Annotated in this window: 55 protein-coding genes (2 of these 55 only partly in view); 22 read left to right on the top strand and 33 right to left on the bottom strand. The window is 74.3% G+C overall.

The window, feature by feature from the left end; translation table 11 throughout:
- On the top strand, positions 1-267 hold the 3' portion of the coding sequence (locus IEY96_RS26690; protein ID WP_189197555.1) for a hypothetical protein. The gene continues 168 nt to the left of window position 1, outside the view; only the last 267 of its 435 coding nucleotides appear in the window; its start codon lies beyond the left edge, outside the window; its stop codon occupies positions 265-267.
- A gap of 28 nt (positions 268-295) precedes the next feature.
- Here the strand turns inward: IEY96_RS26690 and IEY96_RS26685 are convergent, their stop codons facing one another.
- Together IEY96_RS26685 and IEY96_RS33230 are read right to left on the bottom strand one after the other, a co-directional pair.
- Positions 296-1,228, bottom strand: a complete 933-nt coding sequence (locus tag IEY96_RS26685) for a PASTA domain-containing protein (protein WP_189197554.1) — start codon at positions 1,226-1,228, stop codon at positions 296-298.
- Positions 1,229-1,329: 101 nt separating this feature from the next.
- Positions 1,330-2,019, bottom strand: coding sequence for a PASTA domain-containing protein (locus IEY96_RS33230; protein WP_189197553.1), 690 nt, complete (start codon positions 2,017-2,019; stop codon positions 1,330-1,332).
- 115 nt (positions 2,020-2,134) lie between these two features.
- Here IEY96_RS33230 and IEY96_RS33430 point away from each other — a divergent pair, with 115 nt between their 5' ends.
- On the top strand, positions 2,135-3,622 hold the full coding sequence (locus IEY96_RS33430; RefSeq protein WP_373293650.1) for a hypothetical protein: 1,488 nt from the start codon (positions 2,135-2,137) through the stop codon (positions 3,620-3,622).
- 107 nt (positions 3,623-3,729) lie between these two features.
- Here the strand turns inward: IEY96_RS33430 and IEY96_RS26670 are convergent, their stop codons facing one another.
- Positions 3,730-5,208 (bottom strand): glutamate-cysteine ligase family protein, encoded by a 1,479-nt coding sequence (locus IEY96_RS26670; RefSeq protein WP_189197552.1) that lies wholly within the window; start codon positions 5,206-5,208, stop codon positions 3,730-3,732.
- Positions 5,209-5,462: 254 nt separating this feature from the next.
- A complete protein-coding gene (locus IEY96_RS26665; RefSeq protein WP_189197551.1) occupies positions 5,463-6,044 on the bottom strand; it encodes a YceI family protein in 582 nt (193 codons plus the stop codon).
- Positions 6,045-6,144: 100 nt separating this feature from the next.
- Between IEY96_RS26665 and IEY96_RS26660 the strand changes: the two genes are divergently transcribed.
- The gene (locus tag IEY96_RS26660) at positions 6,145-6,648 is read left to right on the top strand and encodes a MarR family winged helix-turn-helix transcriptional regulator (RefSeq protein ID WP_189197550.1); all 504 of its coding nucleotides are present in this window, start codon (positions 6,145-6,147) and stop codon (positions 6,646-6,648) included.
- Positions 6,649-6,910: 262 nt separating this feature from the next.
- Here IEY96_RS26660 and IEY96_RS26655 read toward each other — a convergent pair whose 3' ends face one another.
- The 4 genes from IEY96_RS26655 to IEY96_RS26640 form a co-directional block, all read right to left on the bottom strand.
- Positions 6,911-9,595 carry an ATP-binding protein gene (locus tag IEY96_RS26655; protein ID WP_189197549.1) on the bottom strand — a complete coding sequence of 895 codons (2,685 nt, stop codon included), beginning with the start codon at positions 9,593-9,595 and terminating at the stop codon, positions 6,911-6,913.
- A gap of 124 nt (positions 9,596-9,719) precedes the next feature.
- Positions 9,720-10,874, bottom strand: a complete 1,155-nt coding sequence (locus IEY96_RS26650; protein WP_189197548.1) for an acyl-CoA dehydrogenase family protein — start codon at positions 10,872-10,874, stop codon at positions 9,720-9,722.
- Positions 10,875-10,954: 80 nt separating this feature from the next.
- Positions 10,955-12,487, bottom strand: a complete 1,533-nt coding sequence (locus IEY96_RS26645; protein ID WP_189197547.1) for an acyl-CoA carboxylase subunit beta — start codon at positions 12,485-12,487, stop codon at positions 10,955-10,957.
- Between the two features lie 100 nt (positions 12,488-12,587).
- The gene (locus IEY96_RS26640; RefSeq protein WP_189197546.1) at positions 12,588-13,229 is read right to left on the bottom strand and encodes a TetR/AcrR family transcriptional regulator; all 642 of its coding nucleotides are present in this window, start codon (positions 13,227-13,229) and stop codon (positions 12,588-12,590) included.
- 35 nt (positions 13,230-13,264) lie between these two features.
- On the opposite strand from IEY96_RS26640, the gene IEY96_RS26635 reads away from it, so the two are divergent.
- Positions 13,265-13,603, top strand: a complete 339-nt coding sequence (locus IEY96_RS26635; RefSeq protein WP_189197545.1) for a rhodanese-like domain-containing protein — start codon at positions 13,265-13,267, stop codon at positions 13,601-13,603.
- A gap of 93 nt (positions 13,604-13,696) precedes the next feature.
- Here IEY96_RS26635 and IEY96_RS26630 read toward each other — a convergent pair whose 3' ends face one another.
- From IEY96_RS26630 to IEY96_RS26620, 3 genes are all read right to left on the bottom strand, one after another.
- On the bottom strand, positions 13,697-14,617 hold the full coding sequence (locus tag IEY96_RS26630; RefSeq protein ID WP_189197544.1) for a hydroxymethylglutaryl-CoA lyase: 921 nt from the start codon (positions 14,615-14,617) through the stop codon (positions 13,697-13,699).
- A 160-nt stretch (positions 14,618-14,777) separates the two neighbouring features.
- Complete coding sequence (locus IEY96_RS26625; RefSeq protein WP_189197543.1) at positions 14,778-16,115, bottom strand: acetyl-CoA carboxylase biotin carboxylase subunit; 1,338 nt, start codon at positions 16,113-16,115, stop codon at positions 14,778-14,780.
- Positions 16,116-16,211: 96 nt separating this feature from the next.
- On the bottom strand, positions 16,212-16,838 hold the full coding sequence (locus IEY96_RS26620; protein ID WP_189197542.1) for a TetR/AcrR family transcriptional regulator: 627 nt from the start codon (positions 16,836-16,838) through the stop codon (positions 16,212-16,214).
- 113 nt (positions 16,839-16,951) lie between these two features.
- Between IEY96_RS26620 and IEY96_RS26615 the strand changes: the two genes are divergently transcribed.
- Positions 16,952-18,145, top strand: coding sequence for an MFS transporter (locus IEY96_RS26615; protein WP_189197541.1), 1,194 nt, complete (start codon positions 16,952-16,954; stop codon positions 18,143-18,145).
- Positions 18,146-18,148: 3 nt separating this feature from the next.
- Here the strand turns inward: IEY96_RS26615 and IEY96_RS26610 are convergent, their stop codons facing one another.
- Positions 18,149-19,303, bottom strand: coding sequence for an FAD-dependent monooxygenase (locus tag IEY96_RS26610; protein WP_189197540.1), 1,155 nt, complete (start codon positions 19,301-19,303; stop codon positions 18,149-18,151).
- Between the two features lie 103 nt (positions 19,304-19,406).
- Between IEY96_RS26610 and IEY96_RS26605 the strand changes: the two genes are divergently transcribed.
- Entirely contained in the window at positions 19,407-19,982 is a 576-nt protein-coding gene (locus tag IEY96_RS26605; protein ID WP_189197539.1) for a TetR/AcrR family transcriptional regulator, read from the top strand.
- A gap of 76 nt (positions 19,983-20,058) precedes the next feature.
- Here the strand turns inward: IEY96_RS26605 and IEY96_RS26600 are convergent, their stop codons facing one another.
- The 4 genes from IEY96_RS26600 to IEY96_RS26585 form a co-directional block, all read right to left on the bottom strand.
- The gene (locus tag IEY96_RS26600; protein ID WP_189197538.1) at positions 20,059-20,961 is read right to left on the bottom strand and encodes a sulfurtransferase; all 903 of its coding nucleotides are present in this window, start codon (positions 20,959-20,961) and stop codon (positions 20,059-20,061) included.
- Between the two features lie 134 nt (positions 20,962-21,095).
- Positions 21,096-24,035 carry an RHS repeat domain-containing protein gene (locus tag IEY96_RS26595; protein ID WP_189197537.1) on the bottom strand — a complete coding sequence of 980 codons (2,940 nt, stop codon included), beginning with the start codon at positions 24,033-24,035 and terminating at the stop codon, positions 21,096-21,098.
- Positions 24,036-24,216: 181 nt separating this feature from the next.
- Positions 24,217-24,663, bottom strand: a complete 447-nt coding sequence (locus tag IEY96_RS26590; protein WP_189197536.1) for an imidazolonepropionase-like domain-containing protein — start codon at positions 24,661-24,663, stop codon at positions 24,217-24,219.
- A gap of 2 nt (positions 24,664-24,665) precedes the next feature.
- Positions 24,666-25,436, bottom strand: coding sequence for an SGNH/GDSL hydrolase family protein (locus IEY96_RS26585; protein ID WP_189197535.1), 771 nt, complete (start codon positions 25,434-25,436; stop codon positions 24,666-24,668).
- Positions 25,437-25,697: 261 nt separating this feature from the next.
- Between IEY96_RS26585 and IEY96_RS26580 the strand changes: the two genes are divergently transcribed.
- Complete coding sequence (locus IEY96_RS26580; RefSeq protein WP_189197534.1) at positions 25,698-27,239, top strand: hypothetical protein; 1,542 nt, start codon at positions 25,698-25,700, stop codon at positions 27,237-27,239.
- A 22-nt stretch (positions 27,240-27,261) separates the two neighbouring features.
- Entirely contained in the window at positions 27,262-28,920 is a 1,659-nt protein-coding gene (locus IEY96_RS26575; RefSeq protein ID WP_189197533.1) for an outer membrane protein assembly factor BamB family protein, read from the top strand.
- Positions 28,921-29,004: 84 nt separating this feature from the next.
- Here the strand turns inward: IEY96_RS26575 and IEY96_RS26570 are convergent, their stop codons facing one another.
- The 3 genes from IEY96_RS26570 to IEY96_RS26560 all read right to left on the bottom strand — a co-directional run bounded on the left by IEY96_RS26570 (position 29,005) and on the right by IEY96_RS26560 (position 31,073).
- Complete coding sequence (locus IEY96_RS26570; protein WP_189197532.1) at positions 29,005-30,135, bottom strand: TolB-like translocation protein; 1,131 nt, start codon at positions 30,133-30,135, stop codon at positions 29,005-29,007.
- Positions 30,132-30,662: a SigE family RNA polymerase sigma factor gene (locus IEY96_RS26565; protein ID WP_189197531.1), complete on the bottom strand. Its 531-nt coding sequence runs from the start codon at positions 30,660-30,662 to the stop codon at positions 30,132-30,134. The genes IEY96_RS26570 and IEY96_RS26565 overlap by 4 nt, the downstream gene beginning before the upstream one ends.
- An 84-nt stretch (positions 30,663-30,746) precedes the next feature.
- Positions 30,747-31,073 (bottom strand): hypothetical protein, encoded by a 327-nt coding sequence (locus tag IEY96_RS26560; protein WP_189197530.1) that lies wholly within the window; start codon positions 31,071-31,073, stop codon positions 30,747-30,749.
- A gap of 224 nt (positions 31,074-31,297) precedes the next feature.
- Between IEY96_RS26560 and IEY96_RS26555 the strand changes: the two genes are divergently transcribed.
- Both IEY96_RS26555 and IEY96_RS26550 read left to right on the top strand, forming a co-directional pair.
- Positions 31,298-32,101 carry a helix-turn-helix domain-containing protein gene (locus IEY96_RS26555; protein ID WP_189197529.1) on the top strand — a complete coding sequence of 268 codons (804 nt, stop codon included), beginning with the start codon at positions 31,298-31,300 and terminating at the stop codon, positions 32,099-32,101.
- Positions 32,092-32,277, top strand: a complete 186-nt coding sequence (locus IEY96_RS26550) for a DUF397 domain-containing protein (RefSeq protein ID WP_189197528.1) — start codon at positions 32,092-32,094, stop codon at positions 32,275-32,277. Before IEY96_RS26555 ends, IEY96_RS26550 begins: the two co-directional genes overlap by 10 nt.
- A gap of 267 nt (positions 32,278-32,544) precedes the next feature.
- On the opposite strand, the gene IEY96_RS26545 is transcribed toward IEY96_RS26550, so the two are convergent.
- Positions 32,545-32,919: a VOC family protein gene (locus tag IEY96_RS26545; RefSeq protein WP_189197527.1), complete on the bottom strand. Its 375-nt coding sequence runs from the start codon at positions 32,917-32,919 to the stop codon at positions 32,545-32,547.
- A gap of 102 nt (positions 32,920-33,021) precedes the next feature.
- On the opposite strand from IEY96_RS26545, the gene IEY96_RS26540 reads away from it, so the two are divergent.
- The 4 genes from IEY96_RS26540 (at position 33,022) to IEY96_RS26525 (ending at position 36,414) form a co-directional block, all read left to right on the top strand.
- Positions 33,022-34,791 carry a proline--tRNA ligase gene (locus IEY96_RS26540; RefSeq protein WP_189197526.1) on the top strand — a complete coding sequence of 590 codons (1,770 nt, stop codon included), beginning with the start codon at positions 33,022-33,024 and terminating at the stop codon, positions 34,789-34,791.
- Positions 34,792-34,846: 55 nt separating this feature from the next.
- The gene (locus IEY96_RS26535; RefSeq protein WP_189197525.1) at positions 34,847-35,266 is read left to right on the top strand and encodes a CBS domain-containing protein; all 420 of its coding nucleotides are present in this window, start codon (positions 34,847-34,849) and stop codon (positions 35,264-35,266) included.
- Between the two features lie 69 nt (positions 35,267-35,335).
- Complete coding sequence (locus tag IEY96_RS26530) at positions 35,336-35,761, top strand: SufE family protein (protein ID WP_189197524.1); 426 nt, start codon at positions 35,336-35,338, stop codon at positions 35,759-35,761.
- Positions 35,762-35,781: 20 nt separating this feature from the next.
- Entirely contained in the window at positions 35,782-36,414 is a 633-nt protein-coding gene (locus IEY96_RS26525; protein ID WP_189197523.1) for a DsbA family oxidoreductase, read from the top strand.
- A 36-nt stretch (positions 36,415-36,450) separates the two neighbouring features.
- Here IEY96_RS26525 and IEY96_RS26520 read toward each other — a convergent pair whose 3' ends face one another.
- From IEY96_RS26520 to IEY96_RS26500, 5 genes are all read right to left on the bottom strand, one after another.
- On the bottom strand, positions 36,451-36,999 hold the full coding sequence (locus IEY96_RS26520; RefSeq protein WP_189197580.1) for a YbaK/EbsC family protein: 549 nt from the start codon (positions 36,997-36,999) through the stop codon (positions 36,451-36,453).
- 83 nt (positions 37,000-37,082) lie between these two features.
- The gene (locus IEY96_RS26515) at positions 37,083-37,277 is read right to left on the bottom strand and encodes a hypothetical protein (RefSeq protein WP_189197522.1); all 195 of its coding nucleotides are present in this window, start codon (positions 37,275-37,277) and stop codon (positions 37,083-37,085) included.
- 37 nt (positions 37,278-37,314) lie between these two features.
- Positions 37,315-38,094, bottom strand: coding sequence for an SDR family oxidoreductase (locus IEY96_RS26510; RefSeq protein WP_189197521.1), 780 nt, complete (start codon positions 38,092-38,094; stop codon positions 37,315-37,317).
- A 118-nt stretch (positions 38,095-38,212) separates the two neighbouring features.
- On the bottom strand, positions 38,213-39,595 hold the full coding sequence (locus tag IEY96_RS26505) for an MFS transporter (protein WP_189197520.1): 1,383 nt from the start codon (positions 39,593-39,595) through the stop codon (positions 38,213-38,215).
- Positions 39,596-39,650: 55 nt separating this feature from the next.
- Positions 39,651-39,872 (bottom strand): hypothetical protein, encoded by a 222-nt coding sequence (locus IEY96_RS26500; protein WP_308429952.1) that lies wholly within the window; start codon positions 39,870-39,872, stop codon positions 39,651-39,653.
- Positions 39,873-40,179: 307 nt separating this feature from the next.
- Here IEY96_RS26500 and IEY96_RS26495 point away from each other — a divergent pair, with 307 nt between their 5' ends.
- Positions 40,180-44,742, top strand: coding sequence for a cation-translocating P-type ATPase (locus tag IEY96_RS26495; protein WP_189197518.1), 4,563 nt, complete (start codon positions 40,180-40,182; stop codon positions 44,740-44,742).
- Between the two features lie 84 nt (positions 44,743-44,826).
- Here IEY96_RS26495 and IEY96_RS26490 read toward each other — a convergent pair whose 3' ends face one another.
- The gene (locus IEY96_RS26490) at positions 44,827-45,246 is read right to left on the bottom strand and encodes a CBS domain-containing protein (RefSeq protein WP_189197517.1); all 420 of its coding nucleotides are present in this window, start codon (positions 45,244-45,246) and stop codon (positions 44,827-44,829) included.
- 119 nt (positions 45,247-45,365) lie between these two features.
- Here IEY96_RS26490 and IEY96_RS26485 point away from each other — a divergent pair, with 119 nt between their 5' ends.
- The 3 genes from IEY96_RS26485 (at position 45,366) to IEY96_RS26475 (ending at position 47,807) form a co-directional block, all read left to right on the top strand.
- Positions 45,366-45,656 carry an NIPSNAP family protein gene (locus IEY96_RS26485; RefSeq protein ID WP_139131901.1) on the top strand — a complete coding sequence of 97 codons (291 nt, stop codon included), beginning with the start codon at positions 45,366-45,368 and terminating at the stop codon, positions 45,654-45,656.
- Between the two features lie 153 nt (positions 45,657-45,809).
- Entirely contained in the window at positions 45,810-47,306 is a 1,497-nt protein-coding gene (locus IEY96_RS33225; protein WP_189197516.1) for a serine/threonine-protein kinase, read from the top strand.
- Between the two features lie 42 nt (positions 47,307-47,348).
- On the top strand, positions 47,349-47,807 hold the full coding sequence (locus IEY96_RS26475; protein ID WP_189197515.1) for a GNAT family N-acetyltransferase: 459 nt from the start codon (positions 47,349-47,351) through the stop codon (positions 47,805-47,807).
- 4 nt (positions 47,808-47,811) lie between these two features.
- Here IEY96_RS26475 and IEY96_RS26470 read toward each other — a convergent pair whose 3' ends face one another.
- Positions 47,812-48,759: an L-threonylcarbamoyladenylate synthase gene (locus tag IEY96_RS26470; protein WP_189197579.1), complete on the bottom strand. Its 948-nt coding sequence runs from the start codon at positions 48,757-48,759 to the stop codon at positions 47,812-47,814.
- Positions 48,760-48,834: 75 nt separating this feature from the next.
- Here IEY96_RS26470 and IEY96_RS26465 point away from each other — a divergent pair, with 75 nt between their 5' ends.
- Positions 48,835-49,386 carry a hypothetical protein gene (locus tag IEY96_RS26465; RefSeq protein ID WP_189197514.1) on the top strand — a complete coding sequence of 184 codons (552 nt, stop codon included), beginning with the start codon at positions 48,835-48,837 and terminating at the stop codon, positions 49,384-49,386.
- A 51-nt stretch (positions 49,387-49,437) separates the two neighbouring features.
- The gene (locus IEY96_RS26460; protein WP_229791927.1) at positions 49,438-50,334 is read left to right on the top strand and encodes an aminoglycoside phosphotransferase family protein; all 897 of its coding nucleotides are present in this window, start codon (positions 49,438-49,440) and stop codon (positions 50,332-50,334) included.
- On the opposite strand, the gene IEY96_RS26455 is transcribed toward IEY96_RS26460, so the two are convergent.
- Positions 50,328-50,936: a winged helix-turn-helix domain-containing protein gene (locus IEY96_RS26455; RefSeq protein ID WP_189197512.1), complete on the bottom strand. Its 609-nt coding sequence runs from the start codon at positions 50,934-50,936 to the stop codon at positions 50,328-50,330. The genes IEY96_RS26460 and IEY96_RS26455 overlap by 7 nt on opposite strands.
- Before the next feature lie 64 nt (positions 50,937-51,000).
- On the opposite strand from IEY96_RS26455, the gene IEY96_RS26450 reads away from it, so the two are divergent.
- Positions 51,001-51,591, top strand: coding sequence for a dienelactone hydrolase family protein (locus IEY96_RS26450; RefSeq protein ID WP_189197511.1), 591 nt, complete (start codon positions 51,001-51,003; stop codon positions 51,589-51,591).
- A gap of 4 nt (positions 51,592-51,595) precedes the next feature.
- Here IEY96_RS26450 and IEY96_RS26445 read toward each other — a convergent pair whose 3' ends face one another.
- The 5 genes from IEY96_RS26445 to IEY96_RS26425 all read right to left on the bottom strand — a co-directional run bounded on the left by IEY96_RS26445 (position 51,596) and on the right by IEY96_RS26425 (position 53,938).
- On the bottom strand, positions 51,596-51,997 hold the full coding sequence (locus IEY96_RS26445) for a hypothetical protein (protein WP_229791921.1): 402 nt from the start codon (positions 51,995-51,997) through the stop codon (positions 51,596-51,598).
- On the bottom strand, positions 51,997-52,338 hold the full coding sequence (locus tag IEY96_RS26440; RefSeq protein ID WP_189197510.1) for a hypothetical protein: 342 nt from the start codon (positions 52,336-52,338) through the stop codon (positions 51,997-51,999). Before IEY96_RS26440 ends, IEY96_RS26445 begins: the two co-directional genes overlap by 1 nt.
- A 160-nt stretch (positions 52,339-52,498) precedes the next feature.
- Positions 52,499-52,954: a pyridoxamine 5'-phosphate oxidase family protein gene (locus tag IEY96_RS26435; RefSeq protein WP_189197509.1), complete on the bottom strand. Its 456-nt coding sequence runs from the start codon at positions 52,952-52,954 to the stop codon at positions 52,499-52,501.
- Between the two features lie 64 nt (positions 52,955-53,018).
- Entirely contained in the window at positions 53,019-53,462 is a 444-nt protein-coding gene (locus tag IEY96_RS26430; RefSeq protein ID WP_189197508.1) for a helix-turn-helix transcriptional regulator, read from the bottom strand.
- Positions 53,463-53,527: 65 nt separating this feature from the next.
- Positions 53,528-53,938 carry a VOC family protein gene (locus IEY96_RS26425; RefSeq protein ID WP_189197507.1) on the bottom strand — a complete coding sequence of 137 codons (411 nt, stop codon included), beginning with the start codon at positions 53,936-53,938 and terminating at the stop codon, positions 53,528-53,530.
- Between the two features lie 135 nt (positions 53,939-54,073).
- Here IEY96_RS26425 and IEY96_RS26420 point away from each other — a divergent pair, with 135 nt between their 5' ends.
- Positions 54,074-54,277, top strand: partial view of a phosphotransferase enzyme family protein gene (locus tag IEY96_RS26420; protein WP_189197506.1) — the 5' end (the start) only. It continues 762 nt past the right edge of the window; the window shows 204 of its 966 coding nt (coding positions 1-204); the start codon lies at positions 54,074-54,076; its stop codon lies beyond the right edge, outside the window.

Below are 54,277 nucleotides of genomic sequence, written 5' to 3'. Positions count from 1 at the left end.
ATCACCGTGGTCGGGGAGGGCAACCGGCCGGCCACCGAAGCGGACGAGGACGAGCCCGACGGGGTCGACCCGCCGGTGGCCGGCGCGCCGGGCGGCGACGTCGGCCCCTCGGCGGAGGCCGGTGCCGGGGCCGGGGAGGGCGCGCTGGCCGAACGCCCCTCCGCCACCACCGACCTCAGCCGGTCGCTGTTCTACTCGGGCCTGCTCGGCCTCGCCATCTCGCTGGCCGGCCTGGGCCTGGTCGGCACCCGGCGCCGTCAGTGGTGAACGCCCAGGCGCCGCCGGCGGTGAGCGCTCAGGGCGTGCCGGTGACCGTCGGCGATGGCGTCGAGGTGGCGGCGTCCGTGGTCGGGGCCGCAGCCCGGGCCACCACGATGGCGACCCGGTCCCCCTCGGCGACCGGCTCGCCGGCCTCCGGGTTGGTCTCGATCACCGTCCCGGCGGGCCGGTCCGACGTCCGGTACCGCACCCGATAGTCCACGCCCAGCCGGTCGAGGGCCGCCCGGGCGGCGGACTCCGGCAGCCCCACCAGCGGCGGCATCGGCACCTCGGCGGCCGCCGTGGTGGTCGGCGGGCTGCTCGGCGGCGAACTGCTCGGGGCGGCCGTGCTCGGCGTGGCGCTGGTCTGCGGGGCGGTGCTCGGGACGGCCGATGGCGACAGGCCCGGCTCGGCGTCGCGATCCGCCGCGCGGAGAGCCAGCCAGACACCCAGGCCGATCAGGGCGATCAGCAGCAACGCGAGGACGCCCAGAAAAATCGGCATCCACCAGCGTCGACCCGCCTGCTCCTCGGTGTACCACTCGGTGCCGGGCTCGGGGTACCCGGCCGGGCGCGGCGGCGGAACGCCGGCGCGCCCCGACCAGGCGGGGCTGACCGGCTCCTGCCGGGTGGCGTCAATCGGCCGGCGCGCTCCGGCGCCGCCGTCCCCGCGGGGCATCGGGCGGGTCGCGTCGCCGGCCGCCGGCATGGCCCGCGTCGCCTCCGCGTCCTCCGCCCCCGTCCCGCCGGCACCGGTACGCCCGGCCGGCATCGCCCGGATCGCGTCGGCGTCCGCACCGCCGGCCGGGCCGTGCGGCATCGCCCGGGTGGCGTCGGCGTCCTCGGGCTCTCCGGGGCGGTCGGGTGGAACGGCACGGGTGGCGTCGGGGTCGGCGCCGCTCCGGTCGGGGGGCAGCGCCCTGGTCGCGTCCGGGTCCCCGGCGGGTGGCTCCTGGCGGTCGTCGCTCATCGCACGTCCTTTCCCCACCGGGACAGGGCGGCCTGGCCCTCGATCGTCCACGGTAACGGTCCGCCCGGCCATCGGCAGGCATCAGCGCGCCGGGCGGCCGGTCACGGGGAGGGCAGCGGGCTGGCGGTCGGCGTGGTCGCGGGCTCGTCGCCACAGGTGAGGGTGACCGGGTCGTTCCACCGGGCCGAACTGCCGCCGACCGGGTCCTGCGCGGTGACCGGACCCGTGCGGCCAATGCGGTAGCGGGGATAGAGGCCCGCCGCCACCAGATCGTCCGCCGCGTCGGCGCAGCTCTGGGCGACCAGGTCGGGCACCGGTACGGCGGGCGCCGGGCCGGCGACCCAGAGGGTGACCGTGACGCCGCGCTTCACGGGCGTCCCGGGCTCGGGCGAGGTGCGCTCGACGGCACGGCCGGAGCCGCTGCCGAACACCAGCCGCCAGCCGAGCTTGCGGTCCCGCAGCTCGCGTCGGGCCTGCTCGAAGTCGGTGCCCACCACCTGCGGCACGGTCAGGCCGGCGGGGGTGGTGGTACGCGTACCGGTGGGCCGGTCGTCGGCGGTGCTCGGCGGGGCGGCCGTGGGCGTGCTGGCGTCGACGGAGGGCGTGGCGGGAGCCGCGGCGGGCGGGGCGGCGGGGCGGTCCGGCTCCCCGGCCAGGACCCAGCCGCCGCTCGCGCCGATCACCGCGAGCAGGACCACCGCCAGGCCGCCACCGAGGAGCAGCCTGGTCCGGTCCGGCCCCGGTTCGTCGCGTGTCCCGGGCTGCCGGTCCGGGTACCCCTCGTCCGTCATCACATCCCCCGCCTCAGTCACCGGCGACCGTATCCGGCGCCACCAAGCCCGTCCCGGCCGAGCCGGCCGCCGTCACCACTCGCCGAGCCGACCTTGGGACGCTACGCTCCCCGGCATGGCCAGACGGGGCTGGGGAGGATCGACCGCCGCCGCGCTCGGCGTCGCCGCCGGTACGGGCGCCGCACAGCTCGGCTTCGGCTACGGGCTCGGCATCATCAACTGGGCGCCGGCCGGCGCCGCCCGGGTCGAGGCGGCCTGGGTGGCCAGCCTCGCGTGGGCCACCTGGATCTCCGCGACCTCGGTGATCGCCGGCGCGGTCTGCGCCCAGCGGCTGCGCGGCGCGGACGACGACGAGCCGGCGGGCACGCTGCCCCGGCTCGGCCTGGCGCTCGCCGCCGGGGTGGGCGCGTTGATCACCGTGCTGCTGGTGGCCGTGCCGGCCCGGGCGGCCCGGGTGCCGGCCACGTCCTCACCGCAGGCCGTGGCCGCCGGGTACGCCGTCGCCGGGCTGGTGCTCGGGGTGCTGCTGGCGACCTGGGCGCTGCACACCCGGGCCGCGGCCACCAACCTCGTCGCCACCACCGGCTGGCTCTGGCTGCTCGCCGTGGTCTCGGTGCTCGACGGGGTGCTCTCCGGCCGTGGCCTGACCACCGCCCAGCTCGGCATCTGGCAGATCAGCGCGGACAGCGGGCGGTTCTGGATCCGCGACTACTTCTACTGGCCCGGCGCGCTGCTCTCGCTCGGTTCGGCCCTGCTCATCGGGATCCTGGCCGCGCGGCGGGCGGTCCGCGCGCCCGAGCGACGGGTCGGGGCGGCGGCCTCCGGGGCGGCCGGCCCGCTGCTGGTCGCGCTGGCGTACCTGCTCGCCGTGCCGAGGCTCGCCGGGATCGCCGCCGAGCAGGTGTCGGCCCACCTGATCGCCCCGTACACGGTGATCGCCGGGATCGGCGGCTCGGTCCTGATGGCCGCGCTGGCGCAGCGGCCCGACCGCCGCGCCGCCGAGCAGGCCGTCGTGAATGTGCCCCGCCAGCGCACCGGTGAGCCGGACCAGTTCACCGCCGACGACCCGGAGCCAACCACCGGCCCCGAGCCGGCCACCGACCCGGTGGACGGCGCCGAACGGGTGCCCCCGACGGAACGGCCGACCCGCCGGTTCTTCGGTCGGCGCGCTTCCGCACCGGGAGCCGAGCGCGCGGCCGGATCGGCGCCGGCCACGTCGGCCGACCCGGCCGGCGAGCAGGTCACGTCCGTCGGCACGCTCCGCGAGCCGGAGACTACGGGGCAGCGTGACGCGAGCGGCCGCACCGGTTCCTCGCCCGACCCCACGGCAGCGACCGGTGCCACGAGCGCGGGCCTGGGCACGGCGCCGGACCGAGCCGCCGCGGGCCGGCGCGGCCGGGCCGTGCCACCCCAGCGGAAGCCGGAGTCGAGCTCGGCGGCCGGCACCGGCCCGGCCGTGCCGGCACTGTCCGACGGCGGGCCGGAAGCGGCCACCGGCGGACCGGCAGGATCCGCGGCGGCGGAACCGGCGGGCGACAGCGAGCCGGAGAGCGGCGCGACCGCGCCGACCACCGGACCGAAGGCCCGCCGCCGCAACCGCTGATCGCCACCACGGCAATCCCGCTGCCGAGGTGGCAGCACCGACGGGGTGCCGGAGGGCGCCACCTCCCGGGAGCCGGATCCGATCAGGTCAGCGGGAACCGGCGGTGGTCAGTCGACGGGCCAGGTGTGCACGGGCTCGTTGCCGCGTTGCAGTTCGGCGTAGCGCTGGACCATGTGGTGCAGCGCGGCCGGCCGGTCCATGCCCCGGTGCCGCTCGGCCGCCCACACCGTCTCGGTCTGCCAGACCGCGCCGTTGCGGCCGGTCCGGCAGCGCTCCTCGATCACCCCGAGCAGGCGGTCCCGCTCGGCCGGGGCCACGCCGAACCGGTCCAGCCCCTGCGCGGCGGTAGGTAGCAGCGTGTCGAGGACGAGCGTGGTGACCGGCACGTCGCCGAGCCGGGGCCAGTGCAGCACGGCGTCGATGCCGCGCCGGGCGGCGGCGTGGAAGTTCTCCTCGGCCGAGCTGAAGGTGAGCTGGCTCCAGATCGGCCGGTCCGCCTCGGCGAGGCCGCGGGCGAGGCCGAAGTAGAAGGCCGCGTTGGCGAGCATGTCCACGACGGTCGGCCCGGCCGGCAGCACCCGGTTCTCCACCCGCAGGTGCGGGCGGCCGTCCATGATGTCGTACACCGGGCGGTTCCAGCGGTAGACGGTGCCGTTGTGCAGGCGCAGCTCGCCGAGCTGGGGCACCCCGCCGGCGTGCAGCACCTCGACCGGGTCCTCGTCCTCACAGATCGGCAGCAGCGGCGGGAAGTAGCGGACGTTCTCCTCGAACAGGTCGAAGATCGAGGTGATCCAGCGCTCGCCGAACCACACCCGGGGGCGTACGCCCTGGGCCTTCAGCTCGTCGGGACGGGTGTCGGTGGCCTGCTGGAACAGCGCGATCCGGGTCTCCGCCCAGAGCTGCCGGCCGTAGAGGAACGGCGAGTTGGCACCGACCGCCACCTGCACCCCGGCGATGGCCTGCGAGGCGTTCCAGTAGTCGGCGAAGCTGTCCGGCGCGACCTGGAGGTGGAACTGGAGGCTCGTGCAGGCGGCCTCCGGCGCGATCGAGTCGGTGTGCGTACGCAGCCGCTCGACGCCGCGGATGTCCAACTCGATGTCCTCGCCCCGGGCGCCGACGATCTGGTCGTTGAGCACGCGGTAGCGCTCGTTGGTGGAGAGGTTGTCGGCGACCAGGTGCCGCTCGGTGAGGGTGGGCAGGATGCCGACCATCACGATCTTGGCCTCGGACTTGGCGGCCCGCTCGTCGGCGCGGCTCAGGCTGCTGCGCAGGTCCTCCGCGTAGTCGGCGAAGCCGGTGCCCTCGATCAGCCGGGGCGAGGCGTTGAGCTCCAGGTTGAACTGCCCCAGCTCGGTCTGGAAGAGCGGGTCGGCGATGTCGGCGAGGATCTGGTCGTTGCGCATGGCCGGCTCGGCGGCGGCGTCGACGAGGTTGAGTTCGATCTCCAGCCCGGTCATCGGCCGGTCGGCGTCGAAGCCGAAGTCGTCCAGCATCAGCGCGAACACGTCCAGGCACCGCCGGACCTTCTGCCGGTAGCGGACCCGGTCCTCGCGGGAGAAGGCGCCCTGCTCGACGTCTCTGCCCATCTGTCCTCCCGGCGCCGGCGCCACGGAACCGTACCGTTCCGCAACGCATTGTGAACCATTCACGTTGAGTGCGTAAGTGCGGCCCGGCCGCCGGTCCGGAGGCCGGGCGCAGGTCTGCACTCCTACCCAGCCGCCGCCCGCCGCACCGCGGTCAGCCTGCGAACAACACGTGACAATTCGCACCGCCCCGGCGTACGACGAACGGGCCCGCGCCGTCGGGTGACGGCGCGGGCCCGTGGGGTCGTACGCGGGGATCAGGCCTGGCGGACGGCCTCGCCCTCGATCTCGATCTTGATCTTCTTGCCGACCAGGACGCCACCGGTCTCCAGGGCGACGTTCCAGGTCAGGCCGAAGTCCTCCCGGTCGATCTCGGTGGACGCGGAGAAGCCGAAGATGTCCTGGCCGAACGGGCTGCGGCCGACGCCCTCGAACTCGACCTCCAGGTCGACCGGACGGGTCACGCCCTTGATGGTCAGCTCGCCGGAGAGGACGAACTCGTTGCCGTCGCGGGACTTCACGCCGGTGCTGCGGAACTCCAGGGTGGGGAACTGCTCGGCGTCGAGGAACTCCGGGCTGCGCAGGTGCGCGTCACGGTCGGCCTGGGCGGTGTTGATGCTGGCCGCCTGGATGGTGGCGGTCACCGCGGACTGCATCGGGTCCTCGGCCACGGTGATGGTGGCGCTCGCCTCGGCGAACTCGCCGCGTACCTTGCTGACCATCATGTGCCGGGCGACGAACCCGACGCGCTTGTGAGCCGCGTCCAGCAGGTAGGTGCCGGCGGTCGGGATGGTGAGACCCTCCCAGTCGCGGGTAACCGCTTCGGTGCTGCTGGTCATGGTGCTGTCCTCCAGGGAGATTGTTTAGTAGCCCAACGACTGACTTAGCAACTATAGGCACAGCAATATTCCCTGTGTCAAGGACTGCTAGGATGGCAGCGTGGACGAGAACGTGTTCGACGACCCGCGGATCACCGCCATCGGCCTCCTCTTCGAGGCCAGCGCCGGCCTGTCGGCCCGGTTCGCCGCCCAGTTCGAGGAGCACGGCCTCTCACCGGTCGAGTTCGAGGTGCTGATGCGGCTCACCCGGTCACCGGGTCACCAGCTGCGGATGACCGACCTCGCGGCGCAGACCTCCCTGTCCACCAGCGGCGTCACCCGCGTGGTCGACCGGATGGAGCGCGACGGCCTGCTCCGCCGCCGGGCCTGCCCCTCCGACCGGCGCAGCTCGTACGCGGTGGTCACCGCCGCCGGCCTGAGCCGACTGGACGCGACCCTGCCCGGCCACCTGCAGATCATCGAGGAGTGGTTCACCGGCCAGCTCGCCCCGGCCCAACTGGAGGCGCTCCTGGACGGCCTGCGCCGGGTCCGCGACGCGGTGCACCCCGGGGCGACCGCCGGCAGCACCGAGCCCGCGCAGGCCGGGCAGGCCGCCGGCTGCTGACCCGCCGCCCGGGCCGCCGGCACGCGCCAGCCACCGGCAGAAAGACCGGCAGAACCACCCGAACACCGGTCTATACCGGTGCAATGACCCTCAAATCGCCCACTCGCGCTGGATAGGCTTCCGGGCAGCGGGGGGCACCGGGGGGTGCCGGCGCGAGCGATGCAGCGAGGGGCAACACCAGGGGGCTTCTTCGCTCGCGCCACCCCCGCGCCTTAATCTCCCGCCCGGTTCCAATCGCGCCAGGTTCCAGTCCCGCCGGATTTCAGTCCCGCCGGACAGCGCGCTCCCGGCGGGCCAGCAGCGCGTAGAGCAGTGCCTCCTCGCGAGGCAGCAGCCGGATCCCGGTGGCCCGGCAGACCCGGTCGAGCCGGTCCAGCACCCCCACCTCGGCGGTGCTCGCCGCCAGCCCGACCAGCGCCTCGACCAGATCCCGCCGCTCGCCGCCGCCGGCGAGCTCGGCCGCCGCGGTGCGGTCCTGCCGCTCCCCGCCGCCGGTGGCGTGCTCGGCCGCCGCGGTGAACCATTCCGCCGCCAACTCCCGGTCCCCCCGGTGCAGTGCGAGATGGCCCTCGATCAACGCGCAGACCGCGTCCTCCGGCCGGGCGCCCCCGCCCTCCGGGTCCAGGGTCTCGACGCCCGGCGGCCGGCGCTGTCCCGGCACCGGGCGCGACGGCCGCAGCTCGGCCACCATCTCCAGCGCCTCCTCCGCCCGCCCGTCGAGGGCGAGCGCCAGGCCGATCGTGGCGAGCACCTGGCGCCGCCGGCCCGGGTCGCCCAGCTCGACGAGCGCGCCCGCCACCCGCCGCCCCTGCTCGGCCGCGTCGACGTACCGGCCCTCCAGCCGGGTCACCTCGGCCAGGTCGGCGCGGGCCATCAGGCGGAGCCGCTGCTCCCCGCACTGGGTGGCCAGCCGGTCGACCGCCGCAAGCCGGCGCCGCGCGCCCGCCAGGTCCGCGACCCGCACGTCGTGCCAGGTGAGGTGGTACTGGGCCACGGCCATCTCACGGACCCGGCCGTGCCGGGTGGCCAGCTCCAGCGCCGCCTCGGCCTGCTCCCGGGCCTCGCCGTGGGCGCCGACACCGCGCAGCAGCACGCAGAGCATCGAGCGGGCCGACAGCTCCCCGGTCACCTCCCCGGCCGCGCGGAACATGGCCAGCGCGTCCCGGGCCGCCGGCAGCTCCATACCGCCGGCACCGTGCTCGGCGGCGAGCCGCGCCACCCCGAGCAGGGCCCAGGCCCGCAGCACCGGCGGCGCGTCGGCGGTACGCGGGTCGGCCAGCAGCCGGCGCAGCCAGCGGCGCCCGGAGACGTCCCGCCCGCGCAGCCGCCACCAGCGGGGCAGCGCCGCCGCCAGGCGCAGCGCGGTCACCGGCTCGTCGTCGGCGGCGTGCGCCAGGGCGGCGGTGATGTCGCTGGTCGCCTCGTCGAGCAGGTGCACGGCCGCGGGCAGGTCCGCGCCGACCAGGTTCGGCGCGGTACGCAGCACCAGCCCCGCGACGACCAGCGCGTGCCGGCGCCGGATCCGGGTCAGCTCCCCCTCGACCGCGGCCTGCTCGGTCGCGAAGTCGCGGACCGCGTCCAGCAGGCGGAACCGGAACGGGCCGGCGCCCCGCACGCTGAGCAGCCCGAGTTCCCGCAGCCGGTCCAGCAGCGGGACCGCGTCCCGCCGCTCGCCGCCGTCGGCGAGCAGGTCCTCGGCCAGCTCCACCGACCAGCGGTTGCGGAAGGCGGAGAGCCGGCGCAGCGCCGCCCGTTCGGCGGGCGCGAGGAGGTGGTAGCTGGTCGCCACCGCCTCGCGCAGGGTCACCGTGCCGGCGGCGAGGTCGGCGGGCTCCCAGCCGGGGCGTACGCCGGCCAGGTCGAGGACCCGGTCGCCGTAGCGGTCGAGCAGTTCGGTGACGTCGAGGATCCGGCCGCGCGCGGCCATCAGCTCGATGGCCAGCGGCAGCCCGCCGAGGCGGCGCACCAGCGCGGCGAGCGCCGGCAGCTCGGCTGGGGTGGGTGGCTCGCGGCGCACCCGGGCGAGCCGGGCGGTGAAGAGGGCCGCCGCCGGCCAGCGGGCCAGTTCCGCCGGATCGACCGGCTCGGGACCGGCCGGCGGCACGTCGAGCGGCGCGACCGGCCGGACCAGTTCGCCGGGGAGCCCGATCGGACGGCGGCCGGTGACCAGCACCCGCAGCGTCGGCGCCGCCGCGACCAGGGCGCGCAGCGCCTCGGCGACCGGCACGGGAGCCCGCTCCACCGCGTCCACCAGCAGCAGCGCGGGTCGGCCGGCGAGCCGGCAGGGGAGATCGGCCAACCGGTTCACGCCGAGCACGGCGGCCGAGGCGGCGAGCACGTCGGCGGCGTCCGAGCCCTCGCCGACCAGCACTCCGGCCACGCCGGCCGGGTGCTCGGCGGCCGCCGTGTGGGCGACCGTGAGGGCGAGCGCGGTCTTGCCGACCCCGGCCAGCCCGACCAGGCTCACCACCCGATGCTCGGAGAGCAGGGCCACCAGCTCGGCGACGTCGCGGTCCCGGCCGAGCAGCGGGACGGGCTGGGGCAGCGCGATCGGCGTACCCGAATCGGTGGCGGCGGAGCCGGTGACCGGAAGGTGGCTCGCCGCGCGGCCGGGCACGGCGGCCTGGGCGGCGTCGGGACCGCCGACCGGGAGGTGGCTCGCTGCCCGGCCCGGCACGGCGTGGGCCGGGGCCGGGCGCGCGGCGGCGAGGAACGCCTGCCGGACCGGGCCGGTCAGGCCGAGGGCGTCGGCGAGCAGGTCGACGGTGGTGCGCTGGGGTCGGGTGGCCCGCCCCCGCTCCAGATCACGGACGGTTCGCACGCCGACGCCGGCCCGGGCGGCCAGCTCGGCCTGGGTGAGGCCGGCGGCGAGCCGGTGCCCGCGCAGCAGGTCGGGTAGCTGGGCACGGCCACCCGGGCTCCGCGAACGATCATGATCGGGAGTCATGGGCACGAAGAGTACGGATCGGGTCGGACGCTCCACAGCCCATCGTCGGCCAGCCGACCGTCCCCTGCGGATATCCGACAGACGGCTGACCCGCCCGGGCCCGACAGGCTCGGGCGGGCGCGGCTCACATGCCGAGATCGCGGGCGATGATCATGCGCTGCACCTCGCTGGTGCCCTCGCCGATCTCCAGGATCTTCGAATCCCGCCAGAAGCGGGCCACCGGGTACTCGTTCATGAAGCCGTAGCCGCCGTGGATCTGGGTGGCCTCCCGGGCGTTGTCCACCGCGATGGTGCTGGCGTGCAGCTTGGCGATGGCCGCCTGCCGCTTGAACGGCTCGCCGGCCAGCATCCGGGCGGCCGCGTCGTAGTAGGCCAGCCGGGCGGTGTGCGCCTTCATCTCCATGTCGGCGACCTTGAACTGGATCGCCTGGTACGCGCCGATCGGCCGGCCGAACGCCTGGCGCTCCTTCGCGTATTTGACGGACTCGTCGACGCAGCCCTGGGCGAGGCCGACGGCCAGGGCGGCGATGGCGATCCGCCCCTCGTCGAGGATGCGCAGGAACTGGGCGAAGCCGCGGCCGCGCTCGCCGAGCAGGTTCGCCGCCGGCACCCGGCAGTCGTCGAAGGTCAGCTCGTGGGTGTCCGAGGCGGTCCAGCCGACCTTCGAGTAGCCGGGAGCGACGCTGAAGCCGGGCGTGCCGGACGGGACGATGATGGTGGACAGCTCCTTGGAGCCGTCCGGCTTCGTGCCGGTGACCGCGGTGACCGTGACCAGCGCGGTGATGTCGGTGCCGGAGTTGGTGATGAACGCCTTCGAGCCGTTGATCACCCACTCGTTGGTCGACTCGTCCAGGACCGCCCGGGTCTGGGTGCCACCGGCGTCCGATCCGGTGCCCGGCTCGGTCAGCCCGAAGCCCGCGAGGGCCTCGCCGCTGAGCAGCTTCGGCAGCCACTGCGCCTTCTGCTCGTCGGTGCCGAACCGGTAGATCGGCATGGCGCCGAGGGAGACCGCCGCCTCGAGGGTGATGGCCACGCTGGAGTCGACCCGGGCCAGTTCCTCCAGGGCCAGGCAGAGGGCGAAGTAGTCGCCGCCCATGCCGCCGTGCTCCTCGGGGAAGGGGAGCCCGAACAGGCCCATCTTGCCCATCTGGCGGATGATCTCGTACGGGAAGGTGTGCTGCTCGTAGTGCTCGGCGATGGCCGGGGCGACAACCTCACGGGCGAAGTCCCGCACGCTCTCCCGCAGCGCCTCTTGTTCCTCGCTGAGCCGGAAGTCCATCTGATCCTCCTGGTGGGATGCCTTTGTGGACGGCCGCCGGGCGCTCGTGACGCCGGGTCGGGTGGTGCGGGTCGGGTGGGTCAGACCGGGGTGACGCCGTGCCGGCGCCTGGCGAAGTGCCGCTCCTTGCCGCGTGCGGCGGCGAACCGGCGGACCAGCTCGGCGCGCAGCTCGTGCGGCTCGACGATGGCGTCCACCACCAGCTCGCTGGCGAGCCGGACGATGTCGATGTCGCGCTCGTACTCCTCGCGCTTCGCGGCGACGAAGGCGGCCCGCTCGGCCTCGTCGGAGATCGCGGCGATCTTGTTGGCGTAGACGGCGTTGACCGCGGCCTCCGCGCCCATCACCGCGATCTTGGCGGTGGGCAGCGCGATGGTGGCGTCCGGCTCGAAGCCGGGGCCGGCCATCGCGTAGAGGCCGGCGCCGTACGCCTTGCGGACGACCACGCAGATCTTGGGTACGGTCGCCTCGGAGATCGCGGTGATCATCTTGGCGCCGTGCCGGATGATGCCCTGCTTCTCCACGGCGCTGCCGACCATGAATCCGGGTACGTCGCTGAGGAACAGCAGCGGAACGTTGAACGCGTCGCAGAGCTGCACGAACCGGGTCGCCTTGTCGGCCGAGTCGACGAAGAGCACGCCGCCCTTGAACATCGAGTTGTTGCCGACCACGCCGACGACCTCGCCGTTCAGCCGGCCGAAGCCGATGGTCAGCTCCTTGGCCCAGAGCGCCTGGATCTCGAAGAAGCTGCCCTCGTCGAGCAGGCCCTTGACGTAGCGGCGCATGTCGAACGCCTGCCGCTCGCTCGCCGGCACCAGCGCGGCCAGGTCGGCCTTCTCCGGCGCCGGCGCCGCCTCGGCGGCCGGCGGGGCCTGGGTCCAGTTGGTCGGCAGGTAGGACAGGTAGCGCTTGACCACGTCGAGCGCCTCGGCCTCGGTCTTGCAGAGGAAGTGCCCGACGCCGGACTCGGCGCAGTGCACCTTGGCCCCGCCCATCGCCTCCAGCGTGGTCTTCTCGCCGGTGACCATCTCGACCATCCGGTCGGAGCCCAGGTACATGCTGGCGTTGCCGTCGACCATGGCGACCACGTCGCAGAAGGCCGGGATGTAGGCGCCGCCCGCCGCGCTCGGCCCGAACAGGGCGCAGACCTGCGGGATCGAGCCGGAGGCGCGGACCTGGTTCCAGAAGATCTTGCCGGCGCCGCGCCGGCCGGGGAACAGGTCGACCTGGTCGGTGATCCGGGCCCCGGCCGAGTCGACCAGGTAGACCATCGGCACGCTGGTCGAGTAGGCCCGCTCGATGATCCGGATGATCTTCTCGACGGTCCGCGCGCCCCAGCTGCCGGCCTTCACCGTGGAGTCGTTGGCCATGAGGCAGACCGGCCGGCCGTCGATGGTGGCGGTGCCGGTGACCACGCCGTCGGCGGGCAGCCCCTCGGCCATCGCGTTGGCGTAGAGCCCGTCCTCGACGAAGGAGCCCTCGTCGACCAGGTACGCGACCCGCTCGCGGGCGAACAGCTTGCCCTTGGCGGCGTTCGCCGCGTGGTACTTGTCCGCACCGCCGGCCTTGGCGCGCTTGCGCAGCTGCTCCAGGGCCTCACCGTCGAGCGTCACGCCGACTCCCATTGCCACCGGCCGCCTCGTGGGCGCGCCGACCGACCTGAACGATCGTTAGGCTATCCCATCGGCACCCCCTCCGGCGACCCCGCCGGGTTCAGCCGGTGAGGGCGTCGGCGAGCGCGAGCACGGCGGCCCGCAGCCGCTCGTCGCCCAACTCCTCGCGCACCCCGCGTACGTGCTCGGCGGCGAGGGGGGCGAGCAGGGTGTGCGCGTCGGCCACCGGGTCCTCGCGCCCGGCCAGCAGCAGCGCGACGTGCCGGCACCAGAACCGGTAGGCGCCGATCCGGTAGCGGGCCCCCGGTGCCGCGGTCTCCGAGATCCGGACCAGGTCGAGATGGCCGAGCAGGTAATCGAGGTAGGCGGAGACGAAGGCGCGCAACCGATCGCGCGGGGGCGGCGCCGCGCCGGCCGGGCCGGGCCCGAGCGGAGGCGGGCCGAAGAGAATCGCCTCCTGGAGCGCTCGCTCCTGCTCGTCGAGGAGCGCCACGGCGAGACCGGCCTTGTCCCCGAACCGGCGGAACAGCGTCCCCTTGCCGACCCCTGCGGCGGCGGCCACGGCGTCCATCGAGACGGCCTCCACGCCCCGCTCCCGGAACAGGATCGCCGCCGCGTCCAGCACGGCCGCCCGGTTGCGCGCGGCGTCGGCGCGCTCCCGGGGCGGTGAGCTACGCAACTCCAGCAGTTCCCGCGGCGGGGTGGCATAAGCGGACTGCGGTCCGCTAACGTTCCGAGGCATAACCGGACTGTAGTCCACTTCCACAGGAGGATGCCATGACCGCCCTCATCACCCGCGACGAACTGCGCGCCGCGATCGACGCCGGCACGGTGACCGTCGTCGACGCGCTCGGCGGCGAGTACTACGCCCGGCAGCACCTGCCCGGCGCGATCCCGCTGGTCGAGGCCGAGGTGGCCGAGCGGGCCGGCGAGCTGCTGCCGGACCGGCACGCCGCCATCGTCACGTACTGCTCCAACCCCGCCTGCCCGAACAGCGGGCGGGTCGCCGACCGGCTCACCGCCCTCGGCTACACCGACGTACGCAAGTACGCCGCGGGCATCGAGGACTGGGTGGCCGCCGGCCTCCCCACCGAATCCGGCGCCCTCACCCGCTGACCCGCACCTGCGCCAGCGCTGTCGGATCAAGGGGTTTGCGTCCGTCCAGGCCGGATCCGGACGCAGACCCCTTGATCGACGCGGTCCGGGAGGTCAGGAGGGGATCGGGGTCAGGCGGGTGCGCGGGCCGGCGCGGAGGACGCCGGAGGGGAGCTTCTTGCCGACCAGGTGCTCGGCCAGCTCGGCGGCCTCGATGAGGGCGTCCAGGTCGATCCCGGTGTCGATGCCCATGTCGTGCAGCATGTGCACGGCCTCCTCGGTGGCCAGGTTGCCGCTGGCGCCCGGGGCGTACGGGCAGCCGCCGAGGCCACCGACGCTGGCGTCGAACTCGGTGATGCCCAGCTCCATGGCGGTGAGCATGTTGGCCAGCGCGGTGCCCCGGGTGTTGTGGAAGTGCAGCAGCACCGGCACGTGGGCGTTGCGGTCACGGACCGCGGTGACCAGGTCGCGGACCCGCCGGGGCGTACCCATGCCGGTGGTGTCGCCGAACGCCACCCGGTCGGCGCCGTCCCGGACCACCCGGTCCACGATGCCGGCCACCCGCTTCGGGTCGACGTCACCCTCGTACGGGCAGCCGAAGCTGGTCGCCACGATCACCTCGGCGGTCGCGCCCGCCCCGTGCAGCAGGTCGATCAGCTCGGCGATGTCGTCGAGCGACTCCTCGGTGGAGCGGTTGACGTTGCGCCGGTTGTGCGTGTCGCTGGCCGAGACCACCACCTCGATCTCGGTGAAGCCGGCGGCGAGGGCGCGCTGGGCGCCCCGCGTGTTCGGCACCAGCGCGGAGTAGCGCACCCCGTCGGCCTTCGTGGCCCGCTGCCACACCTCGTCGGCGTCGGCCATCTGCGGGATCGCCTTCGGGTGCACGAAGGACACGGCCTCGATCCGCCGCACGCCCGTGCCCGAGAGCGCGTCGATCAGCCGCACCTTGGCCTCGGTCGGGATCGGCTCCTCGTTCTGGAGCCCGTCCCGCGGCCCGACCTCCCGGATGGAGACGAACTCCGGCAGTTCCGCCATAAGGGGTCACCTCACTGTGACGGTGTTACGTGATGGGTACCCCCAGCATCCCACCCCGCCCTTCCTGGGGACCGTGATCATGAGGTTGGCGGCGACAGGACGGCCAGAGACTGCCGCCAACTTCATGATCAACAGGGGTGGACAGGGGTGGGCGGCCGGGTCAGCGCATGCGGGAGACGATGCCGGTGTCGTAGTCGCCGGACAGGAACTCGGGGTTCTCCAGCAGTTCGGCGAAGAAGGGGAGGTTGTTCTTCGGGCCGGCGATCTCGAACTGGGCCACCGCCGCCCGTGCCCGCTGCACGGCCTCGTCGCGGGTGGCGCCGCTGATGATCAGCTTGGCCATCAGGCTGTCGTAGAACGGGGTGACCGTGTTGCCGGCGACGTAGCCGGAGTCGACCCGGACACCCTCCCCGGCCGGCTCGTTCCAGGTGGTGATCGCGCCCGGACCGGGCAGGAACCGCTTCGGGTCCTCGGCGTTGATCCGCAGCTCGATGGCGTGCCCGCGCGGCGCGAGCGCGTCCGGGTCGAAGGTCGGGGCCAGCCCGGCGGCCACCCGCAACTGCTCCTCGACCAGGTCGACCCCGTAGACGTACTCGGTGACCGGGTGCTCGACCTGGAGCCGCGTGTTCATCTCCAGGAAGAAGAACTCCCCGGTGGTGGGGTCGAGCAGGCACTCCACCGTGCCCGCGTTGCGGTAGTTGACCGCCTCGCCCGCCCGTACCGCCGCCGCCAGGAACCGCGAACGCAGTTCGGGCGAAACCGCCGGGGACGGGGACTCCTCGACCAGCTTCTGGTTGCGCCGCTGCACCGAGCACTCACGCTCGCCGAGGGCCACCACCCGGCCGTCGGCCAAGCCGAGGATCTGCACCTCGACGTGGCGTACCCGGGGGAAGTAGCGCTCCAGCAGCACCGAGCCGTCGCCGAACATCCGCTCGGCGAACGAGCGGACCTTGTCGTACTCGGTGCGCAGCGCGGCCTCGTCGGTCGCCACGCCCATGCCCATGCCGCCGCCACCGGCCGCGGCCTTGACCATCACCGGGTAGCCGATCTCCGCGGCGGCGGCGACCGCCGCGTCCAGGTCGGCCGCCGGCTCGGTCGTGCCGGGCGCGACCGGCACCCCGGCCGCCGCCATCAAGTTCCGGGCGTTGATCTTGTCGCCCATCGCGGTGATCGCGTCCGCGCCGGGTCCGACCCAGATCAGGCCGCTGGCCTCGACGGTACGGGCGAAGTCCGCGTTCTCGGACAGGAAGCCGTAGCCGGGGTGGATCGCCTGGGCGCCAGTGTTCCGCGCGGCGGCGAGGATCGCCTCGACGTTGCGGTAGCTGAGGGCGGGATTGGCCGGGCCCACGCAGACCGCCTCGTCGGCCTCGGTCACGAACGGCAGGCCGGCGTCGGCCTCCGAGTGCACCGCGATCGCGCGGATCCCGAGCTTCTTCGCGGTACGGATGATCCGGCGCGCGATCTCGCCACGGTTGGCCACCAACAGCGATTCGAACAAGGAAGGGTCCCCTCTCAACGCTTCGTGCATAGCAGGGGCCTCTTCTTAACACGCGGACGGCGCGCGCGCTTAACGGGCGTTAAGGCGCGTCGCGCGTCAGGCCGGGTTGGTGGGGGCGAGCAGGGCGGCCAGGGTCGCCCCGCGCAGCAGCTCGGCCCGGCGCCGGCGGTCCACCTCGCCGCCGAGGAACGGGGTGGAGTTCATGAGGCCGAACGCCGCGTGCGCGAGCACCCGCGCCTCGCCGTCCGGCAGCCCCGGGTGCAGCGCGGTCAGCACGGTCACCCACTCCTCGACGTACATCCGCTGGAGCCTGCGGATGCGGCGGCGCGGCTCGTCCGGGAGGCGGTCCAGCTCGTGCAGGTGCAGGGCGATCACCGCCGGGTTGGCCAGCGCGAAGTCGACGTGGAAGTCGATCAGCGACTCCAGGGTGCCGCGCGGGTCGTCGGGGTGGTTGGCGGCCCGCTCCTTGCCGCCGGCGAGCAGCCCCTCGCTGACCGGGATCAGCGCGGCGACCAGCATCGCCTCCTTGCCGGCGAAGTGGTGGTAGAGCGCCGGGCCGGTGACCCCGGCGGCGGCGCCGATGTCGTCCATCGACACGCCGTGGTAGCCGCGCGCCGCGAAGAGCCCGACCGCGATCTCCAGGATCTCGTCCCGCCGGGACCGGCGCCGGCCCGCACCCGTCGCGCCGTTCGCCGCGCCCCGCGCCTGCTGTTCCACCGCCACCGGGCCAGCCTAGACCGCGCGCCCAAGCTGGTGGAGTCTCGGTTACCCGTCGGTCGCCTCACACCCCGCGCCCCTTGACCCTCGACCGGGTTGAGGCCGCAGGGTCCCTCGCCATGACCGCTACCGCGCTCGGCCGGGACTACCGGCTGCTCTGGTCCGCCGCCGTCTCGTCCCGGTTCGGCGACGCGCTGCGTACGCCGGCCCTGGCCCTGCTGGCCGCCGCGCTCACCCGTGACCCCCGGGCGATCGCCGCGGTGACCGTGGCCGGGCAGCTCCCGCCGCTGCTGTTCGGGCTGCTCGGCGGCGCCTACGCCGACCGGTGGGACCGGCGCCGGACGATGGCGGCGGTGGACGGGACCCGGGCCGTGGTGGTGGCGGCGCTGGCCGTGCTGGTCGCCAGCGGCCGGGCCGGGGTCGCCGCGCTGGCCGCCGCCGCGTTCCTGCTCGCCACCCTGGGCACGCTCTTCGACGCGTCCGCCTTCGCCCTGCTGCCGTCCCTGGTGTCGCCGGCCGCCCTGGCCACCGCCAACGGCCGGCTCCAGGCCGGCACGTCCGTGGCGGGCGGCCTCCTCGGCACCCCGCTGGCCGGCGTCCTCTTCGCTCTGGCCGCGTCGCTCCCGTTCGCCGTGGACGCGCTCACCTTCGCCCTCGCGGCGGTCCTCGTCCTCGCCCTCCGCCCGCTGCCGCCGGTCCCGCCCCGGCCGACGGGACCCGGGGTGTGGCGGGAGGCGTGGGCCGGGGTGCGGTGGGTGCGCCGGGACCGGGTGCTGTGGGGGGTCACCCTCGCCTCGGCCGGGTCGAACCTGGCGATCAGCGGGGTGATGGCGGTGCTGGTGCTCTACGCGCTCGGGACGCTGCGGGTGCCGGCGTCGGCGTACGGGTTGTTCGCGGCGGGGGTGGTGGCCGGCGGGCTGCTCGGGGCGCTGGTCGCCGGGCGGGTGGCGGCCCGGTTCGGCACCCTGCCCGCGCTGCGCGCGGTGCTGCTCGGGCAGACCGTGGCGCTGGCCGGGTTCGCCCTGGCCCGCGGCCCGCTGACCGGGGGTCTGGCGCTGGCCGGGTTCGCCACCGGCACCACGATCTGGAACAGCCTCTGGTCGGCGTACGGGCAGCGGAACGTGCCGGCGGAGCTGCTCGGGCGGGTCGGCGCGGCGCAGCGGGTGGTCGGCCTGGCCGCCGCGCCGCTCGGGGCGGCGCTGGCCGGGCTCGCCGGCGAGGCGTACGGGGTGGGCCCGGTGATCGCCGCGGCGGCGGGTGTGTTCGCCCTGGTCACCGCCGCCGCCTGGGGAACGTTCCGCAGCACGGCCTGATCGTCAGCGGCCGGCCGGCTCGAAGCCGGCCAGCCGTACGGCGAGCCGCTGGCGGACCGGGTGCAGCCCGGAGGCGGTGCGGAGGAGCAGGTCGCGCAGAGGGCGGGCGACCGGCGGGACGGCGGTGAGCCGGGTGAGCCCGGCGGCGAAGCCGAGCACCTCCTCGGCGAGCGGGCGGCGGGCGGCCGCGTACCCGTCGAGGAGCGTGTCGGGGCCCCCGGCGAGCACGGCGGCGAGGGTGTCGCCGAGGGCGACCGCGTCGCGGAGGCCGAGGTTCATCCCCTGCCCGCCCGCCGGGCTGTGCACGTGCGCCGCGTCCCCCGCGAGCAGCACGGGGCCGGACCGGTAGCTGCCGGCGATCCGGTGGTGGATCCGGAACCGGGAACTCCAGCGCACCTCGGTGACCCGGTCCGGCCGCTGGACCGGCCCCCGCTCGTCGAGCAGCTCCTGGAAGTGCCGGGCCTGCGGCTCGCGGGGCGCGTCGGGCACCTCGGCGACCAGCCGCACGGTGCCGTCGGGCAGGGGCGCCCAGACCAGCGGCCCCTGCCGGGCGAGGAAGAGGTTGACCTGGTCGCGCGGCAGCGCGCTGTCCACCCGGACGTCGGCGAGCAGGAACGACTCGCCGGGGTCGGCCGGGCCGCCGAAGTCGATGCCGGCCAGCTCACGGACCGGGCTGCGCATGCCGTCGGCGCCGACCACCCAACGGGCCCGGACCGTCCGCCCGCCCGCGAACGTCGCGGTGGCGCCGGCGCCGTCGAGGTCGAGGCCGGTCAGCTCGTACGGCCGGAGCACCCGCCCGCCGAGCGCGGTGAGCCGGTCGGCGAGCACCGCCTCGGTCTCCGCCTGGGAGACCAGCAGCGCGTACGGGTAGCGGGACGGCAACCGGTCGAAGGGAACGGTGAGCAGCACCCGGTCCCGGTCGCGGACGGTGAACCGGCTCGACGGCAGCCCGCGGTCGGCCAGCGGTGCGGCGACGCCGATCCGGTCCAGCACCTCCAGGGTGCCGGCGTGCACCACGGCCGCCCGCGAGGTGACCGGCGGGCTGGCCAGCCGGTCCACCACGGTCGCGGTCACGCCGTGCCCGGCCAGGGTCGCGGCCACGGCCAGGCCGGTCGGTCCGGCTCCCACCACGAGGACGTCGGTGCGCTCGGGAAGCATCGCTCCACCTCCAGGTTGTCAACAACTGTTTGCCAACACTTGTTGACAACGGTAGGCGCGGCGCGGTTTCTATGTCAACGCCTGTTGGCCTACAGTTGTGGGCATGACCGATACGGCACCCCGCGCCCGCCGCTCGGACGCCACCCGGGCGGCCATCCTGCGCGCCGCCCGGGAGCGCTTCGCCGCCGACGGCTACGAGCGGGCCACCATCCGGGCCATCGCCGCCGACGCCCGGATCGACCCGTCCATGGTGATGCGCTACTACGGCAGCAAGGAGGGGCTCTTCGCCGCGGCGGCCGAGTTCGACCTCCGCCTGCCCGACCTGGGCGCCGTGCCACCGGACCGGCTCGGCGAGACGCTGGTGCGCCACTTCCTCCGCCGCTGGGAGGGCGACGAGACGCTCGCCGCCCTGCTCCGGGCCGCCAGCACCAACCCGGGAGCGGCCGAGCGGATGCGCCGCCTCTTCGCCGACCAGCTCGCCGCGGCCGTGGCCGGCTTCGGCACCGACCCGGCGAACACCGCCCGCCGGGCCGGCCTGGTGGCCAGCCAGATCCTCGGCCTGGCCTTCACCCGGTACATCGTCCGGCTGCCACCGGTGGTGGAGATGGCCCCCGACGAGCTCGTCGCCTGGGTCGCACCGACCCTCCAGCGCTACCTGACCGGCCGGCCCGAGAGCTGACCCCCCGGGTTCCACCTCCCCCGGAAAACGAAAGGTCCCCGCGGGCGACACGCCACGCGGGGACCGGCCGGCCGGGTCAGCCGGCGACGCTGCCCGGCTCGTCGCCCCGCACGACGGGGGCCCGAACCAGGTTGCCCCACTCGGTCCACGAGCCGTCGTAGTTGCGCACCCGCGGGAACCCGAGCAGGTGGTGCAGCACGAACCAGGTGTGGCTGGACCGCTCGCCGATCCGGCAGTACGCCACCACGTCGTCGGACGGGCTCAGCCCGAGCTGGTCCACGTAGATGGCGCGCAGCTCGTCCACCGGCTTGAAGGTTCCGTCCTCGTTCGCGGCGGCCTTCCACGGCTTGCTCACCGCGCCCGGGATGTGCCCGCCGCGCAGCGCGCCCTCCTGCGGGTACGCCGCCATGTGCAGCATCTCGCCCGTGTACTCACCCGGCGACCGCACGTCGACCAGCGGCCGGCCGGCGCCCACGTGCGCCATCACCTCGTCGCGGAACGCCCGGATCGGCGCGTCGTTCCGCTCCGGCACCGGGTAGTCGGCGCGCGGTCGGGTCACCTTGTCCTTGGAAATCTCGCGCCCCTCGGCGACCCACTTCATCCGCCCGCCGTCGAGCAGCCGGACGTCGGCGTGGCCGAAGAGCCCGAACACCCAGAGGGCGTACGCGGCCCACCAGTTGAAGTTGTCGCCGTAGAAGACCACGGTGTCGTTGCGGCCGATGCCCTTGGCGGCGCACAGCTCGGCGAAGCTCTTGGCGTCCAGGTAGTCCCGCGTCACCTGGTCGTTCAGCTCGGTGTGCCAGTCGACCTTCACGGCGCCGGGAATGTGGCCGGTGTCGTAGAGCAGGACGTCCTCGTCGGACTCGACCACCACGAGGCCCTCGTCGCCCAGGTGCTCGGCCAGCCACTCCGTGGTGACCAGGCGCTGCGGGTCGGCGTACGACTGGAGGTGCGGATTCGGATCTGTCGGCACAGGCATGAGCCCCAAGGTACGCCGGATCACCGGGTCGCGACCGGGCATCCCGAATCGGGGTCGCCGGAGGTGGCGGCCCACACACGACCGGCCCACCACCCGGGCGAGGGTGGTGGGCCGGCCGGCTCGGTCGAGGGCGGTCAGCCCTGGACCACGAACCAGTAGTAGGTGTAGTCCGAGCGGTTGCCGGCCTTGTCGACCGCGTACACCGAGATCGGGTACCAGCGCGCATCGGTCGGGGTGAGGGTCACCGAGGCGGTGCCGTCGGCGCCCGCCGGGACGGTCACCTCGGGCCCGTTGTCGAACTGGTAGACGTACTTCTCCACGTCGGGCATGCGCGGGGCGAAGGTGAAGACGCCCGGCACGCCCACCCCACCGCCGGCCTCACCCGACGGGTAGGTCGTCGAGGTGACGGTCGGGGCGGTGCTGACCATGAAGGAGTAGGTGGCCTCCGGCGACAACTCCCCGGCGGCCGAGCGGGCCCGGACCGTCAGGGTGTTCCGGAAGCCCCGGTCCGGGGTGACGGTCAGCTCGGCGGCAGTGCCGTCGGTCACCGCCACGGTCTGCTCCGGCCCGTCGTTGAGCCGGTAGACGAACGCCACGGTGTCCGGCAGCTCGGAGTCGAAGCGGAAGGCCCCGGCCACGCCGATCCCGCCCTGCGGGTCGTACTCGTTGTAGAGGTACGAGATGATCGTCGGCTTCGGCTCCCGGACGGAGAAGGCGTACTGGCGCGACTGGGTCAGCGTGCCGTCGCCGGTCTCCCCGACGACGGTCACCATCTGCCAGCCCGAGCGCTCCGGCGTCCAGGTGACCGAGGCGGTGCCGTCGGCCGCCGCGTCGATCGTCTTCTCCTCCTCGCCGTAGAACCCGTAGTGGTACTTCACCACGTCCGGCCGCTGTGGCGTGAAGGTGAAGACCCCGGCCACGCCGGGCAGGCCGCTGTTGGTCTCCTTCGGGTACTGCGCCGAGTCGACCAGCGGGGCGTCGTTCACCAGGAAGGTGTACGTCCGCTCCGGCGAGACGGTGCCGTCCGCGGTGACGCTGCGGGCGACGAGGGTGTGCGTCCCGCCCTGGTCGGGCGTCCAGCTGACCGAGCCGTAGCCGTCGCCGTCGGCGTCGACGCTCTGCTCCGCGCCGCCGTCGAAGCGGTAGCGGAAGGCCACCGTGTCGGGCACCTCCGAGCTGAAGTGGAACTCGCCGGCCTGGCCCGGCCCACCGGCCCACAGGTCCGGCCGGTAGGGGTCGCCCCAGATGCCCGGCAGCAGGTCCCGCACGGTGAAGTACCAGGTCGCCGGCTCGGACTCGGTGCCGTCGCGGCTGACGCTCCACACTGCGAGGTGGGTCCAGCCGGCCTCCTTCGGCGCCCAGGTCACCGAGGCGGTGCCGTCGGCGTTCGCGGCGACCGTGGCCTCCTCGCCGTTGAACTGGTAGCGGTAGCTGACCGTGTCGGGCAGGCGCGGGGTGAAGGTGAAGACGCCGGGCACGCCCTGGCCGCCGCTGAAGCCGTACTCCTCGTAGACCGTCGCCGAGATCTTGGGCTCGGTGAGCAGCGTGAAGCTGCGCGTGGTGGTGGCCGCCACCCCGGCGGCGGTGAGGCTGGTGACGGAGAGCGTCCGGTAGCCACCCCGGGTGGCGGTGACGGTGATCGAGGCGGTGCCGTCGGCGCCCGCGTCGACGGTCTTCTCCGGGTCGCCGTCGAGGCCGAAGCGGTAGCGCACCACCCCGTCCATCCGCGGCCGCACCTGGAAGGTCGTCGCCACCCCGATCTCGGTGAGGGTGCCGTCGACGATCGGCGAGACGTCGCTGGCGCGGAAGTCGTACGTGGTGGTCGCCGACCGGTTCCCGGCCGCGTCGAGGCTCCACACGCGGAGGTAGTTGATGCCGGCCCGCGGGGTCAGCGTGACCGTGGCCGTGCCGCCCGGCCGGTCCGCGGCAACCGTCTTGTCAAGCTGGTCGTTCAGCGAGTAGCCGAAGCCGACCGCGTCGGCGGCGCCGTTGGCGCCGAAGGTGAACTGGCCGGCCACGGCCGGCGGCCAGCCGTCCCGGGGGAAGTCCGTGGAGGTGACCGTCGGGGCCGCGGCCGGGCCCTGGAAGTCGGTCCGGAAGTAGCAGACCGGGCTCCACTCGCCGGTGGCCCGGCTGTCCGCCGCGCGCATCTGCCAGGCGTACGTCCGGTCGTGCGCGAACAGGTCGTAGCTGAACCGGCCGACGGCCCGCTCGCCGTCGCGGGCGGTGTCGGTCCGCTCGATCCGGGCGTCCGGCTGGTCGACCGGCCAGAGCGCGACGGTCGCGGTGAGCTGGTCGGTGCCGCCCGAGTCGTTCCGGTCCTGATCGTGCAGGATCGCCGACAGGCCCAGGTCACCCCGGCGGACCAGCTGGTACGGCTCGGCCGTGGTGCAGTCCTTGCCGGAGGTCTGGAGGTCCGTCGGCACGCCGGGCCGGAAGTTGTGGTCGATGGAGAGGCCGGCCTTGCTGGCGTACTTCCGGGCCAGCGTCGGGTCCGCCTCCACGGCGGCGGGCAGCCGCAGCGAGAGGGTCAGCGTCGACCTACCCTCGGCGAGCGCCTGGCGCAGCCCCTCCGTGGCGTCGAAGCCCACGTAGGGAGCCGGGCAGCCGGACTGGTTCGGCAGCCTGGTCGTGTCGATCCGGGCCAGGTCGGCCGGCGGCTTCAACCAGCTCGACTTGACCGTGTACGGCCCGGTGCCCCACAGCTCGATCTCCGGGCGCTTGGTGCAGTCCGGCGCCGCGGTCTCCTTCACGTCGAGCTTGGCCAACTCGATGTCCGCCCCCCGGTAGCGGGAGATGTCGAAGGTGAAGTAGGCGCGCGAGGTGTGGGGGTGTCCCTCACCGTCCAGCCAGGTGCCGACCGGCACGTCGCCGGCCCGGTCGATGTTGTTCTTGCTGGGCAGTCTGGAGTCGGTCCAGGCCCAGGAGGTGTTGGTCTCGTAGCGCACGTCGTAGGCGGCGGCCGGCGCGGCGGTCGCGACGACCGTGCCGGCGGCGACCATCATGGACAGCGCGGCGGCGAGCAGACTTCGACCACCGGTGCGCGACGGATTTCGTGCAGGTATGAGGGCCATCCCTCATCCACCTTTCCCCGATTTCGACCCCGGGCACGATCGCCGGGGGCAGCGGATGTTATCCAGCGGGGAAGACATTCGGCGATCCCGATTCCGACGCGGCATCCCACATTGGACCTGCCGTCGCGGAGATTCACCCGTTGGGCCGGGGCGGCGGTGGTCCGGTCAGGCGTGCCCCCCGTCAGGCGCGGCGGTGCACCAGCCGGCCGGCCACCACCGTGGCCAGGCAGGAGCCGTCGGCGCCGAAGACGGCCAGGTCGGCCCGGCCACCGACCACCAGCGCCGGCGGCCGGGCGGCGGCGAGCACCGCCACCTCGTTCCGCGCGGCGGCGGCCCGCAGTGCCGGGTCGGCGACGTGGTCGGCGAGCACCGCGGCGGCACCGAGCCGGAACAGGGCGTGCACCCGCTCGCGCGGGGTCGGCGCGGGCGGCAGCGGCCCGTCGTGCACCAGCGCCGGCCCGAGGGTGCCGGCCCACCGACGCACCCGCACCTCCGGGTACGCCCCGGTCAGCTCTGCCAGCGGCGCGACGGCCTCGACCCGGTCGCCGGTCACCAGGACGGCGTGACCCGGCCGGGGCTCGTCGTCGAGGGTGAGCCGCAGCAGGGACGCGGCGTGCAGGGTCCGCACCGTCAGTCGAGGGTGATCGGCCCGAGCACCGGCCGCTTGGCGGTGACGAAGTCGCCGGAGGAGCGGCCGGTCAGCCGGCGCTTGATCCACGGGGCCAGGTGCTGGCCGGCCCAGCGCAGGTCGGCCGCCCGGGCGGCCAGCCAGGGGGTGGGGGCGGGGTGCGGCGGCACCATCAGCCACTCCTCGTCGCAGCCCACGCCGAGCGCGGTGAGCACCTGCCCGGCCACCCTCCGGTGCCCGGACGCCGACAGGTGCAGCCGGTCGGTGCTCCAGAGCATCGGGTTGAGGTAGGCGTCGTCGGCGTACAGGTCGACCAGGATGGCGCCGTGCCGCTCGGCGACCTCGCCGACCACCCGGTTGAGCAGGGCCACCCGGGGAGCCACCAGCCGCTGCCCGGGCAGTCGGGCCATGACGTCGGCGAACCGGAACAGCACCACGTCGGCGCCGCCGGAGCGCAGCCGGCCGACCACCGCGTCGAAGCGCGGCACGAAGGCGTCCGGATCGAAGGTACGGCGCAGCACGTCGTTGCCGCCGGCCGCGAAGCTGATCAGGTCGGGCTTCATGGCCAGCGCGGCCGGCACCTGCTCGGCCACGACGTTCGGGAACAGCCGCCCCCGGATGGCCAGGTTCGCGTACCCGAAGTCCGGGCCGGCCTCGGCGGCGAGCCGGGTGGCGACCAGGTCGGCCCAGCCCCGGTAGGTGCCGTCCGGATACGCGTCGTCCATGCCCTCGGTGAAGCTGTCGCCCACCGCCACGAAGCTGCGCCAGCGCACTGCGCCTCCCTCTGACTGACCCGGCAAAGCCGTCGGCCAGTCTCGCACCGACCGCCCGCTCACCGCCCGACCCCCGCACGGGACGTGGCGGAGGTCATCGGGCGGCGACCGTGAGCGGAGTCATCGGGACAAATGTCCCACTTGATGGGTCCGGGGCAGAAACCGTCCGCCGGATTATGGATGATGTTGCCCGTCATCCGGTCCGGGGGCGGGAGGCGCCCGCCGCTGCGGCTGGTCACCGACGGCGCGAACGAGGCACGCATGACCCAGGGACACCCGGCCGCCCACCCGGGCGCCGGTCAGCCGCACCCGCCGGGCCAGGCGTACCCGGCCGCACCGCCGGGCTTTCCCGCCGCACCCGGCTACGGGCCGCCGGGGGCGTACCCGGGCGGGCCGGGGCAGCCGGGGTTCGGGCCGTACCCGCCGGCCCCGCCGCCGCGGCCGAAGTCCCGGCGCGGCCTCTGGATCGGGCTCGGCGCCGGGGTGCTGGTGTTGACCCTCTGCGCCGGCACGGCGATCGGCGTGGGTGTCGGGCTGAGCAACCGCGGCGAGGACGCGGCCCCGAAGGCCGCCGCCGTGGCCAACGGGGTGACCGTCACCCAGCAGGAGTTGGACGACCTGCTGGCCCGGCACAGCAAGGCCCTCGCCGACAAGGACCTCAAGGGCTACCTGGCCCCCTTCGACCCGGCCCGCAAGGACCTGGTCGCCGGGCAGACCCGGCTCTTCACCAACCTGGGCAAGCTGCCGCTGGCGGTCGGCCAGTACCGCACCGTCGCCCAGCAGGGCCGGACCACCGACAGCTTCGGCCGGGGGGTCAGCTTCCAGCTCGACGTGTCCTTCGTGCACCAGTTCGAGGGGTACGACCTCACCCCGGTCGCCGAGTGGTACCGCTGGACCGTCGTCCGGGAGAGCCAGGGCGCGCCGCTCAAGGTCACCGCCGTCACCGGGGCGCCCGCCGCGCTGGGCAACTCGAAGACCGTCTACTACCCCGGCCCCTGGGACAAGTGGCGCGACATCCACGTCGAGCGCACCGCGCACACCCTGGTCATCACCGACGCCGCCCTGGCCCCCGAGGCGAAGCGGTACGCGCCGGTCGCCGAGGCGGCCGTGGCCGACGACTTCGCCGCCTGGCAGGCCGGCGGGGTCAGCGCGAACATCCCGAAGGGCTTCGTCATCAGCCTGGTCAAGGGCAAGCCCGACCTCGGCTCGCTCTACCGGATCAACAAGGAGGAGACCACCGAGGCCGGCGTCTCGATCGGCATGGTCTCCACCGAGCGGCAGAAGGGCGTCGACATCGGCGGCAGCCGGATCGTGATCGACGTGGCCGACCGGTCGTTCTTCGCCCCCGGCGACCGGCGCGGGCCTCGGGAGATCTTCCGGCACGAGGTGGGCCACTCGCTGGTCGCCAGCCTGGAGGACGCCGACAAGCAGGACTTCTTCGACGGCATCGAGAACTGGATCGTGGAGGGCTTCGCCGAGTACCTGGCCCACCGGGGCGAGCCGCTGAGCTCCAGCGGCCGCACCGCCCAGGCCCGGTCGCTCGTCCGCTCCGGCGACTGGGACGGCACGCTGCCGGGCAACGTCGACTGGGACTCGCCGGGGCGGCTCAGCTTCCACTACTGGCTCGGGCACGCGGCGATGACCCACCTGGCGGAGAAGTACGGCGAGCAGAAGCTGTTCCGGTTCGTGACCGCCCGCTACCAGGGCGCCACCGCCGACCAGGCCAGCCAGCAGGCGCTCGGCGTCCCGCTGGCCCAGTTCCAGTCCGGCTGGGCGGCGTACGTGCGGGCGCAGGCGCGGTGAACGGGAATCCGAGGAGCGAACGATGACGACCCCGCAGTCCCCGTGGCAGCCGCAGCCCGGAACGTCGGGTGGCTGGCCGGCCCCGCCGCAGCCCCAGTACCCGACACAGGCCGGGGCGCAGGTCCCGCCGCCGGCCGCACCACAGGTCCCGGCGGGAGGGGCGCCCCAGGCCCCGCAGCCGGGCTGGACGCAGCTGCCGCAGGCTCCACCGACGCAGGGCGGGCACCCGGGCTGGGCGCCGGTCCCGCAGGCCGGTCAGCCGGCGTACCCGGTGGCCGGCCACCCGGCGTACCCGGCGGCCGGTCAGCCGGCGTACCCGCCGCAGGGTTGGCCCGGGGCGGCACCGCCCCCGCCGGCGGCACCCGGGCGGCGCGGGCGCCTGGCGCTGCTCATCGCGGGTGGTCTGGTGGCCGTGCTGGCCGTCGGCGCCGGCACCGCCTGGGGAGTCTCCCGGCTGGTCGGCGGCGGCGCGGGCGACGACGACGAGCTGAAGACCGCCTGGGTGCTGGACTTCCCCGAGCGGCAGGACACCGGCCTGACCACCTACGACCAGCAGGACATGTTCGGCGCCTGGCTGGCCGGTGACACGGTGGTCCGGGCCCAGGGGGACGGGCTGCTCGCCTACCGGCTCTCCGACGGCGGGCAGGCGTGGGGCGCGCCCGCGCCGGAGGGCACCTCGCTCTGCGTCGCGGCGCAGGCGGTGACCGAGGGCCGGGGCGCGGTGGCGGCCGGCTCCGAGCAGTCCTGCAACACGGTCGCCGGTTTCGACCTGAGCAGCGGCAAGCTGACCTGGCAGGCGAAGTTCCCGGCGCCGGTCCGCGAGGGCCGGGACGCGCTGGCCGCGCCCGACCTCTCCGTCGCCGGCCAGCAGGTGATCGTCCGCTCCGGCGACACCATGATCGGGTTCTCCCTCGCCGACGGGAAGCAGTTGTGGCGCACCACCGGGGAGAAGCTGCTACCCGGCCGGGACTGCGGATTCAAGGACATGCGGGCCGCCGGGGACCTGGTCGTCGTCACCTACGGCTGCTCCACGGGCGGTGAGGTGGACGCCCTCGACCCGGCCACCGGCAAGGTGCGCTGGCGGCAGCGGCTGCCCGAGGCGAAAGTCACCGACGGGGTGCTGAGCGTGCGGCCGCTGATCAGCCTGCCCGGGCTGGGGCACGAGAGCTACACGGTGCGGGACCCGAAGACCGGCCGGGAGACGGCCTCGTTCACCGACCCGATCGACGGCACCGAACTGTGGGACGTGCCGCCCAACCGGTCCAACGCGATCGACGGTCCGGCCGTCTACCAGTGCCTCGGCGACGACGAGACGCTCTACTACCCGACGTTCCCGAAGAACGTGCCGAACTCGGGCCGGTCGGCGAACCAGATCATCGCCATCGACCTGGCCACCGGCAAGCGGCGCTGGATCTCCTCCGGGCACAGCGCCAGCAAGGTCGAGCTGATCCGCCGGGACGAGCAGGGCCTGCTGGCATGGGAGACCGGCGACCGGCGGAAGCTGCCGCCGCGGCTGGTGCGTATCGACCCCGCCACCGGCAAGGTCAGCCCGGTGGCGAAGGGGCCGCTCTCGGCCGGCTTCGAGGGCGAGGAGGCCAAGGTCCTCGAGCGGGACGGGGTCGTGGTCATCGTGCCCTGGAAGCACGTCGTGGCCGACCGGGCGATCACCGTGCTGCGCTGAGCAGGGGCGGACCACCGTTGGTCCGCCCCTGCTCAGTCGCATTTCTCAAGGGAGGGTTGCCGTCGTGGAACCGTGGTCGACGGTTCAGGGCACGTACGCCAGCAGCACCCCTGAGGTGGTGGGCTTGGTGACCGTGCCGAGCGGCGCGAAGGTGCTGTCCAGGACGCTGATGCCGGTCCTCCGCGTGACGATCACCTTGTTGTCGACGGTGAACAGGATGCTCCAGATGTCGCCCTTACCCGGCAGGTTCACCACCTTGCTCGTGGTGGTGTCGACCACCGCGAAACTGCCGTCCTCGCGGGACACGTCGGTGGGCTGCCAGCCGACTGCCACGTACCGGCCGTCCATCGAAACGCTCTGGGCCCGCCAGCCGTCCCAGTGCGCGGCCTCGTCCTTCGGCGGCGTGTAGGAGTAAAGCCGCGACTGTGTCCCGTCGCTGACGTACGGCTTGTTTCCCTCCCCCATCGCGGCCAGCCACCTGCCGTCGGCCGACCAGCACCGGTCGGTCTCCTGGCCCGGGTCACCGTCCACCCGCTTGTTGGCCGCCAGGTCGAACAGCACCGACTCCTGGGTCTTCTTGTGCACCATCAGCAGGTCACCGCCCTTCCACACCAGTGGGCGGGCACCGAGGCAGTTGACGTCCTCCAGGAGCTTCGTCGAGCCCGGCTTTCCGATCGTGCCGGCCAGGAGCACACCACTGGTGCCGCCGTCGGTGCTGTCCTGCACCCAGGCCACCCGCTTCCCGTCCGGAGAGACGGTGATGGTGTTGGACTCGCACCCGGTGGGGGCGGACGGAATCTGGTAGACCACCTGGTCCGAACTGCCGCGGACGGCGTGGATCCGGGCCCTGGTGGACGCCGGGGCCTCCAGGTAGTAGCGGGTGCCGGTGAGAACGGACGCCGGCTTCACCGGCGAACCGCTCGGCGAGGCGCTGTCCGACGGCGACGGCGACGGCGTCGGGGTGACCTCGACCGGGGGCCAGGTGCTGGTCACCGACGGGCCGGCGGGGGCGGGTGCCGGCCCCTGGCCGTTCGGGCGGATCGCGAGGGCGGTCCCGGTCGCGGCGGCCAGCACCACGAGGGCGGCGGCCGAGGTGGCGACGGCCCGCTGGATGCCGAGCCGGCGGGACGTACGCAGGGCCCGGTCCCGCAGGTCGACCGGGGTGACCTCCTCGGCCAGCCCGGCCAGGTCGAGTCGAAGGCGGTCCTGGTTCATCGGGCGCTTCCTTCCGTGACGTAGAGCTGGGCGAGTTCCGGGGCGACGGTGCGCAACTTGGCCAGGGCCTTCGAGGTCTGGCTCTTGACGGTGCCGACGGTGACGCCGAGCAGGTCGGCGGCCTCGGACTCGGTGCGGTCCTCGAAGAACCGCAGCACCAGCACGGCCCGCTGTTTGGCGGAGAGCTTCGCCAGCGCGGCCCGGAGGGTCAGCCGGAGCGTGGTCTGCTGGGCGTGGTCGGGAGCCGAGTCGCCTCCGCGCGGCTCGGGCACATCACCCGGCATCGACTCGGCCACCCGGCGGCGCCGCCACCAGGAGACCTGCAGGTGATACATGATCTTGCGGGTGTACGCCTCGGCGTTGCCGCTGTCGTGCAGCCGGCTCCACGAGCGGTGCGTCCGGGCCAGGGCGGACTGGACGAGGTCCTCGGCCAGGTGCTGGTCACCGGTCAGCAGGTAGGCCGAGCGCAGGAGTGCGGGGGTACGGGTTCGCACGAACGAGTCGAACTCACTCAGGAGAGGGTCCACACGAGCCGATCCTTGGGGTCAGGTGGTGCATCATCGTGACGCCTTCCCAGACGCCACCCCACCGCGCCATGGTTGCCGGCGGGATCACTGATTCTGAGCGACGCCCTTCCGGTACGGCCCCCAGGCAACGAACCGCTCGAACAGATCGCGCGGGGTGGGCCCGTCGTGCGGGTTCAGCCGGAACAGGTCGTGGGTCGCCTCGTGGTACAGCCCGGAGAGGTAGACGGCCAGGTCGACGGGGTGGTCGGCGTACTCGACCTTGAGCAGCAGACGCGCCTGGGCGCACGGCCACGGCAGCCCGCAGGCCCGGCACAGCCAGAGCGGCCGGATCGGCAGGTGCGCCGGCCAGTCCGGCGGATAGGGGCGCGGCCGATCGGGGTACGGCCCGAGGCGCGGCACGGGGAGGCTCATGGCGACTTCCTTCTCCGGTACGGGGGTGGGGATCGCCCCCGGCGCTTCGGGGGATCAGGGGGCGGCCCCCGCAGCGGGCCGGACGGGAGGCGGCTCGCTGGGTGACAGTCTGCTGAGGACACGACTACGCTCGGAAGCCGTCGAGGCGGTTCGTGGCGACCTCCCGTCGGCGCTCGCCGGCGCACGGCGACGCCAGGGAGGCGTCGGGAAATCGGGGAGGAAGTGTGGAGAGCGAACCGACCGCGGAGCTGATCCGGGCCCAGCTCCGGCGGCTGCGGTTGAAGGCCGAGCTGAGCCAGGAGGAGTTCGGGAAGCTGGTCCACTTCTCCGGGTCGCAGGTGTCGGCGGTCGAGCTGGGCCAGCGACCGCTGGACCGGTTCTTTCTGAAACGGGCCGACGAGGTGCTGGGCACCGGCGGCCTGCTGACGTCGCTGCTCAAGCTGGCGGAACGCGACGGCCAGCCGAGCTGGTTCCGCCCCTGGCTGGAAGCGGAACGCCAGGCGCAGCAGTTGCGGACCTACCAGCCCACTCTGGTTCCAGGGCTGCTACAGACCGAGAACTATGCCCGGGCAATGATCCGCACGGACGACATGATCAGTGACGACGAGGTGGAGAGGCGGCTCGCCGTCCGGCTGGACCGACAGTCCATTCTCTTCAGTGCGGACCACCCCAAGTACGTCGCCGTCATTGAGGAGTCGGTCCTTCGGCGCGCGGGCGAAGGTTTCCAGGGGCTCATGGTTGAGCAGATCGCGCACCTCATCGAGTGCGGCGGGCGGCCACACATTCACATCCACGTCGTCCCGACAGAGGTCGCCGTTCACGTCGGTCTGGTCGGGCCCTTCGCGCTGGCCCGTGGAAACGACGGCGGCTGGGTCGGTCACCTGGAGAACCAGCTCGGTGGCGTAGTCGTCGACAACGATGAGGATGTGGCTATCCTGCTGTCCAGGTGGGAGAGCGTGCGCAGTGAGGCATTTTCTCGCCAGCAGTCGACGGAGCTGATGAAGGAAGTGATGACGTCATGGAGCTGACCGGCGCGGCCTGGCGAAAGTCCACCCGTAGCGGCACGCAGGGCGACTGTGTCGAGGTGGCCGACAACCTGGCCGGAGTGGTCGGCGTCCGTGACAGCAAGGACCCCACCGGCCCGGTCCTCACGTTCACCCCCGACGCCTGGCGCGCCTTCATCATCCACGCCAGGCGCCGCTGACTCCTGGGCACGCTGGTGATCTTGTAAGTCGGTTCCCCGACAAGGCGTCGAGAGAAATCGCCCTATGCTCACGCCATGGGAGCGATCAAGCCGTGGCACCTGCTCGTCCTTGCCCTGTGCTGCCTGTTGCCCACGGCGGCGGCTGTCGCGGGCGGCGTGTGGGCGGCACGGCGGTCTCGCCGACGGGGCTAGCTGATCCTCTGGGTGCGGTTGTTGTCGTCGGGGCAGCAACAGACGCACCCACAGCGGCCAGACGACCGACGCGACTCAGAGGTACAGGCAGAACGGGTGGCCGGCCGGGTCGAGGTGGACGCGCACGTCGTCCTGGGGCTGGAAGTCCGCCACGGTGGCCCCCACGGACACGGCGTACGCCGACGCCGCGTCGAGGTCGTCGACCTGGATGTCGAGGTGTGCCATCATCCGCGGCTCGCCCGGGCCGGCGGGCCAGACCGGCCGCACGTACGCCGGCTCGGTCTGGAACGACAGCCCGGCTCCGCCCTCGGGCGCGACCAGGGTGACCCAGTCCGGCTCGTCCTCCCGGCGTGACCACCCGAGCAGCCGTTCGTAGAAACCGGCCAGCTCCCGGGCATCTGGCGCGTCCAGCACGGTCGCCGTCATCGTCAGCCGGGGCCTCTCATCCATCCCCCTCTCCTACCCCCACCACGGCGTCCTCCACCCCGGACCGTCCACCGGCACGGGGCGAATCCGATCGCCCGCCGGCCCGACCCGCCGTACGCTGCCTCAATGCTGCTGCGCATGTCGACTCTGCTGCTCCGGACCCTGCGCGAGGACCCGGCCGACGCCGAGGTGCCGAGCCACCGGCTCCTGCTCCGCGCCGGCTACGTACGCCGCGCCGCCCCGGGCGGCTACACCTGGCTGCCGCTGGGCAAGCTGGTGCTGGACCGGGTCACCGAGATCGTCCGCGCCGAGATGGCGGCGATCGGCGACCAGGAGGTGCACTTCCCGGCGCTGCTGCCGGCCGAGCCGTACCGGGCCAGCGGGCGGTGGACGGAGTACGGCGACGACATCTTCACCCTCGAAGACCGGAAGGGCGCCGAGCACCTGCTCGCCCCGACCCACGAGGAGATGGCCGCGCTGCTGGTGAAGGACCTGTTCAGCTCGTACCGGGACTTCCCGGTGACGCTCTTCCAGATCCAGACGAAGTTCCGGGACGAGGCCCGGCCCCGGGCCGGGCTGCTGCGCGGGCGCGAGTTCCTGATGAAGGACGCCTACTCCTTCGACCTCGACGAGGCGGGGCTCCAGGCCGCCTACGACCGGCACCGTGACGCGTACCAGCGGATCTTCACCCGGCTCGGGCTGGACTTCACCGTGGTGCACGCGATGTCCGGGGCGATGGGCGGCTCGGCGTCCGAGGAGTTCCTGGCCGCCACCCCGGTCGGCGAGGACACCTACGTCGGCTGCACCACCTGCGACTACGCCGCCAACACGGAAGCCGTGGTGACCCGCGCGCCGGCGGCCGGCGACCCGGAGGCCCAGCCGGCCATGGAGGTGCACGACACCCCGGAGACGCCGACCATCGCGTCCCTGGTCGACCTGGCCAACGCCCGCGCGCTCGCCGGCCGGACCGGCTGGACCGCCGCCGACACGTTGAAGAACGTGGTGCTGGCCGTGCGCCGGCCCGGTGTCGAGCAGGCGGAGCTGCTGGTGATCGGCCTGCCCGGCGACCGCGAGGTGGACCTGAAGCGGGTCGAGGCGGCGCTGCACCCGGCCACCGTGGCGGTCTTCGAGGACTGGGCGGCGCATCCGGAGCTGGTCCGCGGTTACATCGGGCCGCAGATCCTGGCCAAGCACGCCGTCCGCTACCTGGTCGACCCGCGGGTGGTCACCGGCACCGCCTGGTTGACCGGGGCGAACGAGCCAGGCCGGCACGCCACCGACGTGGTGTGCGGGCGGGACTTCGTGCCGGACGGCACCATCGAGGCGGCCGAGGTGCGGCCGGGCGACCCCTGCCCGGCCTGCGACGACGGCGAGCTGACCATGCGGCGGGGCATCGAGGTGGGGCACATCTTCCAGCTCGGCCGCCGGTTCACCGACGCCTTCGCGGTCGACGTGCTCGGCCGGGAGGGCAAGCCGGTCCGGCCCACCATGGGCTGCTACGGCATCGGCGTCTCCCGGGCCGTCGCGTCGGTGGCCGAGCAGCACCACGACGACCGGGGGCTGGTGTGGCCGGCCGAGGTCGCGCCGTGCGACGTACACCTGGTGGCGGCCGGAAAGGGTCCGCAGCTCGACGCGGCGCTGGAACTCGGCGGACGCCTCTCCGCGGCCGGCCTGCGGGTGCTGGTCGACGACCGCACCCACGTCTCGGCCGGGGTGAAGTTCACCGACGCCGAGCTGATCGGCATCCCGCGCGCCGTCGTGGTCGGCCGCCGACTGGCCGAGGGGTACGTCGAGCTGCGCGACCGGGCCTCCGGCGAGCGGATCGAGCTGCCGGTGGACGGCCTCGTCGAGCGCCTGCTCGACGAGGCGCGCGGGACGCGCCGCGACGTGGTGTAGCGGACGCACCACGGGGTACCGCAGACGGATCGACCAAGGTGTTTCGGAGGCTCTCATGTACCGGGTCAGTGACGTGATGACCAAGCAGGTGGTCTACCTGCCCGCGGAGACTCCCCTGGACGAGGCGGCCAGGGTGATGAAGGAGTCCGACATCGGCGATGTGGTGGTCACCGACGGGGCCACCCTCGCCGGCGTGCTGACCGACCGCGACATCGTGGTCCGGGCGGTGGCCGAGCGGGCCGACCCGTCGAGCACCACGATCGGTTCGATCATCACCCGCGAGGTGGTGATGATCGAGCAGCACTGCACCGCGGGCGAGGCGGCCGCGCTGATGCGCGAGCGCAACATCCGGCGGGTGCTGGTCTGCGACAACGAGCGCAAGCTGGTGGGCATCGTCTCCCTCGGCGACCTGGCCATGCAACTGGACCCGAACTCCGCGCTGAGCGACATCAGCGAGGCCGCCCCGAACGTGTGACCCGCCCGACCCGGTGCCCTCCCGGCCGACCCCGGAGGGCGCCGGGTCACCGGCGGTAGCCTGGCGGTCATGTCCGAGATGCCGAGCAAGCTGGCCGAGATCGTCGACGAGTTCGCCGCCGCCCCGCGCGACGTGGTGCTGGAGATGCTGCTGGAGTTCTCCGACGTGATCCCGCCGCTGCCCGAGGGTGTCGATCGGGGCGACCTGGAGCAGGTGCCGGAGTGCCAGACGGCGTTCTTCCTGCGCGCCGAGGTCAACCCGGACAAGACGGTGAGCACGATCTTCGACTGCCCGCCGGAGGCACCGACCACGCGGGCGTTCGCCGGCATCCTCGCCGAGGGGCTGGCCGGAGCCAGCGCCGAGGAGGTGCTGGCCGTGCCGGACGACCTCTACCAGCGGATGGGCCTGGCGCAGGCGATCAGCCCGCTGCGGATCCGCGGCGGCACCGCCATCCTGGCCCGGCTGAAGCGCCAGGTCCGGGAACAGATCTCCTGATCGACGGGTTGTCGCTGGTCATGGAGATCGAGATCTACGCCGACGTCGTCTGCCCCTGGTGCTGGATCGGCAAGCGCCGCCTGGAGCAGGCCCTGGCGAGCTACGACGGCGAGGTGACCGTGCGGTTCCGGCCGTTCCAGCTCGACCCGACGCCGGTTACCGAGCCGAAGCCGCTCATCGAGGCGCTGGGCGCGAAGTTCGGCGGTCGCGACAAGGCCGAGGGCATGGCCGCCCACGTCACCCAGGTCGCCAAGGGCGCGGGGATCGACATGCGCTTCGACCGCGCGGTGGCCGCGAACACCTTCGAGGCGCACCGGCTGGTCCGGTTCGCGACCGAGCGGGGCCGGGCCGCCGAGCTGGTCGAGCGGCTCTACCGGGCGCACTTCCAGGACGGGATCGACGTCGGGTCGACCGACGCGCTGGTCAAGCTCGCCGCCGAGGTGGGCCTGGACGAGACCGAGGCCCGGGACTACCTGGAGTCGAACCTCGGCCGCCGGGAGGTGGCTGCGGACCTGAGCGCCGCGCACCAGCTCGGCGTCTCCAGCGTGCCGACCTTCGTGCTGGCCGGGAAGTACGCCGTGACCGGCGCCCAGGAGCCGGAGACCCTGCTCGCCGCCCTGCACGAGGTGGCGCAGCGTGAAGCTGCCGCGTGATGTTTCACGTGGAACAAGATCGATGCGAGTGATGACCTAGGCCGGCCGGGCCAGGTCCTCCACCACCGTTGCCCCGGGCAGCGCGCCGAGCGCGGGCCCGGGCAACGCGATCTTGCTGTGCCGTACGCCGGACCCGATGATGACGTGCGGCATGGCGATCACCCGCGAGTCGACGAAGATCGGCCAGTCCTCGGGGAGCCCGATCGGGGTGATCCCGCCGTACTCCATCCCGGTCAGCTCGACCGCGTCGGCCATCGGCGCGAAGCTCGCCTTGCGCACGTCGAGCAGCCGGCGGACCACGCCGTTCACGTCGGCCCGGGTGGTGGCGAGCACCATGCAGGCCGCGTACCGCGTCTCGCCGCCCCGCTTGCCGGCGACCACCACGCAGTTTGCCGACTCCTCCAGCCCCACCTCGTACGCCGCGCAGAACGCCGCCGTGTCGGCCAGCTCGGCGTCGATCGGGGCGACCAGCACGTCGTCCACGTCCACGGGAGCCTCGTCCGGCCACCGCTCGATCGCCGCGGCGACCGGCGCGGCCAGCAGGTCCAGTCGGGTCCGGGCGGGCTCGGTCTTCAGCGTCCCCATCACGGGTGCGATCTTCGCACCCGCCGGGCGGCACCGCTCGCCGACGTCCCGACCGGCCCGTACGCCGGACGACCGGACGGGGCTCAGCTGCCGGTGAGGAAGGCGTTCTCGCGGGCGAAGGTGCGGTCCTGGTGGGTGGCCAACTCCTCGGCCCGCACCTGCTGCGCGCGGTGGGTCTCCACGTCCTCGATGCCGTGCCGGACACCGAGCCGGATCACGCCGTAGAGGAAGACGAAGCCGAAGACGTACAGGATCACGGTGGTGACGAAGACCAACATGCGGCCACGGTAGGGCGGCCCGGAACCGCAGAAGGTTTCATCTCCGGCCGGTTCCCCCGTACGTGTCGGCCAGGTGGTCGGCCCAGGTGCGGGTGCCGGTCGGGGTGGCGGTGGTGGTGAGCCCGCCGGCGCGCAACTCGCGGCCGAGCCGCCCCGGGATCCGGACCGGCAGCAGCGGCCGCCGCGATCCTCTCGCCGCGCGCCAGGCGCGGACCGCCTCGTCGTAGCGGAGCACCTCCGGGCCGCCGAACTCCTCGATCCGGCGCGACGGGCCGGCGGCCAGCATCGCGGCGAGCCGGCCCGCCACCTCACCGGCGTCGACCGGCTGGGCGAGCACCGCCCGATCCCCGAGCACCGGGCCGAGCCGGCTCGCGGACCGCAGCAACTCGTCCAGGAACTCGGGGAACTGCGTCGCCCGCAGCACGCTCCACGGCACCGGCCCGGCCGCCACCACCTGCTCGGCCGCCAGCTTGTGCCGGTAGTAGCCGAGCGGCACGCGGTCGACGCCGACGATCGAGACGTAGACAAGGTGGCCCACCCCGGCATGCCCGGCGGCCAGCACCAGCCGGCGAGTGCCCAGCACGTCGATCTCGTGGGTACGCCGGTTGGGCGAGGAGGCCAGGTGCAGCACGGCCTCGACCCCGTCGACCGCCGCGGCCAGCCCCTCACCGGTGGCCAGGTCGGCCGCCACCCACTCCACATCGGCGTCGCGCCGGGGCCGGCGGCTCACCGCGCGCACGGTGTGCCCCTCGTCGCGCAGCCGGGGCAGCGCCACCCGCCCGAGCCGTCCGGTCGCCCCGGTCACCAGCACCCGCATCGTCGCTCCTCTCCCGCGTCCTTCCACCGGACGGGACGGCGGGCCGGATCGTGACCTCCGGCCCCCGTACCCCCGATCCTGCGTCCCCGGGCCGGGGTGGCGCGGGCGGATCCGGTGGTCAGGCGGTCGCGACCGGCCGGCGCACCACCCGCCCGGCGAGCAGCACGCCGAGCAGCCCGCAGCCGGCCGCCACGGCCAGCGTGGTCGCGTAGCTCGCCCGGCCGGGAGCCGACCCGGCAGCCAGCACGGCCCCGGTCAGCGCCAGCACGGTGGCGGCGGAGAGCGAGTCGCCCAGTTGCAGCGCCGAGCTGTTCCGGCCCTGCTCGGCGGGGGCGGACAGGTCCAGGGTGAGCACCGACAGGGACGGGTAGAGCAGCCCCATGCCGAGTCCGGCGACCGCCCAGGCCAGCACCGCGAGCGCCACCGGCAGGGCCGGCAGGAGGGCCACCGCGACGCCGGCCGTGCCGACGGCGATGCAGGCCAGGCCGGTCCGGGGCAGGGTGGCGGCGGACCGCGGCGCGGCGATCCGGCCCTGAATCCAGGAGCCCACCGACCAGGAGAGCGCGCCGACCGTCAGCACCAGCCCGGCCGCCGTCGGCGAGAAGCCCCGCTCCCGGGACAGCATCAGCGGGATCACCACCTCGGCCCCGGCGAACGCCGCCGAGGCCAGGCCACGCAGCCCGATCACGGCCGGCAGCCCGCGCGCGGCCCGCAGGAACCCGGCCGGCAGCAGCCGCGGCACGCAGGCCAGCAGCCCGACCAGCGCCACGCCGATCAGCCCGGCGGCGAGCGCGCCGCGCTGCTGCCCCCCGTAGTGCAGCAGTGCGGCGCTCGCCCCCGCCCCGCAGGCCCAGCCGATCCGGGCCAGCGCGCCGGCCGGCGGCCGGGTCGGGGCGGTCGTCCCCAACGCCCGCAGCCCCGGCTGGATCAGCAGCACCGCCGGCACCGCGACCGCCGGCACCGCGAGGAACACCCAGCGCCATCCCAGGTGCTCGACGATCAGCCCGGCCACGGCCGGACCGACCAGCGACGGGACCACCCAGGCGGCGGCGAACGCGGCGAACACCCGCCGCCGCAACTCCTCCGGGTACGCCTGCGCGACGATCACGTAGAGCGCCACGGAGAGCAGGCCCGAGCCGAAGCCCTGCACGACCCGCCCGACGACCAGTACCTCCATGGTGGGCGCGGCGCCCGCCACCACCAGGCCCACCACGAACCACCCCACGCCGTGCCACATGGCGGGGCGTGGGCCGCGCGCGTCGCACCAGATGCCGGAGGCGACCATGGCCACCACCCCGGAGGCGAACGGGCCGCCGAAGGCGAGGGCGTAGAGGCCGAGCCCGTCCAGGGTGCGGGCGACCGTGGGCATCGCGGTGCCCACCGCCAGGGCCTCGAAGGCGAGCAGCGACACCAGGGCGACGCTGCCCACGGTCATCGCCCGCAGCCGCGGCGACCAGAGGTATGCGGGCGGGGCCGGCGGTACGGCGGTGGCGGTCGACATGGGCTCAAGCCTCGGACCTCAACGGGGATTGAAGTCAACGGTGAGCCCCGTCTCGTCAGGCCGACTCCAGCGCCTCGCCCACGCCCTTCACCAGGCCCGAGTAGTGCTGGTCGGCCAGGAGGTGCCCGGCGGTGATCACCAGGGCCAGCGGCCACTCGATGACCTGGAGCGCGGCCAGCACGCCCAGCCCCGCGTAGTAGGTCAGCTTGTCCGGCGGGGGCACCGCCACCTCGCCCAGCACCGGGATCTCCACCCGCCGGCAGTACGTCCTCATCATCTCCCGCGACCCGCTGAGGTTTCGTGTCAGCGTGCTCACTGGCGCCTCCCCGGTTCCGACGACGACATCGCTGTCCGAGCGGCATTCCACCGGCCTGCCCGTCCATGCCCCGGGCAGTGCGGAAACTTCCCCCGCCCGAGGGGCATAACGGACGCCGCGCCGGGAAGTCGGGCCCCCGGGACGAGGCCGCGGGAGGCGAGATGGCGTACGGCTACGACGACTTCAGCTCGGCACGTCCCGGCCTGAAGCCGTCAAGCGACGGCGGGACCACCGGAAAGCGGGGCCGGCAGCCCGGCCGTACGCCTCGATGACCTCGCTGGGCCGCGTCGCCGGCCTCCTCCTGTCGCCGGTCGCCGTGCCGGACGCCGTGGCCCGGGTCGCGCGCAGCGTCGCCACCGCCGTGCCGGACACCGCCCGTACCGTCGGATCCGCCCTGCCGGACACGGCCCGGAACGCCGTGCCGGGCAGCGTCGCCGAGGCGGCGGGAAGCGTGGGCGCGGCCGCGACCCGGCTGGCCCGGCTCGCCGGGCTGACCCGACGCCGGGTCTGGTCCCGCGACGGCCGGCACCACATCGAGGTGCACGGCGTCTGCCAGGACGGCGGCGACCGGCTGGCCCGGCAGGTCGAGGCGGCGCTGGAGGCGCTGCCCGGGGTGGCCTGGGCCCGGGTCAACGCACCGTCCGGCCGGGTGGTCGTGGCGGTCGAGGAGCCGAAGCCGAAGCTGCGCGACCTGATCGCCACCGTGGCGCGGACCGAGCGGGTGTGCCCGCACGAGCCGGACCCGGAGGTCCCGCCGCCGCATCCGCCCGAGGAGGGGCCGCGCACGCCCCGCACCCTGGGCGCGCTGGCCTCGGACGCGCTCGGCCTGACCATCTCGGCGGCCACCCGGATCCTCCCGTTCGCCCCGGTCCCCGGCGAGGTGGCCGGCTTCCTCGCCGCGGTCGACCTGCACCCGAAGCTGCACGCGCTCGCCGACCGGGGCCTGCGCGCCGACCCCCGCGCCGACCTGCTCTTCCCGCTCGCCGAGGCGGTGGTCCAGGGGCTCACCGGCGGCTGGGCGGGCATCGTGCTCGACGGCGCGCAGCGGGTCGTGCAGTGGGGTGAGGCGCGGGCCCAGCTCGCCGCCTGGGCGAAGGCCGAGCCGAGGCTGACCGGCGACCCGGACCGGGCGGTCGCCCGGGTGCCGGACGGCGAGCGGCCCTGCCCGGTCCCGGACGGTCCGGCCGAGCGCTACGTGAGCCGGATGCTGGCCGCGGGTGCGGCGGCCGGGGCGGCCGCGCTGCCGGTGGCCGGCGGGAAGCGGGCCGCCGCGCTGGCCCTGTCGTCGCTGCCCAAGGCCCCGGGCAGCGGCCGCGAGGGGTACGCCGCCCAGCTCGGCCGGATGCTCGCCCGGCGCGGCGTGATCGCCATGGACCGCAGCGTGCTGCGCGAGCTGGACCGGATCGACACCGTGCTGCTGGACGCCGCGGTGCTCGGCTCCGACCGGGGCGTGCTGGCCGACCTGGCGCCGCTGCCCGGTACGGACACCGGCCAGGTGGCCGCCCGGTCGTTCGCCCTGTTCGACCCGGCCGCCCCGGACGCCGTCCGCAACGCCGACGGCTGGCGGCTCGGCCCGCTGGACCGCATGGACGTGACGGACCCCGGGGACACCCCGGACAGCGCGAGGCTGCGCGCGGACGGCGGCCGGCTGCTCGGGCTGGCCGAGGGCGGCCGGCTCGCCGCCGTGCTGCGGGTCGAGCCGGAGCCCGTCCCCGGGGTGGACGCCCTGGCGACCGCCGCCCGCCACGCCGGCCTGCGGCTCGTGGTAGCCGGGGACGACGACAGCCGGTACGACTTCGCCGACGCCCTCGTGCCCGGGGGTCCCCGGCTCGCCGACTCGGTCCGTGACCTGCAACGCGAGGGCGCGGTGGTGATGGTGGTCTCCGGTGACCGGGCCGCGCTCGGCGCCGCCGACTGCGGGCTGGGGGTCTCCGCCCCGGAGGACCTGCCGCCCTGGGGCGCGCACCTGCTGGTCGGCGACGACCTGCGGATTCCCGCCCTGCTCATCGACGCGACCGGGGTGGCCCGGCGGATGACCGGGCAGAACATCCGGATCTCGATGGCCGGCACGGGGCTGGGAGCGCTCGGCGCGTTCACGGCTGAGCGGGAGCGGCTGCCCGGCCGGACGCTCGCCGCGGTGAACGGGGCCGCCGCCCTCGCCTTCGCGCACGGCGTCTGGCGGGCCCGGCGGCTGCCCGACCGGACCCGTACGCCAGCGCCCGCGCTCACCGCCTGGCACCTGATGCCGGTGGAGATCGTCCTCGACCAGCTCGGCACGCATGCCGAGGGGTTGACCGGCGAGGAGGCGGCCCGCCGCCGGCGTGCCGTGACCGGGGACGGGCACGGACCACCCGGGCTGCTCCGGGCGTTCGTCGACGAGCTGTCGAACCCGCTCACCCCCGTGCTCGCCGCCGGGGCGGTGCTCTCCGCCACGTTCGGCTCGCTGGTCGACGCCGCGCTGGTCGGCGGGGTGGTGGGTGGCTCGGCGCTGATCGGCGCGGTGCACCAGCACAACACCGAGCGCTCGCTGGCCGAGCTGCTGTCCCGTTCGGCGGTGACCGCCCGGGTGCTGCGCGACGGCGCGGAGCAGGTGGTGGCCGCGGAGGAACTGGTGGCCGGCGACGTGGTCGCGGTGGGGCCCGGGGACGCCATCCCGGCCGACTGCCGGGTGCTGACCAGCGACGGGCTGGAGGCCGACGAGTCGTCGCTGACGGGTGAGTCGCTGCCGGTGGGCAAGACCGCCGAGCCGGTGGTGGCCGCGGCGGTAGCCGAGCGGCACTCGATGCTCTACGAGGCCACCACGGTCGCCGCCGGCCACGGCACCGCCGTGGTGGTGGCCACCGGCCAGGAGACCGAGGCGGGGCGGAGCCTCGCCCTGGCCCGGGAGGCGCCCCCGGCCAGCGGGGTGGAGAACCGGCTCGGGAAGCTGACCAGCGCCGCCGTGCCGCTGGCCGCCGGCTCGGCGATCGCGGTGGCCGGGGCGGGGTTGCTCCGGGGCGTACCCCTGGCGGAGACGGCGGCGACCGCCGCGAACCTGGCCGTGGCCTCGGTGCCGGAGGGGCTGCCGTTCCTGGTCAGTGCCGCGCAGCTGGCGGCGGCGCGGCGGCTGGCCGAGCACGGCGCGCTGGTCCGCAACCCGCGGACCATCGAGGCGCTGGGCCGGGTCGACGTGCTCTGCTTCGACAAGACCGGCACCCTCACCGAGGGGAAGCTGCTGTTGGCCGGGGTGGGCGGCGGCGACGACCGGTACGCCCCGCCGGACCGGCTGGACGAGCCGCTCCGGCTCACCCTGGCCGCGGCGCTGCGGGCCACCCCCGCGGCGGCCGACCCGGACGAGCCGCCCCACCAGACCGACCGGGCGGTACGCGGCGGCGCGGGCACCGCCGGCGTGGTGGAGTGGACCGGCGCACCGGACTGGACGGCGGTGGGCGGGCTGCCGTTCGAGCCGTCCCGGGGCTACCACGCCACGGTCGGGCGGACCGCCGACGGGCTGCTGCTCAGCGTCAAGGGCGCGCCCGAGTCGGTGCTGCCGCGCTGCGCGGCGCGGCGCACCGCGCAGGGCGACACGCCGCTGGATCCGGCCGGCCGGGACGCGCTGCACGCGATGCTCGCCGAGCGGGCCGGGGCCGGGCACCGCATCCTGGCCGTGGCCGAGTGCCCGGTGGGCGCCGAGTCGGTGACCGACGAGCAGGTCGACGGGCTGGTCTTCGTCGGCTTCCTGGCCCTCGCCGACGGGGTGCGGGAGAGCGCCGCGCCGGCAGTGCGGCGGATCCGGCAGGCCGGCGTGCACACCATCATGATCACCGGAGACCACCCGGCCACCGCCGAGGCGATCGCCGCCACCATCAGCCCCGATCACGGGGAGCAGCAGGTGGTCACCGCCACCGAGCTGGACCGGCTCGACGACGAGGCCCTCGCGGAACGGCTCATGGCCACCGACGTGGTGGCCCGCTGCACCCCGGCGCACAAGGTGCGGATCATCCAGGCGCTGCAACGCCGGGGGCGGACGGTGGCGATGACCGGCGACGGCGCCAACGACGCGCCGGCCATCCGGCTCGCCGACGTGGGCATCGCACTCGGCCAGCGCGGGACCCCGGCGGCCCGCGCCGCCGCCGACCTGGTGGTCACCGACGACCGGCTGGAGACCATCATCGCGACCCTCGTGGAGGGGCGGGCCATGTGGTCGTCGGTCCGCCACGCGCTGAGCATCCTGGTCGGCGGCAACCTGGGCGAGATCGCGTTCAGCGTGCTGACCGCCGCCAGCACCGGCCGGTCGGCGCTCACCGGCCGGCAACTGCTCCTGGTCAACCTGCTCACCGACCTGGTACCGGCGCTGGCCATCGCGGTCCGCCCGCCCGCCTCGGACGGGGCCGACCACCTGCTGCGGGAGGGACCGGACACCTCGCTCGGCGAGACGCTGACCCGGGAGATCGCGCTCCGGGCCGGCGCCACCACACTGGGCGCGACCGCCGGCTGGACGCTCGCCCGGTGGACCGGCCGGGAGCGCCGGGCGGGCACGGTCGCGCTCGCTTCGCTGGTCGGCACCCAGCTCGGCCAGACCGTGCTGGCCGGCGGCACCAGCCCCACCGTGCTGGCCTCCACCGCCGCCTCGATCGGCGTCCTGGTCGCCGTGGTGCAGACGCCCGGGGTCAGCCAGTTCTTCGGCTGCACCCCGCTCGGCCCGGTGGGCTGGACCATCGCCGCCGGCTCGGCGCTCGGCGCCACCTTCGCCAACGGCGCGCTGACCCGGCTGGTCGACCGCCTCCCACAGCGCGACCCCCACCCGCATGGGGAAACTGACCAGGGGCACGGCGAGGAGCATGACGCCTGAGGTACTGGGGTGCTGACCTCCTGACGCGGCTCGCCGCCCTCCCCGGCGCGGGCCGGAGGGGCGGCGAACGGTCGGCGGCTACGGTCAGGAGCGCTCGGAGATCGCCTCGATGAGGTCGCCCACCGGGCGTTCCGGCAGCGAGCGGGCCACGTCGGCGACGGCCACGATGCCGACGAGGTCGTGCCCGTCGATCACCGGCAGTCGGCGTACCTTGTGCTGGCCCATGGTCCGCAGGATCTCGGCCGCGTCGTCGTCCGCGCCGATGGTCACGGCCTCGCCCTGGGCCAGTTCACCGGCGGTCACGTCGGCCGGGTCCTTCCCCTGGGCCAGCACCTTCACCACAATGTCCCGGTCGGTCACCATGCCCTTGAGGCGGTTGTCGGCGCCGCAGATGGGCAAAGAGCCCACCCCGAGCTCGGCCATCCGCCGGGCGGCGGTCCGGAGGTCGTCCTGCTCCCGGACACAGCTCACGTCGCTGGTCATGATCTCGCGTGCGGTCGGCATTGGCATGACACCTCACTTTCGGGGGGTTGTTACCCGTACCTCCTACCCCCGGCGGCCGGGGCCATGCCGCCGACATGGACGGCGGACCGGTGGGAACACCGCCGGTGGAGGTGATGGACATGCCATTCGTGCAGGTCGTCGAGTACCAGACGGACCGCCCCGACGAGGTGCGCCGACTCAGCGAGGAGTGGACGCGCGAGCACCCGTCCCCCGGGCCCGCCCGGGTGACCTTCGCCGAGGACCGGGAGCGGCCCGGCCATTTCGTCATCGTCGCCGAGTTCGACAGCTACGAGCAGGCCATGGCGCACAGCGGCCGCCCGCAGACCGGCGAGTACGCCGAGCGCATCCGCCAACTCGCCAGCGGCGAACCGCGGTACCTCAACCTGGACGTGACGCAGCAGCAGACGTGATCCGAGGCCGGCCGGCAGCGCGCCGGCCGGCCCGTCGGTACGGGCGCTGCGCGATGGATTGACTACCTTGTGTGGATGGTCCACGACGAGCAGCGCCCGCTCCCGTCACCCGCGGCCGGTGTGGGATCGGGCCCGGCTGGAAAAGGTGACGTCGTGTCGCGACGTCTGCTGAGTGGCCGGTACCAGTCCGAGGAGCTGCTGGGCAGCGGCGGCATGGGTGAGGTGTGGCGGGGCCGGGACCTGCGGCTGGACCGGCCGGTCGCGATCAAGGTGCTCACGGCGGCCGGCGTGCGGGAGCCGATGGCCGCGGAACGGTTCGACCGCGAGGCCCGCACGGCGGCCCGGCTGAGCCACCCGCACATCGTCGGCGTCTACGACTTCGGCACCGAGGAGAACCACTCCTACCTGGTCATGGAGCTGGTGGAGGGTCGGACGGTCGGCGACCTGGTCGCCGCGGGCCCGCTGCCGGTCGACCAGGCGCTGTCGATCGCCGTGCAGACCTGCGACGGAATCGCGGCCGCGCACGCCGCCGGGGTGGTGCACCGGGACATCAAGCCGGGCAATCTCATCGTCACCCCGGCCGGCACCGTGAAGATCTGCGACTTCGGCATCGCCCGGCTGCCGCGGCTGGCCGGGCAGAACACCCTCACCGGCCCGGCGACCAAGCTCGGGACCAGCTCGTACATGTCGCCGGAGCAGGCACTCGGCGGTCCGGTGGACCCCCGCACCGACCTGTACGGCCTGGGTTGCACCCTCTACGCGATGCTCGCCGGCGCCCCGCCGTTCGCGGGTGACCCGCTCAGCGTGCTGCACCAGCACGTCAACGAGCCACCCCCGCCGCTGCGGGACCGTCGGCCGGACGTACCCGTCGAACTCGACGCCCTGGTGTCCGAGCTGCTGGCGAAGGACCCGGCCGACCGGCCCACCGACGCCGCGGTGGTCCGGGAGCGCCTCGCGGCCCTGCTGCCCCGCGCCGGCACGCCGCTCGCGGTCGTCGCGGTCGACGCCGCGCCGGCCGGGCCCGAGCTGCCGGCCGCGCCGCCGCCCGCACCCGGGCCGGCCGCACCGGCGACGAACCCGGGCGACCAGCCGGGACGGCCCCGACGCGGCCGGCTGCTGGTGGCGGCCGGCCTGGTCGGTCTCGCGCTGCTCGCCCTCGCCAGCGTCACGCTGCTCGACCGGGACGGCGGGACGGCGCCCACCGGGCCGACCCGGGCGGCCGTCCCGTCCGCCACCACCGCGGCCGCGCCGAGCGCGCCCGTCGTGCCGGTCACGGTGGCCCCGAGCACGCCGCCGCCGACACTCGCACCGGCGACCCGGTCCCCGGCCGCCACACCGAAGCCCAGCCCCCGGCTCACCTCCGCGACGCCGAGCCCCACCCGGCCCCGGGACCCGATCGTGGCCCTGCGGCTGTCGATCCAGGAGCAGGTGGAGGCGGGGCAGCTGAACCCGGACGCGGCCAAGGACCTGCACGCCAAGACCGACGCGATCGCCAAGGAGACCGCCGAGGGGGACACCGAGCAGGCGCAGGAGCAGATCAAGAAGCTCCGCGACAAGCTGAGCGAGCTGCTCCGGGGCGGCAAGCTCACCGCCGACGGCTACGACGCGCTCAGCGGCGACGTCGACCGCGTCGCCGCCGAGCTGACCTGAAACCGGTCGAGGCCGGTGCGGTCCGGCGGTTAGGGTCGGCCCGTGCCGTCACCCCGCCTGGAGCAGATCACCCCGGACAACGTCCTGGCCGCCTGCGCGATCGCCGTCCGTCCCGACCAGGAGGGGCTGGTCGCCCCGGTCGCCCGGTCACTCGCCGAGGCGTACGCCCAGCCGGCGGTCGCCTGGCCCCGGTTGATCGTCGACGACGACCGGCCGGTGGGCTTCCTGATGGGCTTCCTCGACGTGCGGTGGGGTCAGGACCCGACCGACGTCCGCTCCGGCCTGTGGCGGCTGAACATCGCCGCGGACCAGCAGGGCCGGGGCTACGGGCGGTTCGCTGTGGCGGCGGTCGCCGACGAGTTGCGCCGCCGGGGCAGCGACCGGCTGTTCGTCACCTGGGCGCCCGGCCCGCACGGCCCGGAACGCTTCTACCAGCGCCTCGGCTTCCGGATCACCGGCGAGCGCAGCGGTGACCAGGTGGTCGGCGAACTGGCCCTCTGACGGGTCAGTGCCAGGTGGCGGCGGCCCGCCGCAGCCGGTCGTTGATCGCCCGGCCCACGCCGACCTCGGGAACCGGCTCGGCCACGATCTCGGTCACCCCGGTCGCGTCGAGCCGGTGCAGGGCGTCGAAGAGCCGCGCGGCCGCCGCCGTCAGGTCGCCCTCGGGCGACAGCACCTCCACCGCCGCCCAGTCACCCCCGGCCGGCGGCTCCCGGAAGGCCAGGAACCCCCGCCGGCCGCCGTCCCCCTCGGCCGCCGCGCCCAACCGCAACGGGGTACGCGGGGCGTAGTGCGCGGCCAGCGTCCCGGGCGCGACCGGCTGACCCGAGCTGCCCTGGCGTACCTCCACCGGGCCGACCGCCTCGACCAGCGCCTCCACCGGCAGCGCACCCAGCCGCAGCACCACCGGCCGCTCGCCCCGCGCGTCCACGATGGTCGACTCGATCCCGCACCGGGTCGGCCCGCCGTCGAGCACCACGTCCACGGCGGCGCCCAGCCCGGCCACCACGTGCTCGGCTCGGGTGGGGCTGAGCTGCCCGAACCGGTTGGCGCTGGGCGCGGCCACGGGCACCCCGGCGGCGGCGATCAACGCCCGAGCCGACGGCTCGTCGGGCACCCGCACGGCCATGGTGTCCAGGCCGGACGTGACGATCGGCGGGATCACCGCCGGCCGGTCCACGATCAGGGTGAGCGGGCCGGGCCAGAAGCGCTCCACCAGCGCGGCCACGGCCGGCGGCACCGCACCGATCAGACCGGGCAGGTCGGCGGCGTCGGCCAGGTGGCTGATCAGCGGGTCGAAGCTGGGACGGGCCTTCGCCTCGAAGATCCGGGCCGCCGCCTCGGCGTCGAGGGCGTTCGCGCCCAGGCCGTAGACCGTCTCGGTGGGGAAGGCGACCAGCCCGCCGGCGCGCAGGACGGCGGCGGCCTCGGCGATGCCGCTCTCGGCCGGCAGGACGCGCGGGGATCCGGTGCTCACGCACCCGACGCTAGCCTGCCGGGGGCACCGGCCCGGCACTACCCTGCCCCCATGGGCAGGCGGCTGGCGCTGGCGGTGGCCGGCGTCCTCGTGCTGGTCGGCTGCCTGGGCCTGCTGACCGCCGTGCCGGCCGTCCAACGGGCCCTCTCGCCGGTCGCCGAGCCCACGCCCCTCCCGCTCCGCCTCGCCGGCCCCCGCTACGACGACCTCACCGTCGACCTCGACCCCGGGCGGTACGCCGTCTGGGCCACCCGGCCGACCAGCGCCCCCGACCGCGACCGGTGCCGGGTGACCGGCCCGGACGGGCGGCCGGTGCCGGTGGGCGAGCCCGGGCACGTGGTCGAGTGGACCGAGGTGGCCACCGACGACACGGCCTGGACCTGGGCGTCGACCTTCGCCGTCCCGGCCGCCGGCAGCTACCGCCTCACCTGCCGCCTCGACCCGGACGCCCCCGGCCAGCAGTACGCGGTGACCCGGGAACCGGACCGCCGGCTCGCCCTGCGCCTGCGGCTGGCCCGGTGGCGGGGACTGCTGGTGGCGGCCCTGCCGGCCGGCCTGGTGATCCTCGGCATGACGCTGACCTGGCGCCGCCGGGCGGACTGAACTCGTTTGCGGCCCGCGCCGGGGCGATCCAGGATGGTCGCCGTGAGCCGGATGAAGATGCACGCCGACGAGGTCCAGACCGACGTCCACCTGGTCCGCCGGCTACTCGCCGGGCAGTTCCCGCACTGGGCCGACCGGCCGCTCCGCCTCGTTCCCTCGTACGGCACGGACCACGACATCTACCGGCTCGGCGACGACCTGGCGGTGCGGCTGCCCCGGATCGGCTGGGCCGCGCAGCAGGCGGCCCGGGAGGCCGAATGGCTGCCCCGGCTCGCCCCGCACCTGCCGCTCGCCCTGCCCGTGCCGGTGGCCATGGGCCGCCCCGCCGAGGGTTACCCCTTCGACTGGTCGGTCTGTGAGTGGCTGCCGGGCGAGAACGCCAACACCGGTCTCGACGACCTGGACCGGGCGGCGGTCGACCTGGCCGCCTTCGTGGCCGCGCTGCGGCGGATCGACACCGCCGGCGCGTACCCCCGGCCGCCGCGCGCCCGGGGCGCCGACCTGGCCGAGCTGGACGACGGGGTCCGCAACGCGGTACGCCGGCTCGGTGACCGGGTCGACGGCGGCGCGGTGCTGCGCGCCTGGCAGGAGTCGCTGGACGCGCCCGCCTGGGACGGGCCCGGGCTCTGGCTGCACGGCGACCTGCTGCCCGGCAACCTGCTGGTGGTCGACGGCCGACTCTCCGCGGTCATCGACTTCGGTGGGCTCAACGTCGGCGACCCGGCCTGCGACCTCCAGCCGGCGTGGAACGTCTTCACCGGCCGCAGCCGCGCCCGGTTCCGCGCCGAGCTGGAGGTGGACGACGCCTCCTGGCTGCGCGGCCGGGGCTGGGCGCTGCTCCAGGCGGTCATCGCGCTGCCCTACTACTGGGACACCAACCCGGGGATCGTCCGGCAGACCTCCCACGCGCTGCGCGAGGTGCTGGCCGACGCGGCCGTCCGCTACTGACCGGCCTCCCGGTCGGGCCGGTCGGCCGGGTCCTGCTCGGTGTCCGGGAGGGTGGGCGCGTCGGTGGGGTAGAGGCCGGCGACGAAGCCGTACACCTGGTCCCCGGACCGGGGGATCTGGGCGAAGCGGCGGGCGAGCGCCTGGACCTCCGCCCAGAACGCCCGCACCTCCTCGATCGGGATGCGCGCGTGGACGAGCGTGCACCGCAGGTCGTCCGCGGCATGGGCCGGGCCGGCCTCGGCGGCCGCCTCGGCGAGGCCGTTGATACGCGCCACGACCTGCTTGTCCTCGGGCCGGTTGAGCACGCCGACGTAGAAGGTGCGGGCGACCCGGCCGTAGAACCGCTCCTCGATCGCCCGGACCCGCCGGGTCCGCACCACCCGGAGCAGGCCGGCGTCGACCAGCAGGTTCACGTGGTAGGCCACGCTGCTCTTCGGACGGTCGACCGCCCGCGCCATCTCGTTGACCGTGGCGGCCCGCTCCAGGAGCAGCTCCAGGAGGGTGGCGCGAAGCGGGTCGGCCAGCGCCCGCAGCTGTTCGGGCGCGGTGACCACGAGCATCTCGTCGAGGTCGTAATCCGGGATCTGCTGATTGACCGACATTTCTCGACCGTTCTAGAATTCTGGATCATTCGATCGCTCTGGTTCGTTTGACAGGAGTCTAGAGATGGCCGACATCGTCCTCTTCCATCACCTGCAGGGGCTCACCGACGGCGTACGCGCCTTCGCCGACCAGCTCCGCGCCGGCGGACACACCGTGCACACCCCCGACCTGTTCGACGGCGAGCGGCCGGCGACCCTCGACGAGGGCGCCGCGCTGACCAAGCGCATCGGTGGCGAGGTCCTCGACGAGCGCGCCGACCGCGTGGTGGCCGACCTGCCCAAGGAGCTGGTCTACGCCGGCTTCTCCTGGGGTGCCGCCATCGCGCAGCGGCTCGCCCAGACCCGGCCCGGCGCCCGCGGCGCCCTGCTCTACGAGTCCTGCCTGCCGGTCACCGGCGAATGGGCCGTCGGCCCGTGGCCCGAGGGGGTCCCGGTGCAGATCCACGGCATGGACCGGGACCCCTTCTTCGCCCTGGAGGGCGACATCGACTCCGCCCGCGAGCTGGTCGGGATCGTCGGGCCCGAGCGGGGCGAGCTGTTCGTCTACCCGGGTGAGGCACACCTGTTCACCGACAGCTCCCTGCCGTCCTACGACGCGGACGCCACAACGCTGGTGGTACGGCGTTCCCAGAAGTTCCTCGGCCGGCTGGGCTGAACCGTCAGTGGCACAGCACCGCCACGTTGACGAAGAGGCCGCACGCGGCGGTCACCGACACCGTGATCGCGGCGGTCGCCCGGAGCGCGAAGGCGGTGCCGCCACGGCCCCGCCGGGTTGCCGACAGCGTCTGCTTCAGAACGACCAGGACCACCCAGCCGGACAGCAGGAGCGTCAGATAGAAGTCCCAGGCGGGGTTCGCGAACGCGCTCGCGTTGCCGTTGCCGCCGTAGTTGGGACAGTCCTCGTAGCGGGTGATCGGCTGGAGGACCGCCAGCAACGACGCGAAGAAGGCCCCGCCGATGAGGCAGACCCGGAAACCGCTGAGGCGGGATGGCGCGACGATGGCCCCGGCACTCAGCGCCGGGGCCATCGAACCCGTCTCGTCGTGATGGATGCCGGTCATCAGCTTCCGGCCGGGAACAGGTACAGGTCAAACCACGTCTCCTGGCTGTCGAGCTGCAACTGCTGACTGCCGTAGAGGCTGGGCGTCACACTGGCCGTACCGTCCGCGGCCACCGAAACCTGGCTGTCCAGTTCGGTGTCATCGATGCTGTACCGGAAACCGGTCACCGTGGTGTCACCGTTCGCGTCGAACCTGACGGCAATCTGGCCACCACCGGCGACGCTGTCCCCGTTCGGGAAGCTGATCGCCGGCTGGAGAGGCACCTTCGTCCCGGCGGCCGCCGACGCCGGCGACCCCAGCAGCGTCGAACCGGCGGCCAGTAGCACCAGCGACGCGGTCATCGCGACAAGTCTGCGGCGAGTAGAACGGGTGCGCGCACCCGAGGTTGATACGACAGACATCCCAAGCCCCCGAATCGTCGGAATGTCACGGCATGATCAAATTAGCCAACAGAATGATCTCCGTCAACGTCTCCGGCGCGGCGTGGATGGCCGTTGGCGGTCAGTCGAGCCAGCGGCCGTCGCGCATGAGGTCGCGTCCCCGTAGCTCGTTCGCCTCCCGCCAGGCCTGGATACGGCGCGGCCGGATCAGGAAGTACTGGTACGGCTCGTCGAGGTCGCGCGGGTCGAAACCGGTTCTGGTCGCGAACGCGTCGCCCGTCCCCGGGGCGAGGTCGGCGATGTCCACCGGCTCGGCGACGCCCTCGACGATGACGACGTCGCGGGTCGGCCCGAGGCTGAGTCGCACCCGACCGTCCGCCAACAGGTTGCGGCCGGTGATCGAGGCTCGCGGCGTGGAGATGAGGAACGCGGTGCCGTCCCAGAGGTACGAGAGCGGGATGAGGTGGACGCCGCCCGGGGAGCCCGACGTCGCGACCCAGAGATCGACGTCGCTCTCCAGTTTCGCGCGGGTGTCCCGCAGCCTCTCCTCACGTCCACGCGGCGGCGCGCCCGTCATGCTTCCTCCAGTCGCTTCATGGCGAACCCGCCATCTTCGTCCATCTGCCGGGTGGCGGTGATCGTCACGCCGGGCCTGCCACGGCGACCGGTTGACGCCTGACCGGTCCGCTGACCTGCATCGGCACACCCGCCACGCCCGCCGCGCGGCGCCGGTAGGCGCTGGGCGGTACGCCGACCAACTCGGTGAAGCGGCTGCTGAAGATGCCCGGCGACGGGCAGCCGACCGCGAAACAGACCTCGGTGACGCTGAGCTCGCCGCGACCCAGCAGCGCCGCCGCGCGCTCGATCCGCCGGGTCATCAGATAGGAGTACGGCGACTCGCCGTAGGCCAGCCGGAACTGGCGGCTGAGGTGCCCGGCCGACATGTTCACGTCGCGGGCGAGCGCCTCGACGTTCAGCGGCTGTGCGTACTCCCGGTCGATCCGGTCCCGGACGCGGCGCAGCCGGGTGAGGTCGCTCAGGCGCTGCGCGTGCGCGCGTGCGCGCCCCCACGAGGGGTGACACATGAGGGGAGTCCTTTCCTCGGTGCCCGAGGCACCGGCCTCGACGAGCGGATGGATGACCGGACGGATCAGCGAAGCTCCTGGATGCGGACCAGATTGCCCGCCGGGTCGCGGAAGGCGCAGTCGCGGATGCCGTACGGCTGCTCGGTCGGCTCCTGGACGACCTCGGCGTCGCTGGCCTGCACCCTCTCGAAGGTGCCGTCGAGGTCCCGGGTGGCCAGGAGGATCCAGCCGTAGGTGCCCTTGGCCATCATCTCGGCGATGGTGCGGCGTTCGTCGTCGGTGACCCCGGGGTCGGTGGCCGGCGGCGCCAGGAGGATGGACGTGTCGGGCTGGCCGACGGGGCCGACCGTGATCCAGCGCATCTTGCCCTGGCCGACGTCGTTGCGGACCTCGAAGCCGAGGACGTCGCGGTAGAAGGCCAGCGACTCGTCCGGGTCGACATGCGGCAGGAAGGTCGTGTGGATGGTGATGTCCATGACGATCATGCTAGGCACGGCACGGTGCCCGGGCTTCTCGATTCCTGATCGATCCGCCAATCTGTCTTCCCTACGGGCCGGAGGCGCCGGCGAAACCACCTTGCCGGCCGGACTGCCCCCTGCGACGCTTCGACCGTGATCGACAAGCCGGACGTCGACGAAGGACTGCTGGCGGCCGAGGTGGCCGCCGCCTGGGCCGTGGATGCCGCCGATCTCGTCTTCATGCCGGTCGGGCTCGACGGGAACGCGTGGGCGTACCGGGTGGACACGTCCGACGGACGGCGCTACTTCCTCAAGATGCGGCGCGGCGAGTTCACCCCGTCGGCCGTCCTGCTGCCC

The sequence above is a fragment of the Micromonospora fulviviridis genome (genome assembly GCF_014648395.1).
Classification (GTDB): Bacteria; Actinomycetota; Actinomycetes; order Mycobacteriales; family Micromonosporaceae; genus Micromonospora; species Micromonospora fulviviridis.
Note: the sequence above shows the minus strand (reverse complement) of the source record. Positions and strands in the feature narration are given on the sequence as shown.

Bases quoted from the DNA above. Each gene is read 5' to 3' on its own strand.
- IEY96_RS26685 (WP_189197554.1), bottom strand. From the start codon at position 1,228: ATGAGCGACGACCGCCAGGAGCCACCCGCCGGGGACCCGGACGCGACC.
- IEY96_RS33230 (WP_189197553.1), bottom strand. From the start codon at position 2,019: ATGACGGACGAGGGGTACCCGGACCGGCAGCCCGGGACACGCGACGAA.
- IEY96_RS33430 (WP_373293650.1), top strand. From the start codon at position 2,135: ATGGCCAGACGGGGCTGGGGAGGATCGACCGCCGCCGCGCTCGGCGTC.
- IEY96_RS26670 (WP_189197552.1), bottom strand. From the start codon at position 5,208: ATGGGCAGAGACGTCGAGCAGGGCGCCTTCTCCCGCGAGGACCGGGTC.
- IEY96_RS26665 (WP_189197551.1), bottom strand. From the start codon at position 6,044: ATGACCAGCAGCACCGAAGCGGTTACCCGCGACTGGGAGGGTCTCACC.
- IEY96_RS26655 (WP_189197549.1), bottom strand. From the start codon at position 9,595: ATGACTCCCGATCATGATCGTTCGCGGAGCCCGGGTGGCCGTGCCCAG.
- IEY96_RS26650 (WP_189197548.1), bottom strand. From the start codon at position 10,874: ATGGACTTCCGGCTCAGCGAGGAACAAGAGGCGCTGCGGGAGAGCGTG.
- IEY96_RS26640 (WP_189197546.1), bottom strand. From the start codon at position 13,229: ATGCCTCGGAACGTTAGCGGACCGCAGTCCGCTTATGCCACCCCGCCG.
- IEY96_RS26635 (WP_189197545.1), top strand. From the start codon at position 13,265: ATGACCGCCCTCATCACCCGCGACGAACTGCGCGCCGCGATCGACGCC.
- IEY96_RS26630 (WP_189197544.1), bottom strand. From the start codon at position 14,617: ATGGCGGAACTGCCGGAGTTCGTCTCCATCCGGGAGGTCGGGCCGCGG.
- IEY96_RS26615 (WP_189197541.1), top strand. From the start codon at position 16,952: ATGACCGCTACCGCGCTCGGCCGGGACTACCGGCTGCTCTGGTCCGCC.
- IEY96_RS26610 (WP_189197540.1), bottom strand. From the start codon at position 19,303: ATGCTTCCCGAGCGCACCGACGTCCTCGTGGTGGGAGCCGGACCGACC.
- IEY96_RS26605 (WP_189197539.1), top strand. From the start codon at position 19,407: ATGACCGATACGGCACCCCGCGCCCGCCGCTCGGACGCCACCCGGGCG.
- IEY96_RS26600 (WP_189197538.1), bottom strand. From the start codon at position 20,961: ATGCCTGTGCCGACAGATCCGAATCCGCACCTCCAGTCGTACGCCGAC.
- IEY96_RS26595 (WP_189197537.1), bottom strand. From the start codon at position 24,035: ATGGCCCTCATACCTGCACGAAATCCGTCGCGCACCGGTGGTCGAAGT.
- IEY96_RS26580 (WP_189197534.1), top strand. From the start codon at position 25,698: ATGACCCAGGGACACCCGGCCGCCCACCCGGGCGCCGGTCAGCCGCAC.
- IEY96_RS26575 (WP_189197533.1), top strand. From the start codon at position 27,262: ATGACGACCCCGCAGTCCCCGTGGCAGCCGCAGCCCGGAACGTCGGGT.
- IEY96_RS26570 (WP_189197532.1), bottom strand. From the start codon at position 30,135: ATGAACCAGGACCGCCTTCGACTCGACCTGGCCGGGCTGGCCGAGGAG.
- IEY96_RS26560 (WP_189197530.1), bottom strand. From the start codon at position 31,073: ATGAGCCTCCCCGTGCCGCGCCTCGGGCCGTACCCCGATCGGCCGCGC.
- IEY96_RS26550 (WP_189197528.1), top strand. From the start codon at position 32,092: ATGGAGCTGACCGGCGCGGCCTGGCGAAAGTCCACCCGTAGCGGCACG.
- IEY96_RS26545 (WP_189197527.1), bottom strand. From the start codon at position 32,919: ATGGATGAGAGGCCCCGGCTGACGATGACGGCGACCGTGCTGGACGCG.
- IEY96_RS26540 (WP_189197526.1), top strand. From the start codon at position 33,022: ATGCTGCTGCGCATGTCGACTCTGCTGCTCCGGACCCTGCGCGAGGAC.
- IEY96_RS26535 (WP_189197525.1), top strand. From the start codon at position 34,847: ATGTACCGGGTCAGTGACGTGATGACCAAGCAGGTGGTCTACCTGCCC.
- IEY96_RS26530 (WP_189197524.1), top strand. From the start codon at position 35,336: ATGTCCGAGATGCCGAGCAAGCTGGCCGAGATCGTCGACGAGTTCGCC.
- IEY96_RS26525 (WP_189197523.1), top strand. From the start codon at position 35,782: ATGGAGATCGAGATCTACGCCGACGTCGTCTGCCCCTGGTGCTGGATC.
- IEY96_RS26520 (WP_189197580.1), bottom strand. From the start codon at position 36,999: ATGGGGACGCTGAAGACCGAGCCCGCCCGGACCCGACTGGACCTGCTG.
- IEY96_RS26515 (WP_189197522.1), bottom strand. From the start codon at position 37,277: ATGTTGGTCTTCGTCACCACCGTGATCCTGTACGTCTTCGGCTTCGTC.
- IEY96_RS26510 (WP_189197521.1), bottom strand. From the start codon at position 38,094: ATGCGGGTGCTGGTGACCGGGGCGACCGGACGGCTCGGGCGGGTGGCG.
- IEY96_RS26505 (WP_189197520.1), bottom strand. From the start codon at position 39,595: ATGTCGACCGCCACCGCCGTACCGCCGGCCCCGCCCGCATACCTCTGG.
- IEY96_RS26500 (WP_308429952.1), bottom strand. From the start codon at position 39,872: ATGATGAGGACGTACTGCCGGCGGGTGGAGATCCCGGTGCTGGGCGAG.
- IEY96_RS26495 (WP_189197518.1), top strand. From the start codon at position 40,180: ATGACCTCGCTGGGCCGCGTCGCCGGCCTCCTCCTGTCGCCGGTCGCC.
- IEY96_RS26490 (WP_189197517.1), bottom strand. From the start codon at position 45,246: ATGCCGACCGCACGCGAGATCATGACCAGCGACGTGAGCTGTGTCCGG.
- IEY96_RS26485 (WP_139131901.1), top strand. From the start codon at position 45,366: ATGCCATTCGTGCAGGTCGTCGAGTACCAGACGGACCGCCCCGACGAG.
- IEY96_RS26465 (WP_189197514.1), top strand. From the start codon at position 48,835: ATGGGCAGGCGGCTGGCGCTGGCGGTGGCCGGCGTCCTCGTGCTGGTC.
- IEY96_RS26460 (WP_229791927.1), top strand. From the start codon at position 49,438: ATGAAGATGCACGCCGACGAGGTCCAGACCGACGTCCACCTGGTCCGC.
- IEY96_RS26455 (WP_189197512.1), bottom strand. From the start codon at position 50,936: ATGTCGGTCAATCAGCAGATCCCGGATTACGACCTCGACGAGATGCTC.
- IEY96_RS26450 (WP_189197511.1), top strand. From the start codon at position 51,001: ATGGCCGACATCGTCCTCTTCCATCACCTGCAGGGGCTCACCGACGGC.
- IEY96_RS26445 (WP_229791921.1), bottom strand. From the start codon at position 51,997: ATGACCGGCATCCATCACGACGAGACGGGTTCGATGGCCCCGGCGCTG.
- IEY96_RS26440 (WP_189197510.1), bottom strand. From the start codon at position 52,338: ATGACCGCGTCGCTGGTGCTACTGGCCGCCGGTTCGACGCTGCTGGGG.
- IEY96_RS26435 (WP_189197509.1), bottom strand. From the start codon at position 52,954: ATGACGGGCGCGCCGCCGCGTGGACGTGAGGAGAGGCTGCGGGACACC.
- IEY96_RS26430 (WP_189197508.1), bottom strand. From the start codon at position 53,462: ATGTGTCACCCCTCGTGGGGGCGCGCACGCGCGCACGCGCAGCGCCTG.
- IEY96_RS26425 (WP_189197507.1), bottom strand. From the start codon at position 53,938: ATGGACATCACCATCCACACGACCTTCCTGCCGCATGTCGACCCGGAC.